35 protein-coding genes (1 of these 35 running past the window's edge) are annotated in these 57,671 nt (G+C 60.1%); 22 read left to right on the top strand and 13 right to left on the bottom strand.

The genetic code is table 11. The annotated features are described in order from the left end of the window. Positions 1–2,079, top strand: the 3' portion of a protein-coding gene (locus HY011_16265; protein ID MBI3424489.1) for a hypothetical protein. It extends 69 nt beyond the left edge of the window; the window shows 2,079 of its 2,148 coding nt (coding positions 70–2,148); its start codon lies beyond the left edge, outside the window; it ends in the stop codon at positions 2,077–2,079. Positions 2,080–2,203: 124 nt separating this feature from the next. Here the strand turns inward: HY011_16265 and HY011_16260 are convergent, their stop codons facing one another. From HY011_16260 to HY011_16240, 5 genes are all read right to left on the bottom strand, one after another. Then, positions 2,204–3,139, bottom strand: coding sequence for a sugar phosphate isomerase/epimerase (locus tag HY011_16260; protein ID MBI3424488.1), 936 nt, complete (start codon positions 3,137–3,139; stop codon positions 2,204–2,206). A gap of 298 nt (positions 3,140–3,437) precedes the next feature. Beyond that, positions 3,438–5,324 carry a glycoside hydrolase family 9 protein gene (locus HY011_16255; GenBank protein ID MBI3424487.1) on the bottom strand — a complete coding sequence of 629 codons (1,887 nt, stop codon included), beginning with the start codon at positions 5,322–5,324 and terminating at the stop codon, positions 3,438–3,440. 249 nt (positions 5,325–5,573) lie between these two features. Beyond that, positions 5,574–6,407, bottom strand: a complete 834-nt coding sequence (locus tag HY011_16250; GenBank protein ID MBI3424486.1) for a DUF1460 domain-containing protein — start codon at positions 6,405–6,407, stop codon at positions 5,574–5,576. Between the two features lie 328 nt (positions 6,408–6,735). Then, positions 6,736–7,218 carry a GNAT family N-acetyltransferase gene (locus HY011_16245; protein ID MBI3424485.1) on the bottom strand — a complete coding sequence of 161 codons (483 nt, stop codon included), beginning with the start codon at positions 7,216–7,218 and terminating at the stop codon, positions 6,736–6,738. A 27-nt stretch (positions 7,219–7,245) separates the two neighbouring features. Next, entirely contained in the window at positions 7,246–8,421 is a 1,176-nt protein-coding gene (locus HY011_16240) for a hypothetical protein (protein MBI3424484.1), read from the bottom strand. 118 nt (positions 8,422–8,539) lie between these two features. On the opposite strand from HY011_16240, the gene HY011_16235 reads away from it, so the two are divergent. The 7 genes from HY011_16235 to HY011_16205 all read left to right on the top strand — a co-directional run bounded on the left by HY011_16235 (position 8,540) and on the right by HY011_16205 (position 15,174). Beyond that, positions 8,540–10,798, top strand: coding sequence for a DUF1553 domain-containing protein (locus tag HY011_16235; protein MBI3424483.1), 2,259 nt, complete (start codon positions 8,540–8,542; stop codon positions 10,796–10,798). Beyond that, positions 10,798–11,076, top strand: a complete 279-nt coding sequence (locus HY011_16230; protein MBI3424482.1) for a hypothetical protein — start codon at positions 10,798–10,800, stop codon at positions 11,074–11,076. The genes HY011_16235 and HY011_16230 overlap by 1 nt, the downstream gene beginning before the upstream one ends. A gap of 75 nt (positions 11,077–11,151) precedes the next feature. Next, positions 11,152–11,295 carry a hypothetical protein gene (locus HY011_16225; protein ID MBI3424481.1) on the top strand — a complete coding sequence of 48 codons (144 nt, stop codon included), beginning with the start codon at positions 11,152–11,154 and terminating at the stop codon, positions 11,293–11,295. Positions 11,296–11,379: 84 nt separating this feature from the next. Then, complete coding sequence (locus HY011_16220; protein MBI3424480.1) at positions 11,380–11,784, top strand: hypothetical protein; 405 nt, start codon at positions 11,380–11,382, stop codon at positions 11,782–11,784. 24 nt (positions 11,785–11,808) lie between these two features. Further along, positions 11,809–13,233 (top strand): DUF1501 domain-containing protein, encoded by a 1,425-nt coding sequence (locus HY011_16215; GenBank protein ID MBI3424479.1) that lies wholly within the window; start codon positions 11,809–11,811, stop codon positions 13,231–13,233. A 7-nt stretch (positions 13,234–13,240) separates the two neighbouring features. Then, positions 13,241–14,431, top strand: a complete 1,191-nt coding sequence (locus HY011_16210; protein ID MBI3424478.1) for a P1 family peptidase — start codon at positions 13,241–13,243, stop codon at positions 14,429–14,431. Positions 14,432–14,679: 248 nt separating this feature from the next. Further along, positions 14,680–15,174: a thioredoxin family protein gene (locus tag HY011_16205; protein ID MBI3424477.1), complete on the top strand. Its 495-nt coding sequence runs from the start codon at positions 14,680–14,682 to the stop codon at positions 15,172–15,174. A 244-nt stretch (positions 15,175–15,418) separates the two neighbouring features. Here the strand turns inward: HY011_16205 and HY011_16200 are convergent, their stop codons facing one another. From HY011_16200 to HY011_16185, 4 genes are all read right to left on the bottom strand, one after another. After that, entirely contained in the window at positions 15,419–17,533 is a 2,115-nt protein-coding gene (locus tag HY011_16200; protein MBI3424476.1) for a PD40 domain-containing protein, read from the bottom strand. A 197-nt stretch (positions 17,534–17,730) separates the two neighbouring features. Continuing rightward, positions 17,731–18,414: a response regulator transcription factor gene (locus HY011_16195; GenBank protein MBI3424475.1), complete on the bottom strand. Its 684-nt coding sequence runs from the start codon at positions 18,412–18,414 to the stop codon at positions 17,731–17,733. A gap of 161 nt (positions 18,415–18,575) precedes the next feature. Next, on the bottom strand, positions 18,576–20,528 hold the full coding sequence (locus HY011_16190) for a HAMP domain-containing histidine kinase (protein MBI3424474.1): 1,953 nt from the start codon (positions 20,526–20,528) through the stop codon (positions 18,576–18,578). A 105-nt stretch (positions 20,529–20,633) separates the two neighbouring features. After that, entirely contained in the window at positions 20,634–21,449 is an 816-nt protein-coding gene (locus HY011_16185) for a hypothetical protein (GenBank protein MBI3424473.1), read from the bottom strand. A 252-nt stretch (positions 21,450–21,701) separates the two neighbouring features. Between HY011_16185 and HY011_16180 the strand changes: the two genes are divergently transcribed. The 4 genes from HY011_16180 to HY011_16165 all read left to right on the top strand — a co-directional run bounded on the left by HY011_16180 (position 21,702) and on the right by HY011_16165 (position 31,773). After that, positions 21,702–22,220: a WbuC family cupin fold metalloprotein gene (locus HY011_16180; GenBank protein MBI3424472.1), complete on the top strand. Its 519-nt coding sequence runs from the start codon at positions 21,702–21,704 to the stop codon at positions 22,218–22,220. Positions 22,221–22,234: 14 nt separating this feature from the next. Beyond that, a complete protein-coding gene (locus HY011_16175; GenBank protein MBI3424471.1) occupies positions 22,235–27,373 on the top strand; it encodes a tetratricopeptide repeat protein in 5,139 nt (1,712 codons plus the stop codon). 299 nt (positions 27,374–27,672) lie between these two features. Next, the gene (locus tag HY011_16170; protein ID MBI3424470.1) at positions 27,673–29,073 is read left to right on the top strand and encodes a bifunctional folylpolyglutamate synthase/dihydrofolate synthase; all 1,401 of its coding nucleotides are present in this window, start codon (positions 27,673–27,675) and stop codon (positions 29,071–29,073) included. A gap of 198 nt (positions 29,074–29,271) precedes the next feature. Continuing rightward, positions 29,272–31,773, top strand: coding sequence for an ABC transporter permease (locus tag HY011_16165; GenBank protein ID MBI3424469.1), 2,502 nt, complete (start codon positions 29,272–29,274; stop codon positions 31,771–31,773). A 138-nt stretch (positions 31,774–31,911) separates the two neighbouring features. On the opposite strand, the gene HY011_16160 is transcribed toward HY011_16165, so the two are convergent. The 3 genes from HY011_16160 to HY011_16150 all read right to left on the bottom strand — a co-directional run bounded on the left by HY011_16160 (position 31,912) and on the right by HY011_16150 (position 34,283). After that, positions 31,912–32,391 (bottom strand): VOC family protein, encoded by a 480-nt coding sequence (locus tag HY011_16160; protein MBI3424468.1) that lies wholly within the window; start codon positions 32,389–32,391, stop codon positions 31,912–31,914. Positions 32,392–32,488: 97 nt separating this feature from the next. After that, positions 32,489–33,394 (bottom strand): helix-turn-helix transcriptional regulator, encoded by a 906-nt coding sequence (locus HY011_16155; GenBank protein ID MBI3424467.1) that lies wholly within the window; start codon positions 33,392–33,394, stop codon positions 32,489–32,491. 40 nt (positions 33,395–33,434) lie between these two features. Beyond that, positions 33,435–34,283 carry an SRPBCC domain-containing protein gene (locus HY011_16150; protein ID MBI3424466.1) on the bottom strand — a complete coding sequence of 283 codons (849 nt, stop codon included), beginning with the start codon at positions 34,281–34,283 and terminating at the stop codon, positions 33,435–33,437. 208 nt (positions 34,284–34,491) lie between these two features. Here HY011_16150 and HY011_16145 point away from each other — a divergent pair, with 208 nt between their 5' ends. From HY011_16145 to HY011_16105, 9 genes are all read left to right on the top strand, one after another. Beyond that, entirely contained in the window at positions 34,492–37,542 is a 3,051-nt protein-coding gene (locus HY011_16145) for a hypothetical protein (protein ID MBI3424465.1), read from the top strand. 5 nt (positions 37,543–37,547) lie between these two features. Beyond that, on the top strand, positions 37,548–38,213 hold the full coding sequence (locus HY011_16140) for a response regulator transcription factor (protein MBI3424464.1): 666 nt from the start codon (positions 37,548–37,550) through the stop codon (positions 38,211–38,213). A gap of 443 nt (positions 38,214–38,656) precedes the next feature. After that, positions 38,657–38,929 carry a hypothetical protein gene (locus HY011_16135; GenBank protein MBI3424463.1) on the top strand — a complete coding sequence of 91 codons (273 nt, stop codon included), beginning with the start codon at positions 38,657–38,659 and terminating at the stop codon, positions 38,927–38,929. Positions 38,930–38,959: 30 nt separating this feature from the next. Beyond that, the gene (locus HY011_16130; protein ID MBI3424462.1) at positions 38,960–39,181 is read left to right on the top strand and encodes an MbtH family protein; all 222 of its coding nucleotides are present in this window, start codon (positions 38,960–38,962) and stop codon (positions 39,179–39,181) included. A 57-nt stretch (positions 39,182–39,238) separates the two neighbouring features. Continuing rightward, positions 39,239–39,757, top strand: a complete 519-nt coding sequence (locus tag HY011_16125) for a phage tail protein (protein MBI3424461.1) — start codon at positions 39,239–39,241, stop codon at positions 39,755–39,757. Between the two features lie 63 nt (positions 39,758–39,820). Then, positions 39,821–40,321 (top strand): phage tail protein, encoded by a 501-nt coding sequence (locus tag HY011_16120; protein ID MBI3424460.1) that lies wholly within the window; start codon positions 39,821–39,823, stop codon positions 40,319–40,321. A gap of 43 nt (positions 40,322–40,364) precedes the next feature. Beyond that, a complete protein-coding gene (locus HY011_16115) occupies positions 40,365–40,880 on the top strand; it encodes a phage tail protein (GenBank protein MBI3424459.1) in 516 nt (171 codons plus the stop codon). A gap of 46 nt (positions 40,881–40,926) precedes the next feature. After that, positions 40,927–41,121 (top strand): cold shock domain-containing protein, encoded by a 195-nt coding sequence (locus tag HY011_16110; GenBank protein MBI3424458.1) that lies wholly within the window; start codon positions 40,927–40,929, stop codon positions 41,119–41,121. 292 nt (positions 41,122–41,413) lie between these two features. Further along, positions 41,414–41,764, top strand: coding sequence for an STAS domain-containing protein (locus HY011_16105; protein ID MBI3424457.1), 351 nt, complete (start codon positions 41,414–41,416; stop codon positions 41,762–41,764). A gap of 200 nt (positions 41,765–41,964) precedes the next feature. On the opposite strand, the gene HY011_16100 is transcribed toward HY011_16105, so the two are convergent. Then, entirely contained in the window at positions 41,965–42,378 is a 414-nt protein-coding gene (locus tag HY011_16100; GenBank protein MBI3424456.1) for a clan AA aspartic protease, read from the bottom strand. A 136-nt stretch (positions 42,379–42,514) separates the two neighbouring features. On the opposite strand from HY011_16100, the gene HY011_16095 reads away from it, so the two are divergent. Beyond that, positions 42,515–57,671, top strand: a 15,157-nt coding sequence (locus HY011_16095) for a choice-of-anchor D domain-containing protein (protein ID MBI3424455.1), incomplete at its 3' end; no start/stop codon positions are given.

Below are 57,671 nucleotides of genomic sequence, written 5' to 3'. Positions count from 1 at the left end.
GGTTTCAAGACATCGTCAGTCGGCGCAGCCTCAGCCGTTCAAAACGGCGCAAAGGACTTTCCACCACCCCAAACCAAAGTCTGTGGAACGGTCACCGAATTTCAAGCCGCCACGGCTGTGAGCAGCGGCGTCGTGACCATCGGTGGCGCACGCTTCATCATCGCGACGGGCGCGTCATTGAACGGTTTTGCCGTGAGCGCCAATGTTTGCGCGACCTTCTGTTTGAACACGGCGGGCCAGATCGCCAGCGCCGAGGGGGTCGCCGCCAACGCGGGCGCGCCGCAAATTTGCGGCATCGTGAGCGCCTTCGCCCCTTACGAGTCCATCCAGATTGGCGGCGCGAAATTGAGGCTGGTGAGCGGCACCTGGATTCAGGGACAAACGATCATCGCGCTGGGCGTCAATGTTTGCTTAACGCCGGTTTACGACGGTTCCGGTTTGCTGACTTTTGGCAGTTCGGTGGCAGAGGCGCCCGGCAGCTTGTCCCTACGCATTCCCGCACTTGTGCACGGCCATCCGTACAACAATGAATCGGCGGACGACGTGTTCCAACTCCCAACGCCGCTGGTGTTGAATGTGCAACCGCCTGCTCCCGCGACGGCGGCAGTGACGCAGGCCAGCGGCTATTTCTATACGCCTTACCCCGGCTTCAAAAATAATAGTATTTACGCCTTCTCTTACTCGACCCCGAATAGTTCGGTGCGGGCGGCGACCTGCGCCGAGAGCCTCTGGGACCTGTTCTTCCAGATTCGCTCCAGCGGTGACGTGGTGGATGACATGATCACGCTCTCGCTGCAAAAGCCCGATGGCAGCGGTTCCTTTGTGGTCGCCATGTTCACCGTCGCCGCCGAAGCGAAGGGCGTGATCCTGAATCAACTCGCCCCCGACGTGCAGCTTTACGCGCAGGGGCAGGGGCAACTTCATGTGGGATCGTTCATTCCGTTTACCGGCGACGCGGTGAGCGGCCGCACGACGCAGACCATCACGGCGATTTTCTCAATGAACTCGTCACGCCTGATGGATTGTTTGCAATACGTCGTCGAACTCAAGCGCGCGGGCTGGCCCGGCACGATTTCCATCGTGCATATCGCGGCGGTCGTGAAACGCGTCGGTGAACTCTTCGATGCCAATCATGGTGATGGCGAAAGCATCACCATCGGCGATTTCGGCTGGTATCCGACGGGCCGCATGTGCGCGCTGGTCTGCGATGCCTGCCTGCCGCCGCCGCCCGTGCAACCCTTGCCCGGCAGCCTTTCCGGCTTCGTCTATTGCGACCTCAACGACAACGGTCTCAAAGAGGCTGGCGAACCGGCCTTGAGCGGCGTGCCAATCACGCTGACCGGTAATGACATCAATGGCGTGGTCAACAAAACGACCGCCACCGATGCCAATGGCTTTTACATCTTCCCCAACCTGATGCCGGGCGTCTTCAAGATCACCGAAACGCAACCGGCGGGCGCGACGGATGGCAAAGACACCGTCGGCACACTGGGCGGCATTACCACGAACGATATGTTCGCCAACATTCCCCTGGCCTCGTTGGGGCAAGGCGCCAATTACAACTTTGGCGAGCAATGCACTGGCCCGACACCCACGCCCACGCCGACACCAACCCCCACGCCGAACAACGTGAAGTGCGACACGGTGTGCTGGCGCTCGACGCAATACCTGCTGAACAACTTCCGCTATTGGCCGGGCGGCACGGTGCTGGCGGCGGGTTATAACAGCAACAATCCGATGGGGATTCAGAACAGTCTCACCGCGATTCGCGGTATTTTGCAGGGTGGGCCGAGCGCGCAACAGCGGCTCAATCGTGAATTCGTGACGGCGCAACTGAGCCTTTCGCTCGCGGGCGGGCCGGGTTCGCCGGTCGTCTTCAATGTCTTCTGGAGTCCGCTGCGCTGTTCGCAAGTCAGCTTCTCCTCGGTGGCGCTGAGCAACAGCATGGTTTTCACGCCCGAAAGCTTGCTCGACACGTTGATGAACCAAACGGTGCTGGCCATTCGCGAAAACCGGCAGCAGGATTACGATGAGTTGGCTAACATGTGGTCCTTACTCAATGGACGCTGCGGCTATTAACCCAACGGCCTCGCATTCCATCCATCAAAAGCCGACGCCGCCAGCTTGCTTGTCAAGCTGGCGGCGTCGGCTTTTTGCCTGCCGTTATCTTTGATGCTCAACAGGCGCGCCAGAGTGCGCAACCTCAACTCAAGTAAGCCTCCTTCAACCGCGCCTGCACAAACGCCAAATCCCGCTGCGCCGCCGCGAGCGTATTCTCCTCTACCGCTGCTTTAGTCGCGCCGCCGATTTCGTATTCCAAATGCAGCGAGATTGGCCCGGCGAAATTGGCTTGTTGCAGCAGTTTGAAATACGCCTGCCAATCCACCATGCCTGCGCCGAGCGGACAGTTGATGATCTTCCAGCCCTTGGCGGTTTTCTCCCAGTAAAAATCCTTGACCGCGATCATCTTCAAACGCGGGGCGATCAGGTTGAAGGCGATCTTCCAGCCCGCGCCGCCGCCTTCGACGACGGCGTGCCGCACGTCGAAGTAATATCCAGCGCTCTTGGCATCCAGGGTGTCTATTGTGTTGACTACGTCCAACAGCGGCCCGCCCAGATTGCCTTCGTGATTGTGGAAGCCGAGTTGCACACCGTTCTGTTTCGCCAACTCCACCAGACCGCGAAATTCAGCGGCGAATTTCGCCAACTCCTGCCGGACGTCGCTGAACTGATATTTCCAGTAACCCGGTTTGAGAAAGGGAATGCCCGCCTTGCCCGCCGCGCTCAAGATCGGTTTGGCCGTCGGCTCGCTGGCCGACACCAGACCGGTCGTGATCATCGGCACGCTCAATTCGGCAGCACGAATCGTTGCCACGGCCTTGGGCAAGTCCTCCGTCACACGTTCGGGCAAGACGTGGCCGCCGGGCCGCACGGTCAGGTCTACGCCCGCGAAGCCCAGCGTTTTGACCGCATGCGCCAATTGCGCGCAATCGAGTTGTGGCAGGTGCTTGGAAAAGAGAATGACTTGGCCTTTGAAACCAGTCTCAGTGACGGCTGCTTGGGTGGTCCGGTCTGTGAGAATAGCGCTGCTCACAGCCGCGCTGCTGGCAAGTTTGAGAAAGTCGCGTCGAGCGGTCATCGTTGGTGAAGCCTCCGGGAATGAAGTGATGTGAATGCGAACTGCAAACGCATTATGGCCGATGAGCGCGCGCTTGCGCCAGAATCCTCCAACTCAACCAGTGCTCTTGCAAAGTCGCCAGCGCGAGCGCTCGAACGGTTTGGCTGACTCCTGATTCCTGACTCCTGATTCCTGCCTACCTAAAAATCTCGGCTGATTTTCACTTTGTCAGGAATCAGGAGTCAGGAGTCAGGAATCAGGAGTCAGCCAAAGGTCTTTGCCAGATGTTTTGAGGACTTTGCCAGAGCCACGGGCCAACTCAACGCTGCGAAATGAGCGCGGTGCTGGGCGGAGCCGCCTGGTATTGCGTGAGCGTGGTGGCCAGCAGATGCAGATAAGCGGCCTGATAATAGATCGCCGGTTCGGTCAGCTCCCACGAATTTTCCGGCCAGTCGCCGTTCCAATCCAGATAGGCGCGTTGGGGCGGCTGATGATGCAAATTGGTTAGGAGTGTGCCTTGGTATTCCGGCGAAGGCGCAAACGTGCGATGCGGCCCGCCCGACAGAAAGCCGGGCGCGGGGCCGCGCGGCGAAGTCGCGGCGTTGTCCCACACGCTGCCATTGCGGAACCAACGATGAAAGATTTCATTGAGCGAGTTGGCCGCGCCGTACTCGCGCATATTCGTCAGATAAACCAGCCCCAGCGGATTGACGCCGTGCAGGTAATGCAAATACTGCGCGCCCGCTTCGCGATACAGCGCCGCGTCTGTTGCTGATTGAGTCGCTTGTTGGAAAAAGAGCAGACCGAGATGGCTTTTCAAGCGGTTGCTGCCCCAGGTGTAACAATCGTCTTTCAGATACGCGCGATAGGCGTCCGTCCCTTGCTGAAACGCCGCCAGAAAGTCTGGCCCGCGCAAGGCGCTGGCGTGACTCGCGCGCAGCGTTTGCGCCGTCTTGGCAGGCGCGTTCGGCAAGTCCGCATAAAACCAAAGCGCATCTTGCAGCAGCGCTTCGTAACAATGCCAGTAATCCCATTGCAACGCATGGGTCGTGCGCAGATGAGCCTCGACGTAAACGCCGTAGTCCGCCGCGCCAGTCAAGGCCGATAGATAAATGGCGGCGGCCAGTTTGAACATCGCGCGTTGATAGGCGTTGACCTCGGTGCTCTCGCTGCCGAATCCGGCGTTGTCAAAAAGCATGTCAGGATGTGCCGCAGCCCAACGCCACGCACGGCCTGCCGCCGATTCCAGCCGTTCAGCATAGGCTGGCATGTATTCGCGATAGACCAGCGCCGCGTGTGCAAACGAGACCGCCGCCGCCAACGTGGCCGAGGTGCTGGCTGCGCCGTAATAGCGCACCGTCGCATCGGCGCTGGGCGGCGCAGCGCTTTGAAAATCGGCGGCGGAGAGTTTGGTCAGCACCGACCCGTCGCGGTTTTGCATCCGCAACAGCCAATCCAATTCCCATTTGATCTCGTCCAGCAAATCGGGCACGCCGTTGCCGGATTCGGGCAGATTGAAATCGTCTGCCCAGATAGCGCGATTGTTGCTGAAGGCGAAGAGCAAATCTGACAGTGTCTCTGCCGTGAGGATGGTGTATTTGTTGTAATCACCCGCATCGTGCCAGCCGCCGCTCAAATCGCGTTCGGTCGCGGCGTCGTGGGGGGCGTGCACGTCACGGGCGCGTCGGTCAGCCAAATGGCAGGCGCTATCGGCCCAACGCGCATCAGCAAAGGGCTGTTGTTTGGCGTGACCGCAACGTTGATAAAAAAACATGCGCGTCGCCTGTTGCAAGACCGACCGATAAACATCCACGCCGATGCGAAAGCTGTCGGAGCGCAACGCATTCGACGGATCATAAACGTAATACTCGCCCGTTTGCGTCAGCGCCGAAAAATCGAACCACCAAACGCGGTCGCCCGATTGCGCGTGCACCGCACCTTGCCGCCAGACGCTTGGCTGGCTGCGCAACACCACGCGGTTATCGACGCTGCGGCGGATTTCAAACATCGTGCCTGGCTGATAGCCGCTTGCGTTCGCATTGTTCAGCGCTGCTTCGGCAATCACCGCGACTTTCTTCAGCGCGGGCAAATAGCCGAATTGATCAACGTGAATTTGCACGGATGGTTGACCGAGCGGCGCGGCATACGCATTCGCTGCCAGCCACAAACAAAGGAATCCCCCCAGCACACGCCAAGCACGCAGCATCGTTTCTGCTCCTGCTGAATTTCATCCGGAGGGGGAGTTGGATTGTTGTTGCGAGGGGGAATCAGCGCTGAGTTGTGCGCGCCCGAATGGCGCGCAACTCAGCCATTGTTGAGTGAGTTGCCGCCGTGCTTGTTACTGGCACAGCAAAGCCGTTGTCGAAAAAAATCTTTGCACCTTACTGCGCACTGGCACCAAGCGGCCAGCACCGCAGTACGTGCGTGGCGTCGTCTCGTAGCGCATTGCCAGGTGTCAATGTGTTGGTCTGAGGTCGGCTGTATTTTCAACCGGGCGGTAAATCATAAACCCCGTCCCTTGCATCAGCCTGATAAAGCCCGCCAGCGGTTGCTCAATCACCTGGCCGCGCTGTTGCCGCGCGTGCCGCACCAGCAATTTGCCGCCTTCACGAAAAACCAGTCCGACGTGATAAACGTCGAGGTCTTGGTGCGGCGCAACAAAAAAAATCAGATCGCCATTCGCCAGCCATTTGCTGACGCGGTCAAGTTCCTGTTTGGGAAAATAGCGAAAGCTTATCTGTTTGGGCGGAATGCCCGGCACAACGCTCAAGGTGACAGTTCTTTCCAGCGTGCCCGGCCCGCTGGTGAGGTCATGCAAAAAGCCGCGTTGCACCTGATAGCGCGACCAAGCGGTCATATAATGCAATCGCGCGCGGTAATCCACGCGGCCATTTTCATACCTGATTTCGCGCAGCTTGGCGGGGAACTCTTCGGCCCTATGCGAAACCGCCAGCGCCAAGACCGTCTCGACAAACGTCACGCAATCGAACCCATCGAAGCGCGTGACCAGTTGTTCGGGCTCAGTCGGTGAACCAATCAGCGGATTGAGCAGATAAGGCGCGCCGATCAAGTGCGCCGAGATGCTTTGCGCCCGGTCACCAAGCGTCGCGGTGGCTCGCGCTGCCGCCAGCAAGGTGCGCGCGGTGTTCAGATTCCCCGCATCCATCGTAGTAACTGGGGCGGGCGAATGCACCACCGTGCGTGGCCGCGCGGTGTGCTGCTGGCCGGCGGCGCTGAAACTGAGCGCCAAAAAACCAGCCGTGAAAAACAAACTCTGTTTGAACCGCATGCTTACCTCGTGTGCTTGCTTCAGTCGTCAGCTTGGGCTTGATCGCTGCCCGGCAGTCGGCCAAGTTTACCCGGAAACGAGCGGACTGGATACCGCAAGTTTGTGATCGGGTGCGCGTCAAAGTTTTGCGCAGGCGGAAACGAACGTTGCAGCGCAAGTGGCGCAACCTGCCGAGGTTGTGCGGTGTCGCAAGTGAAGCCTTGGCCGTAGCTGTCAAGCGGCGCAACCTCGGCAGGTTGCGCTACGCGCACCGCCGCCGCCCGTTTTGCCTTTGTGCAAAACTCTGACGCACGCCCTTTGTGATCGGGAACCGTGAGCATGTGGCGCGCTAAAGCAGCTTCGACATCTTGACGAAGTGACAGGGAAGCAGCGGTTCATGATTGGCCCTGAACGGCGCCGTGCCCGTCTCGTGATAGCCCAGCCGCTGGTAAAAACCCGGCAATTCCTCCCGCACATTCACGATTTGCAATTCCATCTCACGACAGCCCGCCGCGCGGCAGTAATCTTCGGCTGCCATCACCAAACGTTTGCCCAGCCCCGTCTTTTGCCGCGCCGGATCAATCGCCAACAAGCCGAAGTAGCCTTGCTTACCTTGTTCGCCACGCAACTCAACATAGACACAACCGATGAGTTGGCTGCGCTCTTCCGCCAGCAAAAAGACACCGGCTTGTAACTGTGTGCGGATGTGGTCAGGATTCGTGCGGTCGCCGTCTATAAAGAAGCGCTCGACACGGAAGGCGGCATTGACGAGGGCAGCGATGGCCTCGGCGTCAGTTGGCGCAGCTTGGCGAAAAGGCAAATCATTCAGCATAGATTCTTCCACGTATTGGTTGTCGCTTTAGCGGTTGATCACGCGTACCCGGTGCGCTTCGCTATCGCCGATATAAATCGCGCCATCCTTATCCACAAATACGCCGTGGGGCCGCGCCAGCTTGCATTCCAGCGGATTGCCATCGGCTCCATCGCCTTTTGCGCCCGTGCCCGCAATCAGTTCGAGCGTGCCTTTGCGCACATCAATCATCCTGATCGAATGGCTTTCGGTGTCGGCTAAGTAGACATTGCCGTTGGGCGCGATGCTCAAGCCTTTGGGGCCGGAAAGCGTCGCTTCTTTGGCTGGTCCCCCACTTTTTATGAAGCCGCCGGTGAAGTCTTGCTTGCCGGTGCCCGCGACGTGATGAATGGTGTGGGTTTTCATGTCGAAGCGATAGACCGCATTGCCTTCGCGCAGCGCCAGCCAGAGGTCGCCGTTACGGTCGAAATCGAGCGCGCGCGGGCCATTGAGCGGCGTGCCCGCGATGGGGGCGCCCTCGGGCGTAGGCTTCTTTTCACCCGTGCCCGCCACGGTCAGGATGAGGCCCTCTTTCAGCAGCACCTTGCGAATGCGGTGGTTGAGGATGTCGCAGATGTACAGATCGCCAAAGCGGTCGAATTGGATGCTGTGCGGCTGATTCAACTGTGCCTTGTTCGCCGGGCCGCCATCACCCGAAAAACCCGGTTGGCCTGTGCCCGCGACGGTGGTGATAATTTTGGTTTTGGCATCTACGCGGCGCACGGTGTGGTTGAGCCGTTCGACAAAATAGAGATTACCTGCTTTGTCGAAGCGTACTTCGTAAGGTTCATTGAGTTGCGCTTGCAAGGCCGGGCCGCCGTCGCCGCTGTAACCTTTCTGGCCCGTGCCCACGACAGTGGTGATACCTTTGCGGTCTATACGGCGGATGACGTGATTATTGGTGTCGCAAACATACAACGCGCCGTCGGGGCCGCGCACGAGACCGAAGGGTTGGTTGAGTTGCGCCTCTTTGGCGGGGCCGCCATCACCGGCATACCCGGCCTGGCCTGTACCCGCGAAGTTGCTGATGCGCGGTTGCGCGTAAATCGCCACAGTCAAGCTGGCGAAAAGCGAATTCACCACGAAGAGACGAAGAGCACGAAGGAAAAGACGAGAAGCCTGGACACTTTCTGTATTTTGCTTCGTGCTCTTCGTTTCTTCGTGGTTGAATATCTCTGAATGCATGTAGTTGTGTGGCACGCCCTCAAAACCTCCAAACTGATTGACTTCAGCCGATACTGACTGAAGAATACACGTGCTCGTCAATTGGTAAAACCTCCCTGCTACTCTGGAGAAAAAAGTTATGGGCAGCTTCACTCGTTTTAAGGCTGTACTCGTCGCGCTGGCGCTGACTGGCGGTGCCTTGGCAATGGCCGATGACTTGCCATTTAAGGCGGAGCTTTTGAACCACTGGGCTTATCAAAAGGTGCAGAAGCCTGCCGTGCCTGCCATCAAAAATCGCGCCTGGATCAAGACGCCGGTGGATGCATTCATCTTGCAGAAGCTGGAAGCGAGTGGCCTCACGCCCTCAGCGCGCGCCGACAAAATTACCTTGCTGCGCCGTGCGACTTTTGATTTGACGGGTCTGCCGCCGACGCCAGAAGAGGTCAACGCCTTCGTGGCTGACCGTTCGCCGCGCGCGTTTGAAAAAGTAGTTGACCGGCTGTTAGCGAGTCCGCGTTACGGCGAGAAATGGGCGCGGCACTGGCTCGACCTGGCGCGCTATGCCGAGAGCGATGGGTTCAAGGCCGACGACACGCGCCCGAATATCTGGCGCTACCGCGATTACGTCATCAAGTCGTTCAACAGCGACAAGCCCTACGACCGCTTTATCAAAGAGCAAATCGCTGGCGATGAATTGTGGCCGGATGACCCCGACGCGCTGGTTGCAACTGGTTTCAATCGCCACTATCCCGACGAATACAACGCGCGCAACCTGATGCAGCGGCGGCAAGAAATTCTCAACGACATCACGGACACGGTCGGCGCGGTTTTCCTTGGCACGACGTATGGCTGTGCGCGCTGCCACGATCATAAGTTCGATCCGGTCTTGCAGAAGGATTATTACAAGCTGCAAGCCTTCTTCGCTGCGACGCGCGCCAAAGACGATTACGTGCTTGTCTCGCGCGCCGAACAAGCCGAATACGCCCGCAAACGCGCCAACTGGGAAGCGCAGACCAAAGACTTGCGCGAGCAAATCGAGAAGTTGGAAGCGCCCGCGAAACAGGCGCTCTATGACGACAGCTTCGAAAAGTATCCGGCTGAAATTCAAACCGCGATCACCATGCCGCCCGAAAAGCGCGACACGATGCAATGGCTGATGTACCACAAGGCGCAATGGCAACTGCATTATGGCTTTGATGAAGACGGCAACGGCATCGCCAACAAACTGAAAGGCGAGCAGAAGAAGCAATGGGAAACCTTGCGCGAACAACTGGCCGCCTTTGACAACATCAAGCCGCAACCGCTGCCCATTGGTTCAGGCATCACCGACGTCGGGCCGGAAGCGCCCAAGCATTTCTTGCTGAAAGGCGGCGGCTATGACAACTACGGTGCGGAAGTCCAGCCGGGGTACTTGTCGGTGATTGATCGCCACGATGCCAAAATTGAGCCTTGCGACAAGGTCACCTCAACGGGCCGCCGCACGACCTTGGCGAACTGGCTGACCGATCCAAACAACCCGCTGGTGGCGCGTGTGCTGGTCAATCGCCTGTGGCATTACCACTTTGGGCGCGGCATCGTCGGCACGCCCAACGATTTTGGCCAGATGCGCGAGGTTGAGACGCACCGCGAATTGCTGGATTGGCTCGCCTCGACCTTTGTCGAGCAAGGCTGGAGCATGAAAAAAATGCACCGGCTGTTGATGCTCTCGAATGCCTATCAACAGGCGACGACGTTCAATGAGCAGGCGGCGCAAACTGATCCTGATAACAAATTGCTCTGGCGCTTCCGGCGGCAGCGGTTGAGCGGTGAGGAGATTCGCGACGCCATCCTGGCGATCAGCGGGCAACTGAACCGGCAGATGGGCGGGCCGAGCGTCTTCCCCGAAATCCCCAAAGAGATGGACGTGCGCGGCGGCTGGAATCGCAAGGAGAGTGCGGAAGCGCGCAACCGCCGCAGCATCTACGTGTTTATGCGGCGCAATTCGCGTTACCCCATGTTTCAAGCCTTCGACTTGCCGGATTCGCACGAGAGTTGCGCGCGTCGCAATGTCACGACGACGGCGCCCCAGGCGCTGAACCTGCTCAATGACAAAGTGACCTTGAGCGCCGCCCAAGCCTTCGCCGGACGCGTGTTGCAGACGGCGGGCGCGGATGTGAATGCCCAGATTGCGGCGGCGTATCGTTTGGCCTTCGCCCGCCAACCTGCGGCGGATGAGATCGCTGCGGCGTTGAGCTTTTTGCAGCAGCAGGCCGCGCTCATCCAAACGCGGCTTGAGGCAAAGCAGGCGGTCGCATTGCCGCGCAATACCCCAACTGGACTTGAGGCGGCAAAGGCGGCGGCGTTGATTGATTTTTGCCACGTGCTGTTCAATGCGAATGAGTTTGTCTATGTCAACTGATGGCACGCCAACGCACAACTCCGGCCGATAAGGCGCGCGACGATTTTGACGGCGCGTGGAAAGAGGTGATCGAACGCTATCTGCGCGAGTTCATGGATTACTTCTTCCCCGCCGCCAGCGCGGGCATTGACTGGACGCGGCCGGTGCGTTTTCTTGACAAGGAACTGCAAAAGATCGTGCCGCGCGGTTTGGTGCGGAAGGGCGTAGTGGACAAGCTGTTTGAAGCCTATGCACTCGACGGCCACGAATGTTTGATCGCCGTGCACCTCGAAGCGTAGAACGAGCCGATCCTGAACCTGGAAGAGCGCGTCTTTGAATATCACTACCGCATCTACGAAAAGCTGAAGCGCCCGGTGGCGAGCCTGGTGTTGTTGACGGATGCGCGGCGTGAGTGGCGTCCCCACAAATTTGAGCGCGTGACGCTGGGCTGTAAACTGTTGCTCGAATTTCCGGTCGCCAAGCTGCTGGATTTCGACACGCCGGAGTTGGCGCGGTAAACGAATCCGTTTTCGCTGGTCACGCGCGCGCATCGCCGGGCGCAGGCCAGCAAAGGCAAACCGCAAAAGCGTTATGACCTGCGGATGGCGCTGCAAGCGGAGGTGACCGAGGAAATCAGGACGATTGCGGATCAAGGCAAGCGCGGAAAAATGGTTGTTTACTGGGATGGCGTGCTGAGATTCATTGAGTGGGTCATGCGCTTGCCGTCCGATTTAGAAATCAAATTCGAGGACGAGTTCAACGTCCAATATGGAGAAGCTGCGATGGAGTTTATGTCTTATAGAGAACAGATAGGGTTTGACAAAGGCGAGATCACGGGCGAGATCAAACTGTTGCTAAAAGTCCTGTCAGCACGATTTGGAGAGCCACCGCATCAAGTGAAAGAAGCAGTCGCACGCATTGATAGCCCAACCGTGCTGGAGCGGCTGGCGGAGATTGCCGCCACGTGCGTATCAGTGGACGAGTTCGAGCGCGCGCTGCCCAACTAACGCGCCTGGCCGAGGAAACAGAAAATGAATGACACTTCGAATGGGCTGCGCGCCCGCCGTAACTTCCTGCTGCAATCCAGCGCTGGTCTCTGCTCGCTCGCGCTGACCTCAATGCTGGCCGAAGATGGCTTTGCGCTTGAACAAAAGCAGCCGCTTGACCCGCTCGCGCCCAAACCACCGCATCACCGCGCGCGCGCCAAATCAGTGATCTTCTTGTTTATGGAAGGTGGGCCTTCGCACCTGGACACCTTCGACCCCAAACCGGAGTTGCTGAAACTCGCCGGCCAGCCGATGCCGGAATCGTTTGGGCGTCCGATCACCGCGATGGGCACGGCGTCGAATACGATTATGCCGAGCAAGCGTGTGTTCAAAAACTACGGGCAGAGCGGCATCCCGGTCAGCGATTGGCTGCCGCACACCGCCGAGCACGCCGACGATTTGGCGATCATTCGTTCGTGCTGGGCCGATGGCTTGAACCACGTCGGTTCGGTTTGCCAGATGAATACGGGTTCGATCCTGGCCGGGCGGCCTTCGTTGGGGGCGTGGGCGACGTATGGCCTGGGCACAGCGAATCAGAATCTGCCGACCTTTGTCGTGATGGCCGATGGCGCAGAGGTGTTGGGCGGTACGAAGAATTGGAGCGCCGGATTTCTGCCCGCCGTGTATCAGGGCACGCAGTTCCGCGCCAGCGCCAATCCGGTTTATTACGTCACGCCGCCCGAAACCGTCAGCGACGCACAGCAACGCGGCAAGATTGATTTTCTGGCACAACTCAATCGCCGTTATTCCGCCGACAAACCCGATGACAGCGAATTGCTGGCGCGTTTGAATTCGTATGAACTCGCCTACCGCATGCAAGCTGCCGCGCCCGAAGCCGTTGATTTGAGCAAAGAGACCGAGGCGACCAAGAAGCTCTATGGCATCGGCAATCCCGTGACCGACAAATACGGCACGATGTGTTTGCTGGCGCGCCGGCTGGTCGAACGCGACGTGCGCTTCATTCAGCTTTACTCCGGTTCGGGTAGCGCGTGGGATGCGCACAACAACATTGAGGGCAATCACTCGAAGATGTGCGCGTCCAGCGACCAGCCGATTGCCGGGTTGTTGACCGATCTGAAAGCACGCGGCTTGCTCGACACGACGCTGGTCGTCTGGGGCGGGGAATTCGGGCGCACGCCGTTTAACGAGAAAGGCGATGGGCGCGATCACAATCCGTGGGGCTTCACCATGTGGATGGCGGGCGCGGGCATCAAGGGCGGCCAGCTTATCGGCACGACGGATGAAATCGGCTTGAAAGCCATCGAGAAGCGCGCCCACGTGCACGATTTGCACGCCACGATTTTGCATTTGATGGGCCTCAATCAATTCAAGACGGCGTATAAGCACAACGGGCGCTTGGAAGTGCCGACAGTGGTTGAGGGGCGTGTGATTCCTGAATTGATTGCATAAAGGAGATATGCCGATGCAGCGGAATTTCATTATCTTGTTGCTGACAATATCTCTTGCCAGCTTCAGCCTGTTTTACTCTCAGCTAAAAAGCCAAGCACAATCTAAACCGCGTGCCCGCGCGCTGGGCGTTCCCTTTGACGGCACGCCTGGGCCATTCAACGCGATCACCGATGTCAAAGGCGTAGAAGTCGGACACACCACACTGATCTCCGGCGAAGGCAAGCTGGTCGTCGGCAAAGGGCCGGTCAGAACCGGCGTGACAGCCATCTTTCCGCAAGGCAAAAACTTTCGCGACCGTGTGTTTGCCGCGTGGTTCTCGCTCAACGGAAATGGCGAGATGACGGGCACGACCTGGCTGGAAGAATCCGGCTGTCTGGGCACGCCGATCCTGATTACCAACACTCACAGCGTCGGCGTCGTGCGCGATGCGGTGATTGAATGGAATGCGCGGCGCGGGATGAATGAAGGCTATTCGGGCGATTTTAGCTTGCCCGTCGTGGCCGAGACTTACGATGGCTTTCTGAACGACATCAACGGCTTTCACGTCAAAAAGGAGCACGTCTTCGCGGCGATTGAAAATGCGAAGTCCGGCCTCGTCGCCGAAGGCAATGTCGGTGGCGGCACAGGCATGGTTGCGCATGGTTTCAAAGGCGGCATCGGCACGTCGTCGCGGATGCTCAGCGCACAGGAGGGCGGCTACACCGTCGGCGTGCTGGTGCAGGCGAACTATGGCGCGCGCGATTTGTTGCGCATTGCCGGCGTCCCGGTCGGCAAAGAAATCAATGACCTCAGACCCGCGCCCGGCAAGAAAGAAGAAGGCCAGGGTTCGATCATCGTCGTCGTGGCGACCGATGCGCCGCTGCTGCCGCATCAATTAAAACGTGTGATCCGGCGTGTGGCGCTGGGCATCGGCGTGATGGGTGGCCGGGGCGAGAATTCTTCGGGCGACATTTTCATCGCCTTTTCCACCGCCAATGCCGACATCGCCAAGAGCAACGGCGTGGCCCAATTGACGATGCTGCCCAACGAACGTATCAACCCGCTCTTCCGCGCCACTGCGGATGCCACCGAGGAAGCCATCGTCAATGCCATGATCGCGGCGGAAACGATGACGGGCGTCAACGGCAACATGGTTTACGCGCTGCCGCACGACCGTTTGCGCGAGGTCTTGAAAAAGTACAACCGGCTGGCGCAATGAATACGCGCGGCAATTTCCCAACCATTGTGATGACCAAAACATTCAACTTACTTCTGTCGCTACTGCTGCTCGGTGGGGCGGCGCTAGCACAGTCAAACAAACTGCCAACCAGCGGACAAGCCAAGCTGAAAACCATCCGGCTGCATATTGATGGCTTCAGCAAAAGCAAAAGCGGCGCGGTCTGAATGGCCTGACCGGAAACGGTCAAACAGGCCCTGGACGGGCTTGCCGCAGTCAAAAAGATTGAAATGCTGCTCGACCGGGATGAGTTCCTGGTGACGTTCGATCCGGCCAAAGCCGATGTGAAGCTGTTGCTGGCGACGGTGAAAGGTGCTGGTTACACGGCCCAGGTGGTGACGGACGCAACCAAAACCAGCGCGCCGGTCACCACGACATTGCCAACCGGCTTCGCCTTGCTGGACGAAGCGCTGGCCGTGGCAAAGGCCGAAAACAAACCCCTCGTGCTTGATCTGAATGCCGAGTGGTGCGCGCCCTGCCGGCAACTGGAACGGCTGACGTTTCCAGACCCGCAAGTAAAAGCGCTATTGGAACAGACCGTTTTTCTCAGGATTGATACGGACAAATATCCGGACATCGCGCAACGGCTGGGTGTCGCAGGCTTGCCGGACATTCGGTTTGTCTTGCCCGATGGCGTCATCATTCGCCAATTGCGCAGCTTCCAAAGCGCCGCGTCCTTTGCCCTCGAACTCGAGCAACTGCTGCAAAAAGTCTCCCGCAAGTAAGCGAGCTTTGCCTAGTACTCCATCAAGCTGAAAATGAGGGATGTAGGGCGGGATTTAATCCCGCCCTACATCCCGGATGCGCTCTCAGCATCCATCACTTACAGCTTGATGGAGTACTAGCATCCTTTTCCACAGGCGCGTTGGCACAGCGAAACAGGCGCAGCGTTGTGATGACGCCGCGCCTGTTTCCACTTGATCGCTTCACTGCGTGGCACGATTTTTCGGACACCGAATAGGCACTGAACTAGCGCCGTGACACGGATGCTTTCTGAGCTTGCGTTGCTGGCAGGAAGTTCTCCATCACCCAGACTTCGGCATTTTTCTTCTGCGAGGCCGAGAAAGCGATGCGCCGTCCGGCGGGATGGATACGCAAATCAAAGGCTCCTTCCATAAGCTGTCCAAGTTGCTGTGGCTCACCACCGCCGGCGGGGATGCGCCATAACTCAGGCTGCTTGTCACCGCCATCAATAAACAGCAGGTTCCGTCCATCTGGCGTCCAGGCGACTGTGCCATAGCTTGTGAATGGTTCATGTTCCCGCAGCTTCAATAATTCGCGGGTATCCCCTCCGGCAACAGGAATCACGATTAAGGATTGCCCGAATTTGACAGCGAATCGTCGGCCGTCTGGCGAGAGTGCAATGTTTCCTGTGAGGGCCGGATTCTTAGTTGGCGTTGTTGCGCGATAGAGCTCTTTCTCTTCACCGGTTTCAATATTGCGCTTCCATAAGATGTTCTTGTTCTGATAGAAGACCTCTTTCTCATCGCGTGATAGCACTGGCCCAAACAACTCTGATCCTGGCTTCTCGGGAACGAGGAGCGTGGTGTTACCCGTTTCGGCGTCAATTTTGAAGAGGCCTGCACCTTCTGCTTGATCGCGCACGAGGATGGATTTCCCGTCAGGGAACCAGCGTGGCGGGCTAAATCGCCTGAGTTTAGTCTGCACCGCTCGCTCCTCGCCCGTTTCAGGATTCAGAATAATAAGCTTATCTACTCCCGGGTTGCCTTCCCTTAACCACAACTGCGATCTGTAGGCTAAGTAGCGACCATCAGGAGACCAATCATGTCCACCGCTGAAGCCGATGTAGCGCGTTTTCGCCAGCACTGGAGAGCCGACGAGCTTGCCTGTCTCAGGAGCAAGCGTGGCCGTATACATGTCTCTTTCTATCGTTCTTCGACCGAGGCCGTAGTAGAAAGCGCCATTGCTGGTAATTCCCATCGGCCAAATCTTTCCCAGATCATGCTTTACTAACTCCGGCGACCCCTGGAGCTTTCCATCAGCCACCGGAATCACCCAGGCGTCTATGGTTCCAGAACGGTCGCTGGAGAAAAGAATGCCCTTCCCATCCGGCGTCCAGCCCAGCAGTTGGTCATCCGCCGGTGATTGCACGAGCGGGACATCGCGGCTTCCGTCGCTGGCGATGACAGCAATGTCATGTTGGTCAGAACCATTCGGCGGGTAATATCCATAGGCGATGTAACGTCCATCAGGTGAAAAATACATTCCGCTGATGCCACCCGGACGCTTTTCAAAACTCACCGATTTGAGCAAGCGTGCGGAGCCGTCAGCCACGGAGATCAGCGCCATACTTTCTTTCTTTTCTTCATCGAATTCCGTCAGGATGTATTTCCCATCCGGCGACCAATTACCAGGCCAAAGATAAGTATCCTTGCGATAGAGCAGGCGACTGCCGCTCCCATCAATTCCCATGATGCGCAGTTCGTGGAATCTATCCTCGTTAGTCCCCCAGACAGTGGCAATTTGCTTACCCTCGGGCGAAAGGATGGCGTCTTCGAACCATTCGTCCTTATTAGATGGCTTATTCATCAGACGGCGTTTTTCGCCGGTAATCAAATCCTGAACGATTAAGTCTTTAGTCTCGTCATTCTCGCCGATGAGATAACGACCGTCAGGGGAAACGGCAGAAGGGTTCATGCCAGTCTCGATTGGAACCCGTCGGACTGTAAGACCGGTCGCAGCTTTATGATTCATACTCGCTACGGCATTCGTGCCTTTCGGTAACTTCGCCTGCGCCTGCCGCACGACATCAGCTTGATCGGCATACTGGCTGACCACTGCTTGAAACGCCCGCTGCGCTTCGGCCTTACGCCCCAGCCGTTCATAGAGCAGCCCGACGCGCAACTGCGCCCGCGCCGCCAATGCCCGCTGCTCCTGTGCCTGTTTGACGACCTGGCCGTAAAGCTTGATGGCTTCGGTCAGGTTCTGATTGCTTTCGTCCAGCATGCGCGCGTGTTCAAACAGTTGGCGCGGATTCTGCTGCTGGGCAAACGTGGTGAAGACGGTCAGCGCGATGCTGGCGGAGACGATGGCGATGATGAGGTGAATTCGAGAACGTTGCATGGTATTAGCCTCCTTGTAGTGTTGATCTTTGTCCGTCTCGGTTTAGCTCGGACGATACGGAATCTAAAGAGGCGCACGGTGAAGCGGGTTAAGGTTCGGTCAAGATCAGATTCAGTCTTGGATAAGAAGCTGTTTGAAAGGTTGCTGGTTCTTTAGCTCCTACGGAGCTAAAACGTTCCGCAACTTTCAAACAGCCTCTAAGACAACAGCCCCAGCTTGTAACCAATCCCGCGCACGCTCAAAACATACTTCGGCTGGTTCGGATCGTCTTCGATCTTCTTGCGCAGCGCGGCGACGTGCGTGTCAATCACGCGGTGCGTGATGTAAACCTCCGCGCCCCAAAGCTGGTCGAGAAAGTCATCGCGCGTGATGACCGCGCCGGGATGCCGCGCCAGCAGATCGAGGATTTCAAACTCCTTGCGCGTCAAGGCCACCTCCGCGCCGCGCTTCGTCACGCGATAGGCTTGGCGGTCAAGCTCAATCTCGCCGAAGGCGGCAATCGGCTGCGCGCCATTGCCGCGTTGGCGGCGCAAGCCCACCTTGACGCGGGCGACCAGTTCGCGCAGCGAAAACGGCTTGGTGACGTAATCATCCGCGCCCGCCGCAAAACCCGTGATGCGATCCGCTTCCTGGCCGCGCACGGTGAAGATGATGATCCACATGTCGGGCATCTCCGGGCGCAGTTGCCGGCAAATCTGGAAGCCGTTCAGCCCCGGCAGCATCAGGTCGAGCAGCAACACATCGGGCCGCAGCGCGCGCGCTTTGCTGAGCGCCGCGTGACCGTCCGCCGCCGCGTCCACTTCATAACCCTCGAAGAGCAATTCGTCTTTGACCGCGAGGACGATGGATGGTTCATCATCAACTACCAGAATGCGCGCCATTGTGAGTGGCCTCCAGCCTGGGTACGCAGCGCTTCCAGCGTGCGGGCTTGGCAGCGAACGAATGAATACCGGAGGGAAACCCTATCGGCATCAATGCGTCCACTGCTGAGCCCGCACGCTGGAAGCGCTGCGTACCCAGGGGAAAAATCACCGGTTCTGATTCAATGCTTTTGCTCATTGGTTGGTATCCTCAATGAGAAGCGGCTGCCTTCTCCCGGCTGGCTTACAACCGTGACCGTGCCGCCGTGCGCTTCGACAGCGGCTTTGACCAGCGCGAGACCGAGGCCCGTGCCTTTGACGCTGTGCTGGTCGCCCTGCCGCGCGCGATAAAAACGGTCGAAGATGTGCGGCAAATCGTCGGGCGCAATGCCGATGCCTTCGTCGCACACTTCAATGTGCACGGTGTGATCCACGGCTTGCGCCGTCACCGTGACGCGCGTGCCTGTGGGCGAATATTTGATTGCGTTGTCGAGCAGGTTTTCCAGCGCGTCGGTCAGTGCCAGCTTGTCGAGCGGCAGTTCAGGCAGCCCCGCTGCAATCCTCGTTTCCAGCCGGATGCTTTTTGCTGCGGCATGCGGGTGCAATTCTTCGACGGCCGTTTCGATGATTGCGCCCAGCGCAGTTGGCGCGAAATTGTATTGCCGGTGCCCGGCCTGAATCTGCTGCGTTTCGAGCAAGCGGTTGACCAGTCGTTCCAGCCGGTCGGTTTCGCGGTTGATGGCGGCGTGATACTCGCCGGTCGCCGTGACGCTGTGCACGCGCCCGCTCGTGAGACGCTCCATTAACAGGCGGATGCTGGTGATGGGGCTTTTGAATTCGTGGCTGACCGCCGCGATGAATTCGTTTTGCAGCCGGCCCAATTCGACTTCGCGGCGCACCACGCGCGCCGTCAGCGCCAGGCCCACCGTCAGCATCAGCAACAACAGCAGGATGAAGCCGTACCATAGCCACGCGCGCCGCTGCAGCCAGCCACGTTGCGCCGCGCCGCTGAAGACCAACTCCAACCCGCGCACCGCACGCAAGGGGGCGGTGAAAGCATTCGGCGAAGCGTGCGGCAACTTGCCCCAAAGCAGTTCGCCGTGCGCATCACGCAGCGCGGCGGTGAACGGTTGGCCTGCCAGCAGCGGCGCAAGCGCGGGTTCGCTCAAGGCGGCGGCGCGCGCTGGCGCGAGGGCCAGGCCGCGCCAGGCGTCGCCGGTTGGGGGCGTCCACAACACCAGAAAGGCGCTCTGCCCGTTTCGCTCAAAGCTGCGCGTGGCGGTGTTGTACTTGTTGGGCGGCGCTACGCGGATGAAGCGTTCGAGCGCCGCCAGTTCGCTGAGCCGCGCGTCAGCCACACGCGGCTGGGCTTCCACACTGGCGAGCAAGCGGCGTAGCTCTTCATCATAGAAATGGCGCTCATCATAGCTCAACCACCAACGCCCGCCGCGCAAATGCTCCAATGTTTGGGTCAGCAGCGCCGCGAAACGTTGGCGCTCTTCTTTTGGCAGGCGCTCAACGTGAGGACAGATGAGCAGCGCCAACGGCAAGCCGGTCGGGCTGAGTTCGTCAACGCGGCTCCACAGCGGATCGTTCAACAAGGCCAGCGTCCCCACCGTACCGCGTTGTTGTTCCAAACGAGCCAAACAGAGTTCCGCCCAGCCGCGCAGCTTCGGTTCAACATTGCTGAGACGATGATAAAGGCTCGACGCCGCGGGCAAACTGCCTTGCGCTTCTGCCGCCTGCGCCTGTTCGATCAGCCGTTGCGTGGCCGGCAGCCAATCCGCCGCGCGCAGCTTGGCTGCGGCGTCGGTTTCGCCAAACCAGATCCGGTCGCGCTGAAAGATCAACAGCCCCGGCGGCTCGAATGTAAAGACAACGTCATTCCCGGTCACAGGCTCAACCGCGCGTTGCGTTGCATTCTCCAATTCTGACAATGCGCCGGCCAGCGCCGCGTCAGCCAAGCGGGCAATCTGGGTTTGCTGTTCGCGGATTTGCTGCTCGCGTTCGATGCGCTCGGCCCGCACGGCGCGCAAGCCCAAGAGCGCGAGCGCCAGCGCTGGCACTGCGATGAGCAGGCCGAAACCCCACCACCAAGTCCAGCCGAATTTGAGCGCAGCCGCGAGATGACGCATCGTGTGATCGCAACCTTCGTTTATGAAATGTGGCCGGGATTTTAGCTGGCGGCGCGTCCGGTTGTGTGAGGATTTGGTTAAGATCGAAAGAGGTTTAGACGCCACTCAGCGCAGGTGTTGCAACTGCGTCAGCACGTAAACGCCTTGCGCGGGCGAAACGGCAAAGCCTTCTTTCACCAACGCCCGATTGCCCAAACCCGCTTCGGGCCGCGCCAAACCGGTGACGCGCGCCATCTCACCGGGCAAAGTCAGCCCGGCGCTTTGCAAAAAGCAGCGCGCCAGCTCGCGCACGGCAATTGAACGTTCGACTTTCTCGGCCAACTGTTCGGGGAAGCGCGCCAGCGCCAGCGTCCAGATATAGGTGAATTTCGGTTTGTAAACGACTTCGCTGGGCACGACGAGCAGCGCGGCTTGCAATTCATCAATGGCGGCGGTCAGCGCCTTACGGTCGGCGATGCCGGTTTCCTCGCGCAGATCGCTGGTCGCCATCTCCCACTCTTTGCGCAGCACTTTCAACACCGCTTGGGCATTGGCGCTCAGACGCTTCTTCTCTTGCGCTTTCGGCACGCCCCAGACGGCGTTGAAAAACGGCACCATGCGCGGGGCCAGAAAGAGCGTGCGCGCTTTGGTCAATTTGCCGTAATAGACCTTGCCGCGTCGCACCAAGTCATCTTTCAACAACCAGGTGTGCGAGGCTTCGGGGTCTTTCTGGACGTTGCGCGGCATGACGGCATCACGCCGCCCACAGACGGCGACGTAAAGCGACGGCCCCGGTTTGCGCGTATCGGTCAGGCAATTGGCGAAACCGACTTTCTCGATAAAGCGCTCGGCTTCGGTCACGGTCTCGATTTGAGACGTGCCTTCGCGTTGCCAATGTTCATCGCGGTATTCTTCGATAGCGGGAGGCAGACTGACTTTCATGGTCTGAGAGTTATTCCTTTCAAGAAAGTTTGCCACAGAGGCACAGAGGCACAGAGAGAAGGACGTGAGAGGCCAGAAAATGCGGAAAACAGCCGATTGGTTCAGGTGCATTGCTCTGTGTCTCTGTGCCTCTGTGGCAAAGATACCGGGTTCTTTGATAAGCGTGCCGCACGGTAGCGCAAATTTTTGAATTAGGCTACATTCGCCCGGCAACGCGCAGTCCTCCTTGAACAGCCGCAGACGGAAACACTCATGAACCGACGACCGATTCAATCCATTCAACAAACCACGCTTGACGAATTGCTCGCGCAGGCGCGCCAGCATCCGCGCAAACGCGCCATTCAACGCTTGCACGACGATGATTGGGAACATTGCCATCGCATGTTGAATGCGCTGACGCCCGGCACCTACGTCCGCCCGCATCGCCATCCCGATAAATACAAAGGCGAAGGTTTCATTTTGTTGCGCGGCCAACTGGCAGTCTTGATTTTCAATGACGATGGCACGCCAGACGGCACAGTGGATTGGGCGCACAGCCGGTTGCTGGCGCACGCGACGGGCTGTCTGGGCATGGATATTCCGCCCGGCGTTTGGCACAGCCTGGTGGCGTTGACCGACGCGGTGATTTACGAAGTCAAAGGCCAGCCGGCGGGCGGGTATGTGCAAGATTCAGACAAAGACTTCGCGCCGTGGTCGCCCGCTGAGGGAGCGCCCGAAGCGGCAGCGTTTTGCCGTGAATTGGAAGCGCTGGCGCGTTGCTTGACCAATTGAATCTCAAATCCAGCATGCATATCTCGGCTGAACAACTCGCCCCCATTCTCGATCTCTACGAGCGCGGCCTGTATTTGCAGGCCTATCGTGCCGCCGAACAGCTTGCGCCGCTGGCTGAATGGCAGGGCACCGATGCCAGGGTGCTGGCGGGGCGTATGGCGTATGTGCTCGGTTCCAGTAAGCTGGCGTATCGCCATCATCTGAGCGCGTGGCGCAAAGATCGCACGCACGCCGAGGCGCAATACTTTTATGCGCGCGTCATTCTTGACCGGCACGGGCCGTTCCGCGCCTGGCATTTTCTGAAACAACATCCTGAACTTCCCGCTGCGACGCCTGCGTTGCTGGCCGATTGGTACGGCTTGCGCGCGCTGGTGCTGGGGAGTTTGCGCGACTTTGAAGAAGCTGAGCAGTGGTTAGCCAAAGCTGCGGCTGCTGATCCGACCGAGGCTTATGTCTGGGTCGAAAAATCTTCGCTGCTGGAATTGCAAGACCGCTACGAAGAATCGTTGCAGGCGGCCCAGCACGCGCTGGCGTTGCGTCCCTGGTATCGCCCGGCGGTGCAGGCGGCGGCGCAATTGTTTGTCCTGCTGGATCGCGAGCAGGACGCTTTGATGCTGCTCGGCGAAGCCAGTCGGCAACTGGAAAGCGCCGCCATCGTCGCTCAATTGGCGCAACTGCAATCCGACTTGGAATTGCACCGCGCCGCGCGCACCAACTGGGAGCGCTTCATCGAACTGTCGCCGCTGTTGGAGGAAGACGATTGGAAGTGGCTGAACGGGCGGCGTTCGGATGCCGCGTATATGTGCGGCGATTTTGCCGAGGCGCAGACGCTGGCCGAAAAGACCGACAGCCATTTTTTCAAACAAGTGGCGAAGCACATGAAAAAGGCAGACGGCGCCGCACCGCGCCGCATCTTGCCGGTCAATTTCATTCGCCAGCATCACCTGACCTGCGCGCCCGCGACGCTGACGATGCTCAGCCGGTATTGGCAGCGGCCTGCCGAACACCTGAGCGTCGCCGAACAGATTTGCTATGGCGGCACGACCGATTACAGCGAACGCAAATGGGCCGCCGACAACGGCTATGTCACGCGCGAGTTTTGCGTCAATCTGGATGACGCGGTCAAACTCATCGAGCGCGGTGTGCCGTTCACACTGGCGACGGTTGATCCCGGCAATGCGCATTTGCAGGCGGTCATTGGCTATGACCAGCGACGCGGCACGTTGCTGCTGCGCGATCCATACATCAGCAGTCTGGGCGAAGCGTTGGGCGAAGGTTTGCTCAAACACTATCGTTCCAGCGGCCCGCGCGGGATGGCCCTGGCGCCGCGCGAACAAGCAGCCTTGCTGGAGGGTTTGGATTTGCGCGAGGCTGGGCTGTATGACGAGTTGTACGCAATTCAGGACGCGCTGGAAAAACATCAACGCGCGGCGGCGGAAACCGTTTGGCAACGACTGAAGGCGGCGTACCCCGAACATCGGCTGACGCATTGGGCGCGACTGGTGATGGCCTGGTACGACGAAGACCACGCGCAGATTCTGGCCTGCGTCGAAAAGCTGCTCGAACTCTTTCCCGAAGACGCCAATCTGAAGATGAGCAAGATTTACAGCCTGCGCGTGCTGGCGCGGCGTAGCGAACGCCTGGCCTATCTGGAAGAGCTTTGTCAGTGGCGCGGGAAAGAAGAGAAACCCGCTGATGGGGCTGATGCTCAACCTGTGGATGAATCAAGCAATGCCGAGGCTGATACAGACAGCGATGATGAAGAAGAAGACGAAGCGCGCCGTAAAAAAGACCCCAGCCGTTTTTTCGATCCGTTGTTCTGGCAGCAATATGCCGAAGAGCTGAGCGACGATGCGCGCACGCAAAAGCGCGCGCTGCGGTTTTTGCAACGGGTGCTGCGCTACCGGCCCACCGACCCGCATAGCATTTACCTGACGGCAGGCATTTTTTGGTCGCAGCGCCGCTTTGCCGAGGCTTGCGAGCTATATCGCATTGCCGCCTGCTTGAAAGACACCAGCGAGCAATACGTGCATGGCTATTTCATCGCCGCGCGCCAGCAACGCCAGACGCAGGCGGCGCTGAAGCTGTTGGAAGACCGCGTCCAACGGTTCGGCAAACGCTCCGGCTTGCCCGCGCGCACGCTGTCGAATGCTTACGAACAGGTGGACGACGAGACGCGCGCGTTGCAAGTGCTGGCGACCGGCTTGCAGATGCGTCCGGAGGATGGCGACCTGTTGCTGTATGCGGCAGACGCGCATTCGCGTTACGGCAATTTCGAGCAAGCCCGAACGCTGCTCGCACAGGCCGAAGGCAAAGCCTCGCGCACGTCGTGGTTGCGTTGCGCGGCGCTGATTGCGGTTTATCAGGGTCAGTTGCCGCAGGCGTTGGAACTCTGGCGCGCGGTGTTGGAAGTCGAACCGCTCGCGCCCGATGCCAATCGCCACACGGCGCGCTTGCTGGCTGAAACCGCTGGCGAGACAACCGCGATTGAATTTCTGCGCGGCGTCACGCAACGCTTCCCGCACAGCTTGCCGCTACACCAGATGCTGGTCGAATGGTTGCGCGAACAGCCGGAAGAGGCCGTCAAGACGTTGCGTCACGTCGTCGAGATTGATCCGATGGATGCCTGGGCGCAACGTGAACTGGCCTTCCGGCTGGCGCAATTGCAGCAATACGACGAAGCCACACAAACGGCGGAACAGGCCTTTCAACTCGAACCCGAAAACCCGTACAGCTATTGCACACGCGGTTCTGTGCACGCCGCCGCAGGCCGCGTCGAAGCGGCCAAAGCCGATTTTCGCCAGTCAATCAAATTGTCAGTGGACACCGATTATGCGATCACCGAATTGGCGGCGCTTTCGCATACGCCTGCTGAACGGCGCGCGACGTTCGACCTGATTCAGCAAGAATTGATCAACCAAGTCACCTTCGGCGACGGCCTGCTGGCCTATCGCCAGCAAGCCAAAGACACGCTGGATGCGGAAGAAGTCTTGCGCTTTTTGCAAACGGCGCTTGAGGCGCGCCCTGATCTGGCCCTGGCTTGGTCGGCGGTGATCGAACAGTTGGTGGATTTGCAGCGCCTCGACGAAGCCTTGCAACTGGCCGAGCAAGCGTCGCAACGGTTTCCGCTGATGCCGCGCCTCTGGCTCGATTTGGCGCAGGTGCAGCGCGTGCGGCTGAACACGCCGGGCGAGATTGAAGCCTTGCAACAAGCGCTGCGCATTAATCCGAGTTGGGGCGCGGCGGCCCAGCAATTGGCCGAAGCCTACGAACGCGCCGGCGACCGGCAAAAGGGCAAGGAGGTTTTGGAGCGCGCCTGTGCCCTGACGCCGCTCGATCATTTCAACCACGGCTGTCTGGCCGATCTGCTCTGGCATCTGGGCGAAAAAGAAGAAGCGCTCAAACGCATTCAACGCGCCATCACGCTCGAACCGGGCTACGACTGGGGCTGGCGCGTCTTGCGCGATTGGGCGCAGGAATTGAAGAGGCCCGAACTCGCCGTCGAATGCGCGCGCACGCTGACCAAACAGCGCCCCGGTTCGCCGCAAGCCTGGCTGACGCTGGCGAATACGATCACCGATCCGCGCGCGCTGAACGAACGTCTGACTGCTATTGATGAAGCCTTGCGCTTGCAACCGCATTCGGTCGAAGCCTATCGCCTGCGTGTGCGTGTGCTGACTGAAGCCAAACGCTTTGACGAAGCGCGCGCCGCTTGCCGCCCCGCGATCTTTGGCGAACAACCGCCCGCCGATTTGCGCATCATGGCTGCCAATGTTGAGGCCGAGCGCGGCGAAGTCATCGAAGCCGTCAAAATCTTGCGCGCACTGGTCAAAGACGAGCCGAACTATTTTCCCGCCTGGTATCAACTGGCCGACTGGTATCGCACCACCGACGAGCACCGCGCCTATCTGGAAGCTGCCGAAGCGATGGCGAAGCTGATGCCGCACTATCCGCTGGCGCTGGGCTATTTGTCCGAAGCGCGCTTGCGCACGCAAGACCGCGACGGCGCAAAACAAAGCCTGCAACGCGCGCTGCAACTCGATCCGAATTATGAATACGCGGCCACCACGCTGTTTGATTTGCAGTTGGAAGACCGCGAACTCGACGCGGCGGAAGCGACCGCCAAGCGCCTGCGCCAATACCTGGGCGGCGATGAGACGACCGTGCGCGAGTTGAAACTGGCGCTGGCCCGCGAGGATTACGACACGGCGCGCCAACGCTTGCGCGAACTGTGTTTGTCAGAGAGCGACAGCCGCCGTGAATTGGATCAAGCGGTTGACGCCAGCGATGTCGCGCGCTGGCAACAGATCGTTGACGAAGTGTTGGAGACCTTTCTCGACACGTCCCAAGCCAACACCAACGCCGCCATCCTCTGGATCGAACGCTGCGCCAGCCGCAAGCAATGGGATCGTTGCCAGGGTTGGTTGGAAGCGCTCAAGGGCGCAGGGCCGGAGCTGGAAGAGCGTTGGCGCAAGGCGTCTATTGCCTGGATCGGCACGCTGGCCGAAGGGCGGCAAAAACACCGGCTGCGCAGCTATGTTGATGTCTACCACGAAGCCTTGCGTGCCGACGATACCGCGTGGGCGCAAGTCGGTTACAACCTCTATGAGATTGGCGATTTGCGCGCGGCGGCGGGCTGGATGAGTGATTGGCACAAACGCGCCAAGCTGGAACCTTGGATGCTCTGGAACCTGGCGCTGGCTTTGCGCCAACTCAAACGCGAGCGCGAAAGCCGCGAAGTCAGCCAACACGCGCTTACCTTGCCGCCCGATCACATGACCGATCCGCATTTGCTGTTGCTGGCCGTGGATGATCTGTTGCGCGGCGAATATGAGAGCAGCCAGCAACGCCTGGCGCACATCAACATTGGCGCGCTGCGCGAATGGGATCGTTTCGTCTTTGACCTCGCTACGGCGTTGCTTGACGCCGACCACCAGCGCAATGCGTTGCAAGTCTCGCATCGCTCAATCCTCGAAAACCTCTTCGACACGCGCCGCGCCGCCGCCTTTGTCGAAACCAGTCCCATCCTGCGCGAACTGCATCGCCGCGCCGTTTGGCAAGTAGCGCGGCAGAGCGGCAGTTGGTGGTTGCAATTGTGGGCCGGTTTGCGGCTGACTTTACTGGCTGGATGGCATGGAGTGTTTGGGCGATAGTCGGCACTTCGGAGGAGCGTGTGACAAAGGAGAGCGCCAAGCCATAGAGCGGCGCCGGTCAGGCAGATCAATCCCTTGAGTCATCGGTTTAAGCCGCGTTTTACAGCGTTCATCTGCGGCGAAAGCCTTCCCCTTCGAACCACTACGCTTTACCGGCAAAAAACTCTGGCCGACGCCTGAGTCCGACTCAGGCGTCGGCCAGAGTTTCAGTTCAGCGGAGCGGTTTCAGTCGGCGCATGCCCATGCCTTAGCGTTTGCCGCGTTTCGCCCTGGCCCTTATCATCGCCGCATCTGACGTTATGAACTACACCCAAGCGATTGAATATCTGTATGCGCGCGGCCACGAGATGGAGACGATGAATCTCGGCCTATCGCGCATCCTGGCGTTGACGGCCGCCTGTGGTCAGCCGCAATTGCAATATCCATCGGTGTTGATCGCCGGGACGAACGGCAAAGGTTCGACCGCCGCGATGACCTTTGCCATCGCACGCGCCGCCGGGTTGCGCGTGGGGCTGTACACCTCGCCGCATCTGGTTGAAATCACCGAACGCATGCGGATTGCCGACGGGGCCGAGGTGCGCGACATCAGTCAGGACGAGTTCGCGCATTACGCGACCGAAGTGCGCCGGTTGGGCGAACGCTTGCTGGCGGCGGGCGAACTCAGCACCGTGCCGAGTCTGTTTGAACAACTCACGCTGCTGGCCTTTCTTTATTTCGCCGCGCAAAAAGTGGATTTGGCCGTCCTCGAAGTGGGGTTGGGCGGCAGGCTCGACGCCACCAATGTCAGCGCGCCGCTGGTGACGGCGATTACGCCGATTGATTACGATCATCAGCGGCATCTCGGCTACACCTTGCCCGAAATCGCGGGCGAAAAAGCGGGCATCATCAAACCCGGCACGCCCGTCATCGTCGCCCCGCAATCGTCCGCTGTAATGCAGGTGATCGCCGCGCGCGCGAATGAACTGCGCGCGCCGCTGCTTTCGCTGGAAGAGGAACTTTCCGCCGCGCTGTTTTTAGAAACTGTTGTTGAACACGAAGACGCCGTTTCGCCATTGTTGGGGCTATGCCGCTTGCGCTACACCCATCGGCAAGGCGAGTACGACGTGCGCTTGGGTTTGCGGGGGCGATATCAAGTCACCAACGCGCTGCTGGCCATTCACATTGGCGAAGCGCTCCGCCGCGCCGGTCTGCCCATCACATCCGCCAGCATCAATACTGGTCTGCAACAGGCCGAATGGCCGGGCCGCCTGGAATTGGCGACCTTGCCTGGCGCAAAGGTGCCGTTGCTATTGGACGGTGCCCATAATCCGGCGGGCGCGCAAGTCCTGCGTGACTTCTTGCAAGAGTTTTGCGCGCACGTGCCGGTCACCATGGTGTTTGGTGTGATGACCGACAAGCCCTTCGGTGAAATGGAAGAAATTCTTTTTCCCGCCGCGACCACAATCATTGCTGCCAAGGTGGATAACCCGCGGGCCGCTGATCCAACTGAACTGGCCCAACGCGCCGAAGCGCTGGGATACCACGTCTTGCAGGCCGAGAGCGTGCGCGCCGCGCTGCAACTGGCCCAAGAGACGACGCCCGCCAACGGCGTGATTTGCGCGTGCGGCTCGTTGTATTTGGTCGGTGAGATCAAAGGCTTGCTGGGGTCTTCATCATTGGAGCAGTACCACCTGCTGCCACAGGCGGTACCGCACTCATAGCTTCACCACTCCGCCCGCTTCACTTTTGGGATCATCCTTTCCCGCATTCGAACAACTGGCTACACGCCCTGTCAGCAGACCGTAAACGGCGCAATGACTTATCCACTACGCCCGGGCGGCACGCGACTTGGTTAGCCTGTTAGAACGGTTTGCCTGCGCGGGCCGTTCTCCTACCCATAATTCAAAGGAGTGATGACGATGCGAATACTTTGGCAAGATATGCGCTATGGCGCGCGAATGTTACTTAAAAACCCCGGCTTCACGCTGATTGCCGTCCTGACACTGGCACTAGGCATCGGCGCGAACACGGCGATTTTTAGTGTGGTCAATGCCGTGCTGTTGCGCCCATTGCCGTATCCACAGGCCGAGCGGCTGATGATGGTCAATACGACCAACCTGGCGCGCGGCATCACCAACTTCGGCGTCGCGCTGCCGGACTTCCGCGAATGGGCGCGGCGCAATCAGTCGTTTGAGCGGATGGCGGCTTATAGCACGAACAGCTACAACATCGCTGGCGCGGAAGCGCCTGAGCGTGTGGTGGGCGCGCAAGTTTCTGCCGACCTCTTCCCGACGCTCGGCGTAGGCGTGGCGCAGGGGCGCGGGTTTGCCAGCGCGGAAGAGCGGTACGGCAAGCATCGCGTGGCAATCCTGAGCGATGAATTGTGGCGGCGGCGCTTTGGCGACAATGCGCAGCCCAACGGGCAGACGCTGAAACTTAACGGCGAGCTATTCACTGTCGTCGGCGTCGCGCCGCGCAACTTCCAGTTCCCGGATCAGACCGTCAAGCTCTGGCTGCCGCTCGCGGTGGCGGATGACAGCGAATACAACACGCGCGGCAATTATTGGCTGAGCGTCGTGGCACGGCTCAAACCGGGTATGAGCATCACGCAAGCGCAGCAGGACGTGGATGGCATCCAGCATCAGATTGCCCACGAGGTCAAAAGCGTGGGCGATTTCGGCGCGAGCTTGGTCTCGCTGCACGAGGCGACGGTCGGCAACGTGCAACGGGCGCTGCTGGTGTTGCTTTGCGCCGTTGCCTGCGTGCTGTTGATCGCCTGTGCGAACGTGACGAACCTGTTGCTGGCGCGCGCGGCGGCACGCCAGCGTGAAGTCGCGATTCGCACGACGCTGGGCGCGACACGCTTACGGATTGTGCGGCAACTGCTGACGGAAAGTTTGTTGCTCAGCCTGCTCGGCGGCGTGTGCGGCTTGACGCTGGCCTGGTGGGGCGTGGATGCGCTGATCGGTCTGGCGCCCAAGCTGCCGCGGCTGGCCGAGGTGCGGGTGGATGGGCGCGTGTTGGCCTTTACCTGTGGGCTGGCGCTGTTGACGAGCCTGCTCTTCGGGCTGGCGCCGGCGGCGCAGGCAGCCAAGCCGGATTTGAACGAAGCGCTCAAAGAAGGTGGTCGCGGGACGGCGGGCAGCGCGCGCAGCCGTCGTGTGCGCAACGTACTGGTGGCGGCGGAGCTGGCTTTGTCGTTGATCCTGTTGGTGAGCGCGGGGCTGATGGTCAACAGCCTGTTGCGCATGCAGCGCGTCAATCCGGGCTTCCGCACCGATCACATTCTGACCCTGCAAATTTCGTTGCCGCTGACCAAATACCCGGATGATCCCGGTCATTTAGAACTGGCGGCAGGCTTCTTTCAACAATTGGTTGAGCGCGTCAAGGCGCTGCCCGGCGTGCAAGCAGCCGGGGTCAGTTCGGCTTTGCCGCTGACCAACAGCGGTTGGGGCAAACTCTTTTCCATCGAAGATCGCCCCGCGCCGAAAGCGCTCGATAAAGTGCCGGTCGTGCAATACCGGCAAGTGAGTGGCGATTACTTCAACACGCTGGGCTTCGCGCTGCGCAAGGGGCGCTTGCTCAACGAACGCGACACGCGCGACACCTTGTCTGTGGCCGTCATCAACGAAGCGCTGGCGCGGCGCTACTGGCCCAACGAAGACCCGCTCGGCAAGCGCGTCTGGTTTGGCCCGCCCGAAGACCTGATCCCGCCCGACCTGATGCCGCCGAACTTTGACGCCAAGAACTTCCGCTTCCCGCGCTTTACCATCGTCGGCATCGTCGGCGATGTGCGGCACAACAGCTTGCTCCAGAACGGCAGGCCGGAGATTTACACGCCGCACACACAGAGCGTTATCGGCAAATTCCCTGACACGTCGCGCAGCATGTATTTAGCCTTGCGCACCACCACTGACCCGCTCAGTTTGATCAACGCGATCCGCCACGCCGTGCTCGAACTTGACAAGGAGCAACCCATCGCCGACATCGCGACGATGGAGCAGTTAGTTGCAACCTCGCTCTCGCAAGCGCGGCTGAACACTTGGTTGCTGGCACTCTTTGCGCTGCTCGCGCTCGCGCTGGCGGCGGTGGGCGTTTATGGCGTGACGGCTTATTCCGTCACACAGCGCACGCACGAGATCGGCATCCGGCTGGCGCTCGGCGCAAGTTTGGGCGACCTACTGAAGATGATCGTGTGGCAGGGCATGGTAACGGCACTCTTGGGCGTCGGAGTCGGACTGGCTGGCTCATTCGCGCTCACGCGGTTGCTGACGGCGCTGTTATTCGGTGTCAGCGCGACCGATCCGCTGACATTTGGCGGGCTCGCGTTGCTGCTGGCGCTGGTGGCCTTGTTGGCCTGTTGGATTCCGGCGCGACGGGCGACAAAGGTTGATCCGTTGATTGCTTTGCGATGTGAATAATAGGCGGTAGTCAGTAGGTGTATTGACAAACTAGGTTGCGCCGGCGGCTCCAAGCTGCTGCATTCACCCTGAAGGATTTATTTCAGTCGGCCTGTGCAACGTAAATTGTCAATGCCCCTACCGACTACCCCGTACTGACTACTTCTTCAGGGGCACCATACTTCTCAGTCCCAGCAAGTTGTCTTCGGAATCGCGCAAGATCGCAATCCAAACTTCGACGGCGCCGAGATTGCCGACTTTGTTGGGCGCTTCGACGATGGTGACACTGTGCGTGGTCAGGATTTTGGCCGTTTGCTGAATGTCATCCACGTCGAAATAAATGATCGAATTGTGCCCGGCATCTTCAGCCTTTTCGGGCAGCGTGAGGAAAAGATTCAGGCCGCCGCATTCGACCACGGCCAGGTTGGGCTGTTGCAGCAGCACTTTCAAGCCCAGCTTGTCGCGGTAAAAGGCGACGGCGCGGGCGACGTCTTTGACGCGCACGGCGATCTGGCCGACCTTTTTGATGACGGGTGTTTCAGGCATTGGTTGATTCCTCTCTTTGTTTTGTTGCGCTCCCACAGGCACGGCCAGCGTGCATAGCAAGAGCGCGCTCAGCTTCAATCCAAGCAGTTTCATGCGTTGTTCCTCCATTGCTTTGTCCGTTGCTTTAAGCGGGAAATCAGGTCTACGCCGCGCAGTATGCCGAGTGAGCGTCCGCCGCGCTTCTCGAAAATCACCTTTTTGCCTGGCGGAACTGGGCGGGCGAACGGCCCAGATGACGGCGGAATAAGGTGCTGAAAGAACCCAGGCTTTCAAAGCCGACGGCAAAACAGATTTCGGTCACGGGCAAGCCGGTGTGCCTCAGCAGGTATTGTGCGCGCGCCAGCCGTTGGGTGGTCAGAAACTGATGTGGCGTTTGCCGGAAGGCTTGTTGAAAGGTGCGCAGGAAATGGCTGGGCGAAAGGCAGGCGATGCGCGCGATCTCATCCAGCGTGAGGCTTTGCTCGAACGAGGCCGCGATGAATTCCTTGTCGCGATGCAGGCGGCGGTATAGTTCGGCGCGTGTGGTGGCGCGCAGGGCAGGGAAGCTTTCGACTTCCCGCTGCACCAATTGTTGCGCGGTCAACAGCCGCCGCAGAATCTGATGCAGATGTTCGTTGAGCCAGACTTCGTCGTCTTGGCGTTGCGGCAATTCGGTGCGCAAGCGAAAGAGCGCGGGCGAGAGCAGGTCATCGTGCGGATAGGTTTTTTCAAAAAAGTACAACGGCTGATCTTTGACGGTTTGCGGTTCGTCCAGCAATTTGGCGGTGGGGGCGGTTAGGCTGCGTTGTACTTCTTCCACCAAACCATTCTCGAAAAACAGGCAGAACGAAGCCAGCGGCTGTTGCGCGTCCACAATGATTTCATACGGCTGATTTTGATTGAGCAACAGGTAAGAATGCTCAGCCACGCGAAAGCGGCCACGCCCGACGTTATAAAGCGCCGCGCCCCCGGCGAAAGTTTTTATCGAAAGACAGCCGGTGCCTTGCCAATGATATTGCCGGTTGCTGCCGTCAATGATGAAGCTGCATTCGCCCAGCGCGTTGGGCTGAGGCGCTGGTTGTGGACGCAACAATCTGGGTTTGAGCACGACGGACATAACGGCGCGCATTGTGGCCCGCCGCCCGCCAGTTTGTCACTCAATAGTGCAGGCCGTGTTCCAAATAGAATTTCAACAGCGTCAGCACCTGCGCCCAACCCGACACGCGATTGAGCAGGTCCTGCATCCCGGCGGGCGTGTCTTCGTAACCCGTCTCGACCAGATGAACGATAGTGCCCCCGGCCACCGGCGTGAAGGTGATTTCAACCGTGGTGTCATAGCTGCCGCTGTCGGCGCGCCATTGAAAGACATAACGCGCGGGGCGTTGCACCGCGATCACCTGACCGGGGATTTCGCCGCTGTATTTTTCCAAGCCCCAATCGCGCCAGCGGTATTGAATCGCGCCGCCGGGGCGCAAATCTACGGTCGCGCCCTGGGTGAACCATTCGTCCAGACCCGGCCCGGTCGCCAGCGCATCGAAACAGCGTTCGGACGCGACACGGATCAGCGTTTTGAAATCAACCTTTTCGTTGCGTAGGTTTGCCATCGGAAGCTCCTTCTGGGTGGCGGCGTTGGCGGCGTTTTGCAAGAGAGCCGGTAAGTCGCGCGCAAAGGCCGAACGCGCCAATACGCGGTCGCACCCGGCCTGACGGGCCTGTGCCTGCACGCCGGTGTTGACGTGCGCGACGAAGCCGAGCAAGGGAATCGTGCGCAACGCGGGGTCTGCTTTCACGGTTTGAATGAACTCGAAGGGGCGGCAGGCTTGCGCATCCAGATCGAGCACGATGAGCGCGGGCGCGGCGGCTTGCGCCAGGCTCAGCGCCTTTTCAGGCGTGCGCGCCGTTACCAGTTGACAGCCGGTCTGTGTGGCGGCGGCGTCGAGTTTGGCGACGAAAAAAAGATTGTCGAGCAAGGCGAGCACTTGAGGCGCCGCTGATTGTTTGGTCATGAATTCGCTTTCGTGCAGGAGCCGCAGCCGCGTAGTTGCCAGCCGCGCGGGCAGTTTACTATAGGCCTCACGACGCGGAAACTGGTGGCAAGAACGTGGCTTTGCCTAAATTTACAAACGCGGCCTCATCACAACCCAGGCTGCAATTAATTTGTAATTGACGCCTGGTTGCTTTTCAAAATCTGCGTGGCGCTTATAATGCGCCGCTGTGAACGCGCGCGGAATCGTTACTTCTAAACAATCCCTCTTAAGTAACCGGCCACGGTTTGGGCCAAGCTGGTTTGGCTTTCGCCATTGGCTTGGGCTGATCTTTCTGTTGGTCAGCGCAGCTTCAATAATCACGGCGCAAACCATTGGCCCGCAACGCATCTTTGGCCGCTATCAGCAATTTATCTGGAACGATCAGCATGGCTTGCCGCAAAACGGCATCAGCACTGTGGCGCAAACGCCCGACGGCTATCTCTGGTTGGCGACGGCGGAGGGCGTAGTGCGCTTTGACGGCGTGCGCTTCACGGCGTTTGACACGGCGAATACGCCAAGCTTGAAAAGCAACAACGTTGCCGTCTTACGGGTGACGCGCGACGGGGCGTTATGGGCGGGGTACGGCAGCGGGCTGACGCGCTATCACCAGGGGGAGTTTACGTTTTATGGCGCGGCGCAAGGATTGCCAAACACTCCCCGCGTCAGCGCATTGTTTGAAGATCGCGCAGGCAATCTTTGGATCGGCACGCAAGGCGGAGTGCATGTTTTGCAGGCTGGGCGGTTTGCCACTTACACCACACAAGAAGGATTGCCAGACAATCGCATTTCGGCGTTTGCCGAAGACGCTGAGGGCGCTGTGTGGATCGGCACGCTGGGTGGTTTGACGCGCTTCAAAGACGGCAAATTCACGATCTATACGACGCGCGACGGTTTGGCGTCGAATCAAGTGCTCGCGCTCTGCTTTGATCGCGTAGGCGCGTTATGGATTGGCGCGGCTAACAGTGGGCTGACCCGCTGGCAAGCAGGCCGGTTCAGCATGGCAGGCGTGCCCGCCGGTTTGCAGCATCACATTGTTCAGGCGATTGTCGAAGATCGCGAAGGCACGCTCTGGCTGGGTACTATTGGCGGCGGGTTATACCGCTTCAAAGACGGCCGCTTCGACGTTTGCACCGAGCAGGAGGGGTTGGCCAATAATGCGGTGCAATCTGTCTATGCCACGGCGAATGGCGACCTTTGGCTGGGCACGAATGGCGGTGGGCTAGCGCTGCTCAAAGAAGGGCGCTTCAGCGTTTACACCACCCAGGATGGTTTGCCGGATGACATCATCGGCTCAGTGCGCGGCGATGGCGCGGGGCATCTGTGGGTGAAAACGCGCGGCGGTTTGAGCAGATTCAAGGATGGCCTCTTTCAAACCTTCACGGAACGCGATGGTTTGCCTGCCGGAGGCGGCAGAGCGTTGGCGACCGACCGCGCGGGCAATTTGCTGGCGAGCGCGCCCGGTCAGGTGTTGCGTTACAAAGACGGACGCTTCAGCCCTTACGTCAGCAAAGACGGCTTGGCGGCTGCGGAAATTCTGGAAGACCGCGCGGGGCGGCTCTGGGCAGGCACTTCATTTGATGGCGTGCATTGCTTTCATAACGGCACCATTACCACTTACACCACACGCGAAGGGCTGGCCGAGAATTACATCACCGCGTTGTATGAAGACCGCGCCGGCAGTCTGTGGGTCGGCACGGGCAGCGGCGTCAGCCGTATCAGCGCGGGGCGCGTCACGACCTGGGCGCACAAGGACGGCTATCCTGGTCGGCACATGCTTGCGTTTTACGAAGACCGCGCCGGGCAAATCTGGATGGGCACGGATGGCAACGGGCTGTTGCGCTTCAAGGACGGCGTCTTCAAAGCGATCACGGTCAAAGACGGCCTTTACGACAACCTCGCCTTTCAAATTCTCGCAGACGACAGCGGCAACCTGTGGCTGAGCGGCAACAAGGGCATCTATCGCGCGAGCCTGAAAGAGCTGAACGATTTCGCCGAGGGCCGCAGCAAAGTGGTGATGTCGTTCGCTTACGGCGCGGTGGACGGCATGCTCAGTCGCGAATGCAACGGCGCGAGTCCCGGCGGGTGGAAGACCGCCGATGGCCGCTTGTGGTTTCCGACGATCAAAGGCGTTGTGGCGGTTGATCCGCAGCGCCTCAACCTGGAACCGCCGCGCGTCGCCATCGAGAGCGTCCGGCTGGATGGCGAATCTTTACCGGCGGGACAGACGGCGCGCATTCGTTCCGGGCAGGAAAATATAGAGATTCAATACACCGCGCTTAGTTGGAACCGCCCGCAACAACTGAAATTCAGATACCAACTGATTGGTTTCGATCAGACGTGGCAGCAGGCTGGCACGCGGCGCATCGCGTATTTTCCGCATCTGCCGCCAGGCAGTTATACGTTTCGCGTCAGCGCCGATAATGGCGAAGGCGTTTGGAACGAAACGGGCGCGAGCATGACGCTCGTCGTCATTCCGCCGTTTTATCGCACCTGGTGGTTTCGCGGTCTGGTTGTTTTGGGCCTCACCGCTCTGGCATTGGCCAGTTACCAATTGCGCGTGCGGCAATTGGAACGGGCGAATGCCGCGCAACAGGCGTTTTCGCGTCGCCTGATCAATGCCCACGAAGGCGAACGCCAGCGCATCGCCGCCGAATTGCACGATGGTCTGAGCCAAAGTCTGGCGATCATTCGCCAACGTGCGACCATCTGTTTGCAAGCCCAGGACGATCCCAAACGCCAGCAGGAACAAATGGAAGAGATTGCCGAAGCAGCCACCGCCGTGATTGACGAGGTGCGCGAGATCATTTACGACCTGCGCCCCGTGCAACTGGATCGGCTGGGGCTGACCAATTCGTTGCGCGAAATGCTCAACAAAGTCGGGCAGGCGCACGGTTTGGAAATCAAACAGGAGTTGGATGAACTGGAAGGCCGCTTGCCCAAAGAAGCTGAAAACAGCCTCTACCGCATCGTGCAGGAAGCAATCAACAACATCGTGCGCCACGCGCGCGCCACCCACGCCAGCGTCAAACTCAAACGCGAACCCGGCCTCTTGCGGCTCATCGTCGCCGATGACGGTTGCGGGTTTATCCCCGACGCCTCGCGCGATTGGGTGGCGGGCAGCGGCTTGGGACTGACCGGTATTCACGAACGCGCGCGCTTGTTGCGCGGTGATTTGCTGGTCGAATCGGCGCCGCAACAAGGCACCACGATTACTTTGCAATTCCCCTTACCTGATTAATTCTGATGAGCACCGAGATTCAAATTCTGATCGCCGACGATCATCCCATCGTGCGCCAGGGCTTGCGCCAAACCATCGAAGCAGGTGGCGAAGCCGCCGAGTTCCGCGTGATTGCCGAAGCGGGCGACGGGCAAGCGGCATTGACCTTGCTGGAGCGGCTGCAACCACCCATTGCCGTGCTTGACGTAGACATGCCAGTGCTCGATGGCTTTGGCGTCGCGCGTGCCGTGCGTGAACGCGGCTGGAACATCAAGCTGATCTTTCTGACCGTCCACCGCGAAGAGACATATTTGCAGCAGGCGCTCAGCCTGGGCGCGCGTGGTTACGTGCTCAAAGACAGCGCAGTCACCGACATCGTCGCCGCCTTGCGCGCCGTGCAGCAAGGACAAACCTATCTCAGCCCATTGATGACCAGCTATCTGGTCAACGCGCCCGCGCCGCCCGCACCTGTTATTGCTAACGGCCTGTCGCAACTGACGGCCAGTGAGCGTTACGTGCTGCGGCTGATTGCCGAATACAAATCCACGCGCGAAATCGCCGAGGCGCTATACATCAGCCCGCTGACGGTCGAGACGCATCGCAAAAACATCTGCCGCAAACTCGCCTTGCGCGGCAGCCACGCGCTCATCAAATTCGCCCTCGCCCATCAAACTGAGTTGCGGGCCGAATAGCTCTGCCTAGATCGGTTTTTACATCAGAGGATGGGAAAAGCCGGGCAGCAGGACGGTACCGCGCGCGCGTGCAAGCGGAGACTGGGCGATTCAGCCAATGCCGCAAGTTTGAGGCGCCGCTTGCTCACGCGCGCGGTACCGTCCCGGCACAACGCGCTCCGATAAACGCAATTGCAAACCGCTCTAGCGACCAGTTTGCGCTGCGCCTACCCGGTTCCAGGTAGGCGAAATACCCGGCTTTGGGTAGGCAAAATACCCGGCAGCGGGGATGTACAGCTTGACCCGCGAACTCTAAACTCCACACCGTCGCTGCTTCAGTCTGGGTACTGCCACAGCGTTGATTGCGCCTGCCGCAACCTCACATTCCCAGTTGGCACTGAGAGGCAACAGCCTTGGGCTGGATGGGAGAGGTGCGCGCGGACGCGAGAGGAACAGGCTTAGACGTGAGCATCGCACTGGGAAAAACAATGACCGGATTGGGTGGTGCAAAACCGCATGTGGTGTGCTGTCCGGCTTGCCGTCAAGCGGTTTACCGTTTGACGTTGCGCGGGCGGTGGGCGCGTTGGCGGGCGTGGCTGACGGGCCGCCGCCCTTATGCATGTGCGCATTGCGGCTGGCAGGGCCGGCTGGCGGTCGCGGCAGCGCAAGCCGATGTGATTGATCAGTTGCCGTGGTTCCGCTCACGCGAACCACGGCGCAAAGACAAAGGCGAATGACTGTTTGGCAATACGCTTAAAGGAGAGCTTATGAGTCGCGAAGAAATGGAGGACACCACCCTTTACAAAGTCGTCGTCAACCACGAAGAGCAGTATTCCATTTGGCCTGCTGATCGCCCGAATGCGCCTGGCTGGCGGGATGCAGGCAAGCAAGGCAAAAAAGCGGAATGTCTGGATTACATCAAAGAGGTCTGGACGGATATGCGCCCGCTGAGCTTGCGCAAAAAGATGGAGGAGGCACAGCGCCATTAAACGGTTGCGCCATTCACCGCGCAATCACCACCAACCCAAGCAAAGGAGTATCCTCCAATGGAGCCGTATCTAGGTGAGATTCGCATGTTCAGTGGCAATTATGCGCCCAAAGGCTGGCTGTTTTGCCACGGGCAACTGTTGTCCATCAACAACAATGATGGCGGCGCACTTTTTAGCCTGCTCGGCACCGCGTATGGCGGCGACGGCATTCGAACGTTCGCCTTGCCCGACTTGCGCGGGCGCGCGCCGGTGTCGCAGGGCCAGTCCGTCGAAGGCCGCGAGTTCCGGCTGGGCGATTTGGGCGGCGCTGAAACCGTTACGCTTAATCGCAACGAGATGCCGGTGCACACGCACGCGCCGCAGATGAATGCCAATCCGGGCACGAGTCCGACGCCCGCCAACAATGTCTGGGCAGCGGCGGCTGTCGCGCGTTACAGCGACCAGCAGCCGGGCGCGGCCCTGGATTATCGCGCGCTCAATCCGGCGGGCGGCAGTCAACCGCACGACAACATGCCGCCATTTCAAGCCGTCAATTTCATCATTGCTGTCTCGGGCATTTACCCCGAGTTGCAGTAATCAGAAAGGCGCGCGTAGGGACACAAACCTTTGTGCGGCGTTTGGGCGGAAGGAGCAAAAATCATGTCAGATGCAACCTACGGTGAAATCAGGATGTTCGGCTTCGGGCGCATACCCAGAGGGTGGGTCGCGTGCGATGGCCGCCTGTTACCCATACAGGAGAACACGGCCCTGTTCTCCCTCCTGGGCACAACTTATGGTGGCGACGGTATCAAGACTTTTGCGGTGCCGGATTTGCGCGGGCGCGTGCCCATGCACTGGAACGACAAATTTCCGCGGGGCAGCAACGGCGGGGAAGCCGAGCACACGTTGACGCTGGAAGAACTGCCCAGGCATACGCACGCCGTGCAAGCCGTAGCGCCCGGCGCGCCCAATCAACCCGCACCGGCGCAGGATTTGTGGGCCGCCGCTCCCGGCGCCTATGCGCCAAGCGCCACCGGCCCGATGTCGGCAGCAGCCATTCAACCGCAGGGTGGTTTTCAACCGCATGAAAACATGGCGCCCTATCTGACGCTCAACTTGGCGATTTGTGTGAATGGCGCTTTCCCGACCCGCGCCTACTAACGCGCGCGGCGGCTGACAAGGAGGAGACCTGATGCAACAAGGAATGCACTTTCTAGGCGAGATCAGAATGTTTGCGAGCGATTTCGCGCCAAGCGGTTGGGCGTTTTGCAACGGGCAGTCGTTGCCCATTGCTCAGTATCAGTCGTTGTTTATGGTGATTGGGACAACCTATGGCGGCGATGGCATCACTACGTTCGCCCTGCCCAACCTGCCCGCCACCGTGCCGGTGGGCGCGGGGCAAGGCAGTGGTTTGAGCAATCGGACGCTGGGCCAGCGCGGCGGGCAGGCGGCGGTGGCGCTGACTGTGCAACAGATGCCGCAACACAGCCACCTCGCCGCTTCGAGCGAAGCCAAAGGCAATCAAAAAAGTCCGGCGGGCCGTGTCTGGGCGGCGACTGCCGATGGTGCGCCCGCTTATTCCAACGCCGCGCCCAATGCCCAAATGAAAGCCGACGCGCTGGCGTTCGCCGGTGCGGGCAAGCCGCATAACAATTTGTCGCCCTATCAATGCGTCGGTTTTGTCATCGCGTTGGAAGGGCAGTTCCCCGCGCGTAGCTAGTGGCGCTTCGATGCAGTGGTTCATCCGAGCAAAAAAGGAGGCGTTTATGAAAAAAGGGACAGTGAAGTTTTTCAACGAGGCCAAAGGTTTTGGCTTTATCAAAGAAGAAGGGTCGGGCCTTGAAATCTTTGTGCACGTGACTGGCCTGGTAGATCAGGTCAGAGAGAACGACCAAGTGGTCTTCGAGATTCAACAGGGTAAGAAAGGCGCGAATGCCGTGAATGTGCGGCTCGCCACCTAACACCCAACCGGGCAGCAAGCTTGGTGCAGGCGTTCCTACCTGCCGTAACAAGCCGAACAAAAAGATGCGCGGCGTTCCTTCTCCCCACTTCAGCGTCCGTCGCGCGTGACTGGCTGGTTTTGTCCCACAGACCGGCGCTGCAAGCTGCGCGTAGCGTTTTCGCTTTGGAGGTTCAGTGCCGCCGCAAGCTGTAGGGCAGGTTCTGAACCTGCCCTACAGCTTGCCACCTGAGTACGCAAAGCGACACTGCTGTAAGCGTGCGCACAACCGTCCCCACTGTGAAGAGGAAATCATGGCAATAAAAAGACTAGACCTGGAAGAAATCGGCGGCGTCACGGTCGCGCGTTTTGTGGATAAGAAAATCCTGGATGAAGGCAATATCCAAATCATCGGCAACGAACTGTTCGCGCTGGTTGACACGGATGGCCGCCGGAAAATCATCGTGGATTTCAGCAACGTCGAATACTTCAGTAGCGCCGCGCTGGGCAAGCTCATCACGCTCGACAAGAAGGTTAAAACCGCGAAGGGCAAATTGCGGCTCTGTTCGATCCGGCCTGACATCTACGAAGTATTCGCGATTACGCGCCTAAACAAACTATTCGACATCCGAGAAAACCGCGACAACGCGCTCGAAGGCATGTAACGCCGTTTTCAGCGAGATCAAGGGGCCAGCCAGGGACGCCGGCTGGCCTGTCTGTGGGCGGCGGTCGCCGCCCACATCACGTGGTAAGAATTGGAGTATTCCCCCAAATGTTCATGAAAAACCAAGCCCTGCTGATTCGTTCCTTGCGGTTCGCCTTCGCGCTGGCCGTCGTGTGTGGACTGAGTTGCGCCGGTGTGAGTTCAACGAATGCGGATCACGGCGGAGTTGGGATGGGCGGGATTGGGGATGACTTGTTGCCGGGTGCAATCCACCAGCAAGTCGGTGGCTTCGAGTGCGGTCTGGCCGATCAGCACTTCGCTGCCCAGCACCAGGAAGGCCTCTGTGACCAGGCGGTCGAGGATTTCCATGTCCACGCCTTCGGTGACAGCCACACTCTGGGTTTGGTCATTCGCCATCTGGGCATTCATGTGACGCACGACTTGCAGGCCCAGCTTCTCCATCAGGTCTATCGGCATGCACGAACGCACCGCGCCGGTGTCAACAATGGCTTCCACGTTGATGGAGCGGACTTGATCACGGGTGATGAGACCCCGGCGAAACATGCCCTGATCCATGCCGTTGCTCAACTTCACGTTCACTTTGACTTCACCCATAACCCAATGCTGGCACAGGGGTGAGGACTGACGCAAGAGTTCAGCGCCAGCGCGCGTTCGCTCGTGCGCGGCGCAATGTTTTAACCGAATCGTTTGACACCCTTCAATGCCGTTAAAGAAACAGGAGTTTCCCCCAATGTTCTCGCAGCAATCTCACCTCGTCGTTCGTTCCTTGCGGTTCGCCCTCGCGCTGGCCGTCGTGTGTGTTTTGAGTTTTGCCGGTTGGCGCGGCAGTGCGAGCGCCGCCAATGCCAATGGCGACTGGCTCACCAAACTAAAGAGCACGCCCGCGTCGGTCTGGGCAGCGGTTTTCGGGGGCAATACCGAAACCGTGACGAAGAGTGGCGTGGCAGGCGCGACGCCGCCGTCGGGCACCGGCACGGCGACAATCAACTGGAAGATCAATTACGACCTGACCAGCGGTGATGTGCCGTTGGCGAACGTGACGCTCAACGATACGTGGAACAGCGGGCAGACGCTGGTGGCGGGCAGTGTGCAGACGCCGGGCAGCAACTGGACTTCGAGCCAGCCCAATGCGACCGCGCTCAATTTCACCAACGCGCTGTTGGCGAAGAATGCCAAGGGCGTGGCGCAGGCTTTCCCGCGTCCGCTCGGTGGCAATATCAACCTGAGCGGGACGGGCGATGGATTCAATCCGGCAGTCACGGCCAACGGCAAAGTGATCGGGGTCAACCATCACGTCAATCCGGCGCAGGTTTGGTGCTATGACTTGAACACCTCTGCGCCTTGCACCGGCTATCCCAAATCTTCCGGCATTCTTACCGGCACGAACAATTACACCATTGCTATCGGCAATCGCGTGTATATGAATCCCGACTCCTACGATCAGCAATGTTGCGGCGCGCCTGGGCTGGATCGCATTTATTGCTGGGACGCCACGACCGATAGCACCTGCGGGCAGAGCGCCGCGACGACGGGCAAGAGTGCGGTGCTGACGGTTGCCAGCGGCAAATTGTTTACGCTCAATCAGAGCGGCGAATTGCGCTGTTTCGATCCCGGCAACAGCCTCAACAACTGCGCCGGTTTTACGCCGGTGAACCTGGGCCTGCCCGCGCGTGGCGCGGCAGGGCAATGGAACAACTTTGGCGACGACATCTTTGCGGTCGGCTCGAAACTTTACATCGCCAACTACGAGCGCAAGCTGACCTGCTTTGACGTGGCGACGAATACCACTTGCACGGGCTGGCCCGCGCTGCCCACCGTCCTCACACCGGCAACGCCGGCGAGCGAAGGCAGCAATCTTTTCCCGCGCTTGAGCGCGGGTGGCGCGGTCACGGGCATCTGTATCGCGGGCCGCAACACCAACGCCACTTGTTACGACCTCAACAGCAGCAACCCGACCGTCGTCAATCTGGGCGGCGTCCACGGGATGTATCCAGGCATCAATGCCAATGCGGATGTCTATCTGGGCAGCCGTGTCTTCTTTCCAAATTACGCTGACTTCAACAAGCTGAGTTGCTTTGATTGGTCAACGCAATTGCCCTGCACCGGCGCTGGGTTCACCAGCGGCTACACCGTGGACGCCAATCGGCCATACGGCCTGGGCACGGATGGCGTGTCGGTTTACTCGTATGGCGACGCGGCGGTGTTGCGGTCGTGGAATCCGATCTCAGGCATCTCGCCTTCGACGCGCGCCGCAACGACCGCGACGGTCAACATTGACAGCTTCTACTGCGGTTCGGGTTCGCAAGTCGCCGCGACCTGGGACAAGGTGATTTTGTCCGACATCAACCTGACTTCGGGCGTCGAGTTCACTTCGTTGCAGGTTTCGCTGATCAATGTTGACACGGGCGCGACGGTCTTCGGCCCGGTCGAAGCCGTCGGCGGTTCGGGCCTGATTGACATCTCGTCGGTCTCTTCGTCCATTCGCAACCTGCGGCTGCAAATTGATGAGACGCCCGTCGCCACGGTCGCCTGGGATGACAACGTTGCGCCCAAGGCGACGCTGACCTTTACCAACAGCACGCCGGTGCAGTTCTGCTACCAGACACAGGTGACGTGCGCGGGCAGCGCGGCCAGTTACACCGATACGATCAACACCAACCTCGTGGCGACTTCGGCGATGGCGACGGTTTCGGCTTGCGCCGCCTCGCCCAGTTTGACGCTGGCGAAAAGCGCGCCCTCGCCTTCATTGGTGGCAGGCGCGAATTCAACCTACACGCTGACTGTGACCAACAACGGCAGCGCGGCGGCGACGACCGCAACGGTCAAAGACGGCTTGCCCATCGGCCTCGATCTGGTCAGCGCGACGGGCACGAATTGGACGTGTACGCCGAGCGGCGCGACCGCCACGCCCGTCGGCACGATCACTTGCAACTTCAGCGGCGGCTCCATCGCCACGGGCGGCGGCACCAGCACGATCAGCGTCGTCGTCAAACCGACCGCGCCGTATGGCGGCAACACGGTCATCAACTACGCTTCGGTAGATCAGTCGGGCGGCGCGAATCCGCCCACGCCGACCACTTGCACGGCGGCCAACACGCCCGCCGGATGCGCCGCGCCGGTCAGCAGTTCGATTCCCAATTCGCCCAACCTATCGGTGAGCAAGAGCAATCCGGCGCTGACCTATAACCAAAACGCGACCTATACGATCACGGTCACCAACAACGGCAATGCGGCGGCGACTGCGGCTACGGTCAAAGATGCACTGCCTGTCGGCATGAAACTCGTCAGTGCGACGGGCACGGGCTGGACGTGCAATCCAAGCTCCGGCAATTCGCCCGTGGGTACGATCACTTGCACTTTCGCCGGTTCGATTGCGACGGGCGGCGGTACGAGCACAATCAGCGTGATCGCGTGTCCGACCTCAGCCGGCGTGAAGACCAACAAAGTTTCAGTCGAACCGGCGGGCGGCACGGGCGCGCCTGACCCAACGACGTGTACGGCATTGAATACGCCGAGCGCGGGTTGCGGCGCGCCAGTAACCAGCGCGGTTGCCAATGCGCCGGGCGAGGCGTTGAATTTCGACGGCAGCAATGATTACGTCACCATTCCGCACAGCGGCAACATGCCGTTGATTTCAGCCTTCACGGTCGAGACTTGGATTTATGTCCAGCCCACGGGCGAGCAGTTCCCCACGGTCTTCAGCAAGAACAGCAACAACCTGGTGATGTGGTTGCAAGACAACTCGGCGGCAGCCTGGCGGCTCTGCGCGCGCATCGGCGGCACGCAGCTTACCAGCCCGCTCGGCAACATCAGCGAAAACACCTGGACACACGTGGCGCTGACTTTCGACGGCACGACGGGCACGCTTTATAAAAACGGGGTCTCGCAAACTTCGGGGACGGTGACCGGGCCGGCCAACAACACCAGCCCGTTCCTGATCGGTTATTGGGAAGGAAGTGGCAGGCCCTTCCACGGCACGATTGACGAGTTTCGCATCTGGGCGAGTGCGCGCACGCAAAGCGAGATTCAGACGTTCATGAACACTGAAATCGCCAGCATGCCGAATTGCCTGATCGCCTATTACAAATTCAATCAGGGCACGGCGGATGGCACGAATGCAGGCGTGATTTCGTTGACCGACACGGCGGACAACACGCTGGAAACCGGCACGCTGACGAACTTCGCGCTCACGGGCACGAGCAGCAACTGGACGAGCGGCGCAGGCATTACGCAGACGGCTTCGGCTTACGTCACGAACATTCCCGACATCAACCTCAAAGGCAACGGCAACAACATCCCTGATGGCACGACGGCGACCAGCGCCACGAACAACACCGATTTCGGCACGACGCCCGTCGGCGTGGGCGTCAGCAAGAGCTTCACGATTGAGAACACGGGCAGTGGGCCACTGACGGTTTCGGCCATTTCATTCAGTGGGACGAATGCCGGTGAATTCGTGTGTTCCGGCATCACGCTGCCCGCGACTGTGGCAGCCAGCGGCAGCACGACTTTCAATGTCACCTTCACGCCCACAGCAGGCGGCACGCGCACGGCGACGATCAACATCGTCAATGACGATTGCGATGAGAGCAATTACGACTTTGCGCTGACGGGCAAGGCTCCGGCTGTCTACACCTTCAACGGCACGACCAACACGGATTGGGCTGTCGCGTCGAATTGGAGCACCGGCGTCGTGCCCACCACGGCGCTGTTAGCCAGCGGGGACGCCGTCATCATCGCGGCCAATTGCGTGATGAACGACGTGACGATTGCGTTTCCGTCCGGCACTTCCTTGACCGTCAATAGTGCGAAAGCCCTGAGTCCCAGCCTCAATACCTTCATCACCATCAATGCCGGGGCGATGTTGACGGTCAATGCCAGCGGTTCGCTCAGCCAAGGACGTATCACCAACGCCGGGACGATGGATATTTATGGCAGCTACACCGCCTATTTCATGACCAATAATTCGGGCGGCATGCTGAATATCAAGTCGGGCGGTTCGTACTCTTGCCCGTCCTGCGCGGAAGCCATGAACGCAGGCAGTACCATCAACAACGACGGTACGATGAACACCGGCACACCCAGCACCTGGCAAAGCACGGTCAACAACAACGCGACGGGCGTGATCACCGACGGCGGCAATGGTTCGCAACTCACTTTCGGCGTCAACTCGACCGTCAACAACTACGGCTCGCTGGTCAGCCGCATCGCCAAAACAGCGGGGCTGTTTACCAACTACTCGACAGGGCAGCTTTCGATGCCCGCGACCTGCAATTTCACCGTGCTGAGTGGCGGCATGTTCACCAATGGCGGCACGATCACGCTGGGCAACTCAGATAACTTCCTCAACATAAATGCGGGCGGCACGCTGACCAACAACGCGACCATCAAGGGCAAGGGAACTATCGTGCAGAGCGGCACGCTGACCAACAGCGCCACCGCCAGCATCGAGCCTGGCCTCTCACCCGGCAAGCTTACGGTGACGGGCGATCTCGATCTCGGCAGCGGTACCTATAACTGCGAAATCAACGGCACGGTGCAAGGCACGGGCTATGACTGGCTGGCGGTGAGCAACAACGCCACGCTGACCAATGCGAAGCTCGTGGTGAATTGGGGCGCGTTCACGCCCACGGCAGGCCAGACCTATACGGTGATGACTTTCGCCAGCCGCACGGGCACGTTCGCCAGTGTGACGATTCCGCCTGTTTCCGGGCTGACGTTTACCACCAATTACACCAGTACAGCGGTGCAGATTGCGGTGGCGAACGCCAACACCCCGCCCGTCGCCAATGCACAGAGCAAGAGAACGAACATCAACACGGTTGTCTCCATCACGCTCACAGGATCGGATGCCGACGCGGGCACGGTGCTCACCTACACGGTGACGCAAAATCCCGCGAACGGCGTGCTCACTGGCACCGCGCCGAATGTGACTTACACGCCAAACGCGAATTACACCGGGGCGGACAGCTTCAAATTCAAGGTCAACGACGGCACGGTGGACAGCGCCGAAGCCACGGTGAGTCTCACCGTGGTCAACACGCCGGATGCCTCGGCGGGGCTGAAGGCGGGCTTGATCGGCTACTATCCCTTTGAAACCAGTCCCAACGACACCTCGGGCCACGGCAACCACGGCGTCGGCGGCACGCCAGGCAACCCCGGCGGCAAATTCGGCAGCTACACCACAGGGGGATGCAGTCTCTGCAAGCCTGCGGAGCTGACCTTTGGGACCAACTCTTTCAGCGTCGCCGTCTGGACGCGCAAGATTCTCGGCTCCGGCGGTGGCATGCTGCTCGGCAATTCAACCTCGAACAGCGGGGCGCCGAACACTTCGTGGACGATTTCCGACACCGCCAACCTCAACGTTCCCGCCGTACTGGTGAGCAGTGGCGCGACGGCCGGGGGAAGGCTCATCCTCAGCGGCGGCATAGACTACTTCACGGCCATCTGGGACCTGCGCGTGATCACCGTGAACCAAGCAACGCTCACGGCGACTTACTGGACGGGCACCGGCGGCGGCGGTTCCATCAGTTCCACTTCGGGCAGCTTCCCCGCCGGCACGTTTGACTCGGGGATGGTGACGCAACTGTTCGGCGGCGAACATGACGACCTCGCGTTCTGGAACCGCCCGCTGACTTCCACCGAGGTGCAGGAGCTTTGGAACAGCGGTGACGGCGTCCGCTTGGGCGCACAGGCGCTTGCGCAGATCGCTTATGGCGATGTCGAACTGCACAACGGCACGCTGATCACCGACCCCGAAGTCACCGATGGCCAAGCGACCAACGTGGACTTCGGCACCGTGACCGCGACCCGCACCTTCACGCTGCGCAACGCCGGTAGCGCCCCGCTGGCGTTCGGGGCGGTCACCTTCACTGGCACGAATCCCGGCGATTTCACGGCCAACACCAGCGGTTTGCCTTCCTGCCTTGATCCCGGCGGCACGACCACGTTTACCGTGACCTGGAATCGCGGTGCCACGACCGGCATCCGCACCGCGACCTTGCAATTGGCCGTCGTCGGCGATCCGGTCGAGAACCCGTTTGATTTCCCCGTGCGCGGCGGCGTCGCCTTAAACACCGCGCCAACCGTCGCGCGCGACAACGCCACCGTCACCGCCAACGAAGGCAGCCTGGCGAGCAACACCGGCACCTTTAGCGACCCCGATGGCAACGCCACCGCCACCCTCACGGCCAGCGTCGGCACCGTCACGCCGAACAATGGCGCAGGCACCTGGAGTTGGAGTTACACGCCACCCGATGGCCCGGCTGGCCCAACGACGGTGACCATCACCGCCACCGACAACGGCACGCCTGCTTTGAGCAGCACGACAACCTTTACGTTCGACGTCAACAACGTCGCGCCGACAATTGCGCTGACTGGCAACAGCAGTGTTGTAGTGAATGCGAGCTACACGTTGAATCTGGGCGCGATCACCGATCCGGGCACGGACACGGTGACGAGCTACAGCATCAACTGGGGCGACGGTGTGACTGAGCCGTTCAGCGGCAATCCGGCCAGCACCAGCAAGACGCACCTTTACACCACGGGCGGCGACAAAGCGATAACAGTTTCGTTGACGGACGAAGATGGCACGTTTGCCAGTGCCGGAACCAAAACCATCGCCGTGACGATTCCCACCACGACTATCGGCTTCCACACGGCCAGCGGCGCGCTTGGCAACTATTACAACGGCGGCACAGATGCGGCAGGGAACACGGGCACGAACTCCGGCATTTCCTTCAATACCACCAACGCCGCCAGTGGTGGCGTGCTCGACGGCAACAGTAATCCAGTCATCAGCGTACCCAACGGCTTTACGACTGGTTTTGCGGTTGATGCCATCAACGTCGCCATCGGCTTCAATATCGCCATTTTTGATGGTGAGAACGCCACTGGCACGCAATTGGCGAGTCAAAGCTACAATCTGAATGGCAACATCACTGGCAGCGTGACCTTCACCGGTACGGCCAAATCCGTGCGCCTTGCGAAATTCAGCGGCGGGCCCAGCTACGACAACCTCACCTTCGGCGCAAGCACCGTGGGCACGCCCATCAACGAACCGCCGGGCGTGACCACCAGCGCCGCGACGAGCGTGATGTCCACGACCGCGACGCTCAATGCCACCGTCAATCCCGGCGGCGCGGTGACGACGGCGCAATTTGAATACGGCTTGAACACCAGTTACGGCAGTACGGCCAGTATTACCTTGTCACCGAACAACGGCACGACCGGTCAAACCGTCAGCGCGAATCTGACCGGCTTGATGCAGGGGACGACCTATCACTTCCGCGTCACCGGCACGAACAGCGTCGGCAGCCGCAATGGCAGCGACCTGATGTTCACCACATCGGTACAGGCCGCCGTGACTGCACTCACGGGTGGTTCGCCGTTCGTCTTTAACAATCAAGGCTTCACCGTTGGTTATGAATTCACCACCAACCAAGCCATCACGGTCAGTAGCCTGGGCTTTTACGACGTAGGCAATGACGGACTGGCGACGGCACACAATGTCGGCATCTTCAATTTGTGCGGCACGCTGCTGGCTTCTGGCACCGTGGCATCAAGCACAACCGCCACGTTGACCAACGGCTATCGTTATGTGGCGATCACGCCCATCGTGCTGGGTGCGGGCACCTATCGCATCGGCGCCGTGGTCTTCAATGGCGGCGGCAATGATGCCTTTCTACACGCTGTGACAACCGTGGCGACTGATCCAATCGTCACGTTTGTGCGCGGCAAGATCAACAATGGCGTGGCTTCGCTGACGTATCCCAGCCTGGACGCGACGGCCACGGGACTGGCGGAGAAATCCTGCTTCGGCCCCAACTTCATTTTCACGCCGGGCGGCACACCGCCGGGCGCACCGCTGGCGAACGTCAAAGGCAACAGCGTTTCCATCACGGATGGCGATACGATGCCGGACACGGCGGATCACACTGATTTTGGCAGCGTCAGTTATACGAACGGCGCGATCACGCGCACCTTCACCATTGAAAACAACGGCACGGCGTCACTGACCGTCACCGGCATCACCGTGAGCGGGACCAATGCCGCCGAGTTCACACTGGGCGGTTTGCCCACCTTCCCGGCGACCATCGCGATCAACGGCTCGACGACGTTCACCGTCACCTTCGATCCCAGCGCCGTAAGTGTGCGCACGGCGACCATCAATATCGCCAATGACGATTGCCCACGCAATCCTTATGACTTCGCCATTCAAGGCACGGGCATGAATTCCGCCCCGACGGCGATCAATGGGCCATTGCTCATCACCGAAGATTTCAACTACGGCAACAGTGCCGGGACGCTCTCCGGTAATGGCGGCACGGGCTTCTCGACGGCTTGGAGCAGTGGCAGCTATACGCCGACAAGTCTGAGCTTCAGCAATCTGGACACGGTGGGCGGCGCTTGGAATGGCGGTTCCGGCAGCCGCAACTTCAGCGCGAACCTGCTGGCGGCAGGGCCGATTACGGGTGATTTCCTGTTTCGCCGTCCGGTTGCGGGGCCAGTGCAAATGTTCGGCCTTGGCGGCTCCAATAATCAGGCGTACACCATCGCGCTCGCGCCGAGCAACGACAGCAATGGCGGCACGGTGCCGGTCGTGGCGTTGCAAGGCGGAGCGAGCTTCGTCAACCTGACGCCCAGCGCGCTTGATCCGAACACGACGTATATGTACCGCTTTGCGTATGCCAATTCGTCCATCACCGTCTGGATTCTGACCGCTGCGCAATATGACAACTTTGCGCCAGGCGGCTTGTTGGCCGCCGATCTCAACGCCGCCAGCATCGGCAGCGGCGCGACGCAAGTCACCGGACGCGGCACGCAGACCGGGAACGTCGTCAGCAATATGGCAAACCTGTTCACCTACACCTTTGGCGGCAGCGGCGTCGTGATGGATCGGTTGCGCATGTCGGCCATACCGGTGGGCACGACGCTCAGCATCGCTGAGAATTCCGCTGTGAATACGACCGTCGGCACGCTCACGGCGACTGATCCTGATCCGGGCGATACGTTCACTTTCGCGCTCGTGACCGGCACAGGCAGCACCGACAACAACAGTTTCACTATCGTGGGCAATACACTGAAATCGAACGCGGTTTATGATTATGAAACCAAGCCCACGTGCAGCATCCGCGTCAAAGTCACCGACGCTGGCGGCCTGACTTACGAAACGCCGCTCACGGTTTACATCACCAACGTCAACGAAGCGCCCACCGTCGCCAACACGATTCCGAATCAGAACGCCACGGCCAACAGCGCGTTCAATTTCACCTTTGCGGCAAATACGTTTGCCGATGTGGATGTGCCGACGACGTTCACTTACACCGCGACGAAATCAGACGGCAGCGCGCTGCCCGCGTGGCTGACCTTTACGCCGGGCACGCGCACCTTTTCCGGCACGCCGACAAACGCCGATGCGGGCACGTTGATGGTCAAGGTTACGGCGACGGATGATGGCTCGCCGATGCTTTCGGCCAACACCACGTTCAACATCGTCGTGGCGGCGGTGCCTGTGCTGTCGGTCAGCAAGAGTCAGCCTGCGCCCGCGTTGGTGGTCGGGCAAAACTCGACCTACACGATCACCGTCAGCAACAGCGGCGGCGCGGCGGCCACAACTGCGCAAGTCAAAGACGCCATCCCCGCTGGGATGAAGCTCATCAGCGCGTCGGGTTCGGGCTGGACGTGTACGCCGTCTTCGGGCAATCCGAACGTCGGCACGATCACTTGCAATTTCAGCGGGACGATTGCGGCGACCACTGGCACCAGCACGCTCAGCGTCGTCGTGTGTCCGACGGCGACGGGCAGCGTGACGAACAAGGTTTCGGTTGATCCGACGAGCGGGGCGAATGCGCCCGACCCGGCGACTTGCACGGCGTTGAATACACCAACGGCGGGCTGCGGCGCGCCGGTCACGAGCAATGGGTCGGCGCTGGGCGCGGCATTGGATTTCGATGGCGCGAATGATTATGTGTCGGTTCCGTATGCGGCGGCCTTGCACCCCAGTAATGCCATCACGATGGAGGCATGGGTGCGACCGCAAACGGGCAGCGGCGCTTTTGCCCGCGTGGCCGACAACGAAAGCTGCCAGTTGATTGTGGGCGGCAATCTGTATCCCAGATGGCAGATTTCTGTTTATGGAGCCGTTCAAAGTTCGACCCCTTTGACCGCTGGCGCCTGGCATCATCTCGCTGGCACCTACGATGGCAGCAGCACCAAGCTGTATGTGGATGGCGTCCTGGTAGACTCGCACGCGGCGACCGGCGCTCTCTCTGCCAGCACCTCCGCGCTGCTGCTCGGCCTCGGGTTTGATCCCTACTTTTTCCAGGGCCAGATGGACGAATTCCGCCTCTGGAACCGGGCTCTCTGTCAGGACGAAATTCAGGCGCACATGAACTGCGAACTGATGACCAATGAGACCGGTCTGGTCGCGTACTACAAATTCAACCAGGGTCTCGCGGGCACCACCAACACCGGCATCAATACGCTCACCGACTCCGGCCCCAACGGATTCACCGGCACGCTCAACAACTTCGCGCTCAGCGGCGCGACTTCGAATTGGGTGACGCCGGGCGGCGTGACGACGGGCACGACCTGCGCGGTCTTCCTGGCGCCGGAAATTGACGTGCGTGGCAACAGCACTTCCATCGCGGACGGCGACAGCACGCCCAGCGCGACGGACGATACCGATTTCGGCAGCGCGAACGTGGCGAGCGGCAGCGTCACGCACACCTTCACGATTGCCAACACCGGCACGCGGCAACTGCTGCTCAGCGGTACACCAAAAGTCGCCATCAGCGGCACGCACGCCAGCGACTTCACGGTCAGCGTGCAACCGACCTCGCCGGTCGCCGTGACCAATGGCACGACGACTTTCACCATCATCTTCGATCCGAGCGGCGTCGGCACACGCACGGCGACCGTCACGATTGAAAACGACGATTGCGACGAAGGCCCGTATAACTTCTCGCTTCAAGGCACAGGCGCAAACCTGCCGCCGACGATCTCCGCAGGCGCAACCGTCACGCGCCAACAAGGCACGGCGGGCAGCACGGCGACGATTGCCATCGTCAGCGATGACCTCACGGCGGCGGGCAGCGTCACCGTCATCCCAACGACTGTGCCGACAGGCATCACGGTGACGAGCATCAACAACAGCGGCGGCACCGTCACGGCGACAGTTACAGCTTTGTGCAATGCCACGCCGGGCAACAACACGGTCGTGCTGACGGCGACGGACGGCAACGGCGCAATGGCGACGGCCAATTTCATCGTCACGGTCACGTCCAATACTCCGCCGAGCGTCGGGACGTATGCCAACACGGGCGTCGCGGTGGGCGGCACCGTGACAGTGACGCCGAATGCCGCGCCACTGGACAACGGCTCAATTCAAAGCGTGACGGCGACGGCTTCACCAAATACGTTCACCGGCACATTCACCGGCAACACGGCAACCGGGGCGTTGACGGTTATGAACGCCGGGCCATCGGGGACGTACACGATCACGGTGACGGTGACGGACAATTGCAATGCGACGGTGCAGCAGAGCTTCACGCTGACGGTCAACACCGCGCCCACGATCAATGCGGTCGCTAACGCACGGCAGCAGGGCAGTCCGGTCTCGAACTCGACCATCGCGACGGTCAGCGACATTGATCAAAGCGCGGGTTCGCTGCCCGTCAAGGTCAATGGCAACGGCACGGCGACCGTCAATGGCGTGACGGTCTCGAACCTCGTCAACACGAGCGGCACCATCACGGCGGACATTGTGGCGACTTGTACGGCGACCAATGCGAGCTTCACGCTGCTCGTCACCGACAACAGCAACGCGATGACAACGGCGACGCTCAACGTCACAGTGACGGCGAACAGTGCGCCGGTGTTGAACTACATCACGCCGCAAGCGGTGACGGCAGGCAATGCGCTGACGATCACGCCCACTGCCGCGACCGACAACGGCAGCGTGTCGTACTCTGTGCAAAGCGTCTCGCCTGCCTTGAACAACGCGCCGGCGGTCAATACGTCAGGCGTCGTTTCCATCACCGCCGCCGGGCCGATGGGTGCGCACGACATCACCATCCGCGCGACGGACAATTGCGGCTCGATGACGGATTTCACCATTCGCCTCAACGTCAATTGCCAGGCGCTTACGGTTGGGCCGGTTTCGATTGCGAGTGGCAATCCCGGCGTCGGGTATAGCCAGCAATTCACGCAAGCGGGCGGCATCGGCGCGGTGACGTTCTCAACCGCGAGCGCCTTGCCGACTGGCATCACGCTCAATGCGAGTGGCTTGCTTGCCGGCACGACCACGCAAACCGGTTCATTTCCGCTCACGATCAAAGTGACCGACTCGAACGGTTGTACGGGGATGACCAATTACACGCTGTCTTTCGGTTGCCCGACGATCACCGTGAACCTGCCCGGCATCAACACGGGCACGGCGGGCGCGGCGTTCAGCCAGACCTTCACGCAAACGGGCGGCACGCCGGGTTCGACTTTCACCACGAGTTCGCCGTTGCCGGCTGGCCTGACGCTGTCTTCCGGCGGCCTGCTGTCGGGGACGCCGACGCAAACCGGCGTGTTCGTCATCACCGTCGCGGCCAACAGCAGCGGCGGTTGCGCGGGTTCGTCGAATTACACGTTGACGATCAATTGCCCGACGATCACCGTGACGCCGCCCGCCGTGACGACGGGTACGGCGAGCGTGGCGTTCAGTCAGACGTTTACGCAAGCGGGCGGCATCGGCGCGACCACGTTTTCAACCGTGAGCACATTGCCGCCAGGCTTGACGCTCGCGGCAAACGGCAGCTTGAGCGGTACGCCGACCCAAGCCGGAACGTTCCCGCTGACGGTCAAGGCCACCGACGCCAACAACTGTATGGGCACGGCGAATTACACGCTGGTCATTGCCTGCCCGGCGATCACGCTCAATCCCACCAGCGCTGCGCAACCGACCGACCTGAGCGGACAGGCAGGCGTGGCGTATAGCCAAACGATCTCGGCGTTGCCGGCCGGTACGACGTACAGTTACGCCGTGACAGCGGGCGCGTTGCCGACCGGTTTAACGCTCAACACCAACGGCGTGCTCAGCGGGACAACGAACTTGGTCGGTGTCTTCACCTTTACGGTGACGGCGACGGGCTGGGGCAATTGCACGGGCAGCCGTCAATACAGACTGACGACGACCTGCCCAGCCATTACGCTGTCGGCGTTGCCGGGCGGCACGGCCAGCGTGGCTTATAACCAAACGCTGACGGCCTCACCAGCCGGAGGCAGTTACACATTCGCCGTCACCGGAGGCAGCTTGCCGCCGGGCTTGTCGCTGGCAGCAAGTGGCGCGTTGACCGGCACGCCGACGACCAGCGGCAGTTTCACGTTCACCGCTACGGCAACAGGCTTTGGCAGTTGCACAGGGGCGCGCGAATACACACTGGCAATCACCTGTCCGACCATCACGGTGAATCCGGCGACGTTGCCGAACGCCACCGTCAATACGGCTTACAATCAAGCGCTGAGCGGGGCACCGACGGGCGCGAGTTATTCCTTTGCGGTGACCACGGGGGCGTTGCCAGCGGGGTTGACGCTCAGCGCTGGCGGTTTGCTGAGCGGCGCGCCGGCGCAGGGCGGGACGTTCAATTTTCGCGTCACGGCGACGGGCTTTGGCGCCTGTAGCGGATTCCGGGATTACGTATTGATAGTTGATTGCACGCCGATCACGCTTGATCCGGCCACGTTGCCGAACGGAACTGTCGGGGCGGCATACAGTCAGACGGTTGCGGCTGCGCCGGCGGGCAGCTACGGCTACACGGTGAGCAGCGGCGCGCTGCCGGGCGGTTTGACGCTCAATGCGGCGACCGGCGCGATCACGGGCACGCCGACCACCACAGGTACTTTCACCTTCACGATCAGAGCCGCCGCCGGCACTTGTGCGGGCAGCCGCAGTTACACTGTGACCATCGGCTGTACAGGCGTGACCTTCACGACAAGCTCGCCCTTACCTGCGGGGAACGCGGGCATCCCTTACACGCAAACACTGACTGTTACACCGCCCGGCAACTACACCTTCTCGCTGGCGCAAGGGAATCTGCCGAGCGGGTTGCTCTTGAGTTCGACGACGGGTGTCATCAGCGGCCTGCCGACGGTGACGGGCACTGCGACGTTCATTGTCAAAGTGCAAACCCCCAACGGTTGCCTTTCGACGCAAACCTATGCGTTGACCATCAACTGTCCGACGGTCACGCTGGCGCCCGCCAGTTTGCCGAATGGCGCAATCGGCACGGCTTACAGCCAAACTTTCTCCGCCAGTCCGGCGGGCGGCAGTTACACCTATGCCGTGACGAGCGGCGCGTTGCCGGCCGGCTTGTCGCTGAATGCGGCGACGGGTGTGCTGAGCGGGACGCCAACCACGAATGGCACCGCGAACTTTACGGTGGCGGCCACCGGGTTTGGCAGTTGCACGGGCAACAAGTCTTACTCGATTACGATTGGCAGCGGCACTTGCCCGACGATCACGTTGCCCGATCTGCCCAACGGCAGTGTCGGGCGGCTTTACAACAATGCGGTCACCGCCACACCTGCGGGGAGTTACAGCTACGCGCTGACAGCGGGCAGCCTGCCGCCGGGGGTGAGCTTTTTCAGCAGCGCAGCTTTGCTGTTCGGCTATCCGGCGGCGGCGGGGAGCTACAGCTTCACGATCAGTGCGACGCAGGGCGCGTGTACGGGTTCAAGGAGCTACACGCTGGTGATCGGCTTCGGGGCTTTTGCGGCTCAGGCGCAAATGGCCGATTACAATGGGGACGGCAAGAGCGACTTCGTGTTGCGCGCGAACAACGGCATCTGGCGCTTGCTCCTGAGCAATGGCGAGGGCGCCAACCGCATCGCCCAAACGC

This window comes from Acidobacteriota bacterium, assembly GCA_016196035.1.
Taxonomy (GTDB): domain Bacteria; phylum Acidobacteriota; class Blastocatellia; order RBC074; family RBC074; genus JACPYM01.
The sequence above is the reverse complement of the archived record's forward strand: the minus strand, read 5'-3'. Positions and strand labels throughout refer to the sequence as shown.

Coding starts and splice junctions, on each gene's coding strand:
- HY011_16260 (MBI3424488.1), bottom strand. CDS start 3,139: ATGACCGCTCGACGCGACTTTCTCAAACTTGCCAGCAGCGCGGCTGTG.
- HY011_16255 (MBI3424487.1), bottom strand. CDS start 5,324: ATGCTGCGTGCTTGGCGTGTGCTGGGGGGATTCCTTTGTTTGTGGCTG.
- HY011_16250 (MBI3424486.1), bottom strand. CDS start 6,407: ATGCGGTTCAAACAGAGTTTGTTTTTCACGGCTGGTTTTTTGGCGCTC.
- HY011_16245 (MBI3424485.1), bottom strand. CDS start 7,218: ATGCTGAATGATTTGCCTTTTCGCCAAGCTGCGCCAACTGACGCCGAG.
- HY011_16240 (MBI3424484.1), bottom strand. CDS start 8,421: ATGCATTCAGAGATATTCAACCACGAAGAAACGAAGAGCACGAAGCAA.
- HY011_16235 (MBI3424483.1), top strand. CDS start 8,540: ATGGGCAGCTTCACTCGTTTTAAGGCTGTACTCGTCGCGCTGGCGCTG.
- HY011_16230 (MBI3424482.1), top strand. CDS start 10,798: ATGGCACGCCAACGCACAACTCCGGCCGATAAGGCGCGCGACGATTTT.
- HY011_16220 (MBI3424480.1), top strand. CDS start 11,380: ATGGCGCTGCAAGCGGAGGTGACCGAGGAAATCAGGACGATTGCGGAT.
- HY011_16215 (MBI3424479.1), top strand. CDS start 11,809: ATGAATGACACTTCGAATGGGCTGCGCGCCCGCCGTAACTTCCTGCTG.
- HY011_16210 (MBI3424478.1), top strand. CDS start 13,241: ATGCCGATGCAGCGGAATTTCATTATCTTGTTGCTGACAATATCTCTT.
- HY011_16205 (MBI3424477.1), top strand. CDS start 14,680: ATGCTGCTCGACCGGGATGAGTTCCTGGTGACGTTCGATCCGGCCAAA.
- HY011_16200 (MBI3424476.1), bottom strand. CDS start 17,533: ATGCAACGTTCTCGAATTCACCTCATCATCGCCATCGTCTCCGCCAGC.
- HY011_16195 (MBI3424475.1), bottom strand. CDS start 18,414: ATGGCGCGCATTCTGGTAGTTGATGATGAACCATCCATCGTCCTCGCG.
- HY011_16190 (MBI3424474.1), bottom strand. CDS start 20,528: ATGCGTCATCTCGCGGCTGCGCTCAAATTCGGCTGGACTTGGTGGTGG.
- HY011_16185 (MBI3424473.1), bottom strand. CDS start 21,449: ATGAAAGTCAGTCTGCCTCCCGCTATCGAAGAATACCGCGATGAACAT.
- HY011_16180 (MBI3424472.1), top strand. CDS start 21,702: ATGAACCGACGACCGATTCAATCCATTCAACAAACCACGCTTGACGAA.
- HY011_16175 (MBI3424471.1), top strand. CDS start 22,235: ATGCATATCTCGGCTGAACAACTCGCCCCCATTCTCGATCTCTACGAG.
- HY011_16170 (MBI3424470.1), top strand. CDS start 27,673: ATGAACTACACCCAAGCGATTGAATATCTGTATGCGCGCGGCCACGAG.
- HY011_16165 (MBI3424469.1), top strand. CDS start 29,272: ATGCGAATACTTTGGCAAGATATGCGCTATGGCGCGCGAATGTTACTT.
- HY011_16160 (MBI3424468.1), bottom strand. CDS start 32,391: ATGAAACTGCTTGGATTGAAGCTGAGCGCGCTCTTGCTATGCACGCTG.
- HY011_16155 (MBI3424467.1), bottom strand. CDS start 33,394: ATGTCCGTCGTGCTCAAACCCAGATTGTTGCGTCCACAACCAGCGCCT.
- HY011_16150 (MBI3424466.1), bottom strand. CDS start 34,283: ATGACCAAACAATCAGCGGCGCCTCAAGTGCTCGCCTTGCTCGACAAT.
- HY011_16140 (MBI3424464.1), top strand. CDS start 37,548: ATGAGCACCGAGATTCAAATTCTGATCGCCGACGATCATCCCATCGTG.
- HY011_16130 (MBI3424462.1), top strand. CDS start 38,960: ATGAGTCGCGAAGAAATGGAGGACACCACCCTTTACAAAGTCGTCGTC.
- HY011_16125 (MBI3424461.1), top strand. CDS start 39,239: ATGGAGCCGTATCTAGGTGAGATTCGCATGTTCAGTGGCAATTATGCG.
- HY011_16120 (MBI3424460.1), top strand. CDS start 39,821: ATGTCAGATGCAACCTACGGTGAAATCAGGATGTTCGGCTTCGGGCGC.
- HY011_16115 (MBI3424459.1), top strand. CDS start 40,365: ATGCACTTTCTAGGCGAGATCAGAATGTTTGCGAGCGATTTCGCGCCA.
- HY011_16110 (MBI3424458.1), top strand. CDS start 40,927: ATGAAAAAAGGGACAGTGAAGTTTTTCAACGAGGCCAAAGGTTTTGGC.
- HY011_16105 (MBI3424457.1), top strand. CDS start 41,414: ATGGCAATAAAAAGACTAGACCTGGAAGAAATCGGCGGCGTCACGGTC.
- HY011_16100 (MBI3424456.1), bottom strand. CDS start 42,378: ATGGGTGAAGTCAAAGTGAACGTGAAGTTGAGCAACGGCATGGATCAG.